The organism is Verrucomicrobium spinosum DSM 4136 = JCM 18804 (assembly GCF_000172155.1).
In the GTDB taxonomy this organism is placed as follows: domain Bacteria; phylum Verrucomicrobiota; class Verrucomicrobiia; order Verrucomicrobiales; family Verrucomicrobiaceae; genus Verrucomicrobium; species Verrucomicrobium spinosum.
Genome location: NZ_ABIZ01000001.1, coordinates 749,729 through 807,399 on the forward strand (window position 1 = coordinate 749,729; position 57,671 = coordinate 807,399).

Here is a 57,671-nt window from a genome sequence, read left to right on the forward strand (position 1 = left end):
GCGCCTGACGGATGAAGAGCGATCCAGCCTGCTGGTGAAACTGGAGGAGAAACGCAAAGAGGGCATGAGGGCCCTGGAGTCCTTCCAGCGCAAAGAGCACGGTCCCAACTTTGGCGTTGCCGAGGCAGCCCCCGCCTACGTCGGCCTGGAGGAATGCGCCGTCTGCAACGCCGCCGTGGGGAAGCCGATGAAGATGCCGAAGCAAGGGGCAAGGTGAGTTCTGCGCCGTCAGAGGGCGGAGTGCTTTGCATTGGGTGTGTGGTATCGAACTTCTCAAGACTCAGTTCGTTCACAGGTTCCAGCATGTGTTTCGTATTCGCAACATGCGTCAGCAGGGTTGGAGTACCGCCTTTAGGCGAAATCAGTCGTGCGTCCCATCGCGTTTCCTCGCCCTGCTCGCTCTATAAGGTTCGAGGAACTTGAACGGGGCCGCGAAAGCGGCGTCGAGCCGCGCGCACTCCAAGACACGGGTGTGTTTGGAGAGGGTGCCAGATGTAAGCGGGCGGCAAGAGACTCTTCGTATCTCTTGCCGCCTCGCGGACTACGTCATGAAGTGCATGGGGCTCGTGCCCCCGCCCGCCCCTCCTGCCTCCTTGCCTCCAACACCAGATGTGCCCGCCCTCGGACACGGCATGGGGGCAGCACAGCATGGTGGAGCCGGTGTAGTAGAGCCTTGCGACAGGGGAGATGTTGTCCTCCGTTCGGTCATTGGCAAAGGGCTCCACCAGGAGTACTGTGCCGTCTGGAGCCAGCACCTTGGCGGCATACTGCGCGGCAGCCACGGGATCGCCCATGTCGTGCAGACAGTCGAAGAAGCAGATCAGGCCGTATTTCCGGTCAGGGTAGTCCGTCGCTCGTGCCGCCTCGAACCGTGCATTGCCTTCCAGGCCATCTGCTTCCGCCATGCCATGGGCCTCCTCGATGGAGGGGGCATGCACATCATAGCCGTGGAAGCGGGATTTGGGGAACGCCCGGGCCATCAGCAGGGTGGAGTGGCCGTGGCCGCAGCTCACATCGGCCACCTCGATGCCCGCCTTGAGCTTCTCCACTAAGCCCTCCAGCGCGGCCGCCAAGTCGCCTGGAACCCATTTCGGGCATCAGAAACACGTCTTGGGTGAGAAGTGACCATCGTCACCTCGAACCGGGTTACAGGTAAGTCCTAAAAAGGAAAATGAAACTGCGGTGAGAATGCCTAAGAGCTTCACGATGTATGAATTCCCATCGCTCCGCGATGGAAATATTAGGTGATAACGTCTTCCTGTTCAAATCGTTGCAACACAGCGGGAAGTGCCTGAGTTCAGGGTAGGGGGGGGATTAAAATGGGATTCCGAGTTCGTCGCGTTGATCGATGTTGCAGTGGACATGAATAGTGCTTCGATGCGTGATGTTTCCAGAGTCTCCGATCTCCGTTTCCCCCCCCGGTCTTAACGACTGGGTCTGCGAAGCTGGGAGTCCTTGCCTGGGGGCGTTTTTTTAAGGCGTTCTCCTGGAGGGAACAGAGACTTGCTGTAAAATGCTGGCTTGTCGGCACCGCCTTATTTGTCGTGATCGGTCTTGCTTCTTGGAGCGCCGCCCTCTTGGCAGAGCCGAAGGACATGGTGGGTGTCAAGGCGGAGAGTTTCAGGTTGAGTCCGGCATCTGGGCATTTTTTTGCCCGGCCGAAGTTGAAGCAACCATTGCTTCCGAGATGGAATCTACCAGTTGCAGCATGGATCAATGGAGAAAGGGTCCACATGGTGGATCATCTGTCTCATCTGACAAACACACATCTACCTGCTTTCTGCCTGAAAGAAGGAACCTCGCTATACGCCAATGCCAGGGCCATGGCGATTCTCAACGCCGGTGACCATGGCACGGTGCTGGGTTTGGACAGTGGCGCTCGTTGGTTACGGATCGCCTGGAGCGCAGGCAGTTTGGCGTTGATCTTTGGGATGATGGGGATCCTGCATGTTGTTTCCCGGGTCCGTCCGGGCGAAGATGTGGTGCCTGGCGGGAGCCGTCTTCTCGCGCTGGATTCATTGCGGGGTCTGGCGGCATTCGTGGTGCTGCTCTGTCACGCACAGGTTTTTCTCGATCCCGTCTGGACGTCAGGGGAAGCCCGGTTGGGGACATGGGATCGCACTCCGTTGGAGTTTTTGTTTCGCAACACGCCACTGGCCTTGGTGCTGGACGGACCTTTAATGGTGCATATCTTCTGGGTGCTGAGTGGATTGGTCCTGGCGCTTCCGTACCTCACGCGGTATTCGGCGGAAAAGCTGGGGCGCTCCATGACGAAGCGTTACTTTCGCCTTATGCCGCTGGCGTTCGTCGCGACGCTGGCTGGATTTCTCCTCCACACGCTGAATTTTACAGTCACAGGTCCGGAATACCGTTTCGTCTTGGGGCAGTTTGACACGCTTCCTGAGACGACCGCACTCAGTGAGCATGGCTTGGGTAAAGGGGTGGTCGAGGCTCTTTTCCTGGGCAGTTCCTATAATCCTCCCCTGTGGACGATCTCGCTTGAGCTGGTGGGCTCTCTGGTACTGTTTGCCATCCTCGCCGGCACCGCAACCTTGCGGCATCGTTTGTTGGTCTGGGCAGCTTTGTTGGTGGTGTTTGCTTTCTACACGGCACACATTTTCCTGGTGGATTTTTTGCTGGGCCTCTTATTGGCAGAGATGATGGTGCGGAGGAACAACCGTACGGCCCGGCCCCACGCGTTAAGTGGAGGTTTGGCGGCCTGGCAGTCGGTCCTTATCTTTGGGATGGGAATCGTGCTTGGCAGCTTCAGTTTGTGGGGCTGGAAACCGCATTCCCTGTTCGCTCCTGTTTTTCACCCTCTGCTCTCACCTCTTGCGGCAGCGTGCTTTGTCATCCTTGCTGCATTCTCCAGGCCGGTCAGCCGCGTCCTTTCTCATCGGTTGCTCGTTTGGTTGGGAGAGCGTTCCTTTGCTCTGTATGTGGTGCATGTGCTGGTACAGCACTCCGTTGGCTTTTGGATGATCTCTGTGCTGGTGAAAGCGGGACTTCCGAATCTCCCCGCCATCGTGACAGGGATGCTGGCTTGCACCGCCTTGTCGCTTTGGCTGGCAGACTGCTTGACCAAGCACGTGGATATCCCCAGCCAGGATTTGGCAAACAGTGCCAGCCGCTGGCTGGCGTGTGGGAAGTTCCTTCAGGACAGGCGTTCCACACCGGACCCGGTTGAAGACGACTCGCGGCGTGCCGGCACCGTGGCAGCTTGAAGCCGGGCTGACAGGAGTAGCCCGAGGGCGTGCTCCTTCGACGACTGGCTTCGGCACCTCGGACCGGTTCTGTTACCTCCTTGCCTCCAACACCAGATTGAACGGTGTCTTCACTGCGCAGCGGAAGTGGCTGAACCCCGCCTTGCGAAACACCTCTGCCAGTCGCGCTTCACCCGCCTGGGCTCCCAGCACCATGTGCCCGCCCGCGGTCACGGCATGGGGGCAGCACAGCATGGTGGAGCCGGTGTAGTAGAGCCTTGCGACAGGGGAGATGTTGTCCTCCGTTTGGTCATTGGCAAAGGGCTCCACCAGGAGTACTGTGCCGTCTGGAACCAGCACCTTGGCGGCATACTGCGCGGCAGCCACGGGATCGCCCATGTCGTGCAGACAGTCGAAGAAGCAGATCAGGCCGTATTTCCGGTCAGGGTAGTCCGTCGCTCGTGCCGCCTCGAACCCGGTGTTCCCCCCCAGCCCACCCCATTGCCGCTGCGGAAAGCGTGCGCGGCCTTTTCTTCATCGAACCACATGGAGGCCTGCACGCTCCAAGCGTGCGGCATGAAGACCGGGCTGTCCTCATCCGCCAGCACCATCGCCTGCTCGGGGCTCAGTTCATAGGTGCTGCTCACCGCGTGGTATTGCACGTAGTCCCCGGCCACCTGGGCGTTCAGCCACTCACGCGCATACCGCTCTGCGCAGTCGGCCCGGTCCGCCAGCTCTTGCGAGGTGAGCGGGCCTGCGCCTGCCAGGGCTTTGTAGAGTCCCAGCTTGTGCCCCAGGCTGACGAGGATGCCACCCGAGCTGGCCGAGAGATCGCCGATGGTTGAACAGGTGGAAGCCGATCCCCGGCGCGTCAGTCTCGTGGCCCTGCCAGACGCGGTCATCTCCACCTTGAGGGGCATCTTCGATGTTTATACTCTCAATCCCTACCAACTCAGTAGGATAAATACCCCACATTTTTAGTGGACAACTCCGGCCGCGTGAGTACTTTCAATTCACACTAACTGAGTGTACATTGATGTCGCGAACATCTTTGTGGTTTGGCCCATCCAGACAACGGAAGGCACTTCAACATCCCGACTGACCGATCTCAAAATAGAGAAGGAAGTCGAGCCGACCTGAAACCCTGTAATGTTCTCCAAACTTCCCCCTCGTGCCGACACCACCTCCACCCGCAGCCGGAAATCGCTGCGCTGCCGCCTTGCCGGGGGCTACACCATGGTGGAGATGCTGGCCGTGATCTCCGTGGTGGCCGTTTTGTCCGGTATCTCCATCCCTGCCATGCAGTCGCCCACGGCAGCGGCCTCCCTCAGCACCAGCGCCCGTGAGTTCTCGAACCTGATCAGCCTGGCCCGCAGTGAGGCGATCGCCCGCCACACGGTCGTTCGTTTTGCCGTTGCCAATGAGGTGAACGACGGCAGCAGCACCCAGCTGCGCAAGGCCAGCCTGTGGGAGTGGAATGACGAGTCCCAGAAGTACGTGCAGATCACCGCGTGGCAGAAGCTGCCGGAAGGCGTGGCCGTGGAGCCCGGGCTGCCGGAGTACATCCGCTCCTCCTCCTACGCCCAGGCCGACGGAGCCTCAGTTCGAGGTGATTACGTCATTGAAGCAACGGGTGACCCCGGCTTCGCCACGCCGGATGGGGATGCCAGGATGCGCTACGTCGAGTTTCTTCCCTCTGGCACCGCCCGGGTTCCCGGCGGCACCGGCCGGAATGCTCTTTTCGTCCTGGCACCTGCTTCAGTGAATCCTGACGGCAGTCTCCTCTACCATCAGGGCCGGGAGGCCGCGAACTGGGCCCAGGTCAATGTGGACACGTTGACCGGCCGTGTCCGACTCTATCGCCCATGAATGCGAAGTCAGTCCCTCCTACGACGGCCCGCCGCGGATTCACTCTGACCGAGATTGTCCTCTGCGTGGCCATCATCTCCACCGTGCTCGTCTCCGTGGTGGGCATCCTGCCAGTGGGCCTGGATGTATCCCGCAAGGCGGTGAACCACACGGTCGTGGCGACGGTGTTGGAAGACATCTATAACCGTCTGCAGGGCCAGCGCCTCCAGTCGGGGGCCGCCACCTTCAGCCCGGCGTACTTTGATGATCTGGGCGTGTATCTGCCCTCGCCGGAAGACGGCGCAGATCCGGCGACCCTTGAGCGCTACCGCACCCGCCGCACTTACCGTGCCGAGGTGTTGATCACGGACTGGCATCCCGCCCCGGCCAACACCAGCAAGCTGCACGCCGTGCGTGTGAAACTTTCCTGGCCCCTGGACGGCAACGGCGATCCGGTGGGGCAGGACAATCCCAAGGCGGAGGTGACCTTCGGTGTCACCTCCCTGGCCGGGCAGGACTGGCAGGTCATCGACCCCCAGTTCCAGCCGAAGATCGAGCACTAAGCCCCACCTGCCATGTCTCCATATCCTCATCCTGGCGGCGGCCAGGCAGGGCGGATTGCGCCCCGGTTCTCCCTCTCGGCCCAGCGGATCCCCTCCGGCTTCTCGCTCATTGAGCTGCTGCTCTCCGTCTCGCTGCTGGCCATCCTCCTCATCGTGCTGACGTCCTTCACGGACGCCGCCCACCGCGCCTGGCGGGAAGGTCAAAACCGCACGGAGACCTTCCAGAGCGCCCGCACCACGCTGGAGCTCATGAGCCGGGAGATCACGCCCGCCGTGGTGGACACCCGCACCCAGTTCGTCATTGCCCAGGGTTCACTTTTGAGCACACGAGGGGCTCTCAACGTGGCCCCCAATTCACCCGCCGTCCTCTGGATGGCCCCGCTGGGCGCGAACGGGGACATGCGCTGCGTCGGTTATTACCTCTATCGCGATGAGGCGCGCAAGTTCCACCGGCTCAAGCGCATCTTCATCGCGCCCACCCTGCCCCCCAAGGGCAGCGCCACAGTCGGGGACCCTTCACCTTATTTCCCGAAATCCGTCAACCTCGCCAACCCCCGAGATCCCTCCCTGCGCACCAGCCCGATCAATGCGGACTGGTTCCTCCAGAACTGGGATGCCAAGGCCTTTGATGAGGAGGATCCCACCAATCAGGACGTGGTGGTCTCCACCGCTGCGGACGGCGTCGTGGCCTTCTGGATCCAGCCGCTGGATCTGCTGGGCAATCCCATCCCCACGGTGAAGGATGATCCGAATCACCCCGGGTCCGAGCTGCTCTACAACTCCGCCGCCTACTTCCAGGTGGCCACCACGACCAAGTTCGACAACGGAAAAAGCTTCAGCTACCTGAGCCAGACCGAGCAGACCATGAAGGGCAACCGTGTGCCCGCTTCCGTGGACATCACGGTCGTCACTCTGGACAGCGCCACGCTCGACCGTGGCCTCACCCTGCCCGTCCAGACCAATGTTTACGAAACCCGCGTGCTCAATGTGGAGAAATCGGTCAACCGGTTTGAGGAAGACCTCCGGGCCCTCAACATCTACAACGCACGCACCTTCACCACCCGCGCCAAGCTCATCAATGGAAACTAAAAAACCAGCACGTCAGAAGGCCCGTCGCCGTGAATCCGGTGCCGCGCTGATCATGACCCTGTTCATCGTCGGAGTGCTTACCATCCTGGTGGTGGGCTTCCTTTCCACCATGCAGACCGAGCGCCAGGCCGCCGGTGCTTATGAGAGCTCCCAGCGCACCAAGCTGGTGGCCCAGGGGGCCGTGAGCCATGCCATTGAGCTTCTAAGAAACAACATCCCCGACCCCGCGCGTCTCAGTGAGGGGCCGGCGCAGGCCCCTGCGGAGAACTGGGTGACCAATCCTGGCCGCCTTACCCTTATCCGGCCCGGCCAGCCGGTGCGGTACGTTCCCCTTCACACCGGGGAGGTGACCGTGCAGCCACCCACCGGGGTGCTGCGTGATGCGGAGTCTGTGAACCTCAACAAGCCTCTGCCAGGCAGCACCACGCCCGCCATCGTGCCCGCCGCCCCCGGCAGCACCACGCCGCCTGAGATGCGGGTGAAATGGGTCAACCTGTTGCGCGATCCCTCCTCTGCCGCAGGGCCGGAGAACCGGTTGAGCGCTCGGTATGCCTTCTGGCTGGATGATGAAACCGCGCGCATCAACTTCAACACCGCGATTGGCAAGCCCGCTCCCGGTGCGGACAATCGTTTCACCAAGCAGCTTGAAGCCGGGTTCATGCCGCCCATCTTTCTGCGGGGCGGGAATGACACCACCTCAGGTGATGGCAACCGCACCTGGGGCCTGGGCAAGCCGCAGTCGGTGAATCTAGACGTGCTGTTCACCGATCCCACGAAGCTGATGCACGACAAGCTCCTGGCGCAGACGTTCCTGAACGGCTTTGCCCGCTTCCCCGAGGCCATCATGGACTATGCGGATGTGCCCGATCCCAAGGCCTGGTACGAGGAAAATAAATTCAACCTCACCTTCTACAACCGCAGCCCGGAGTTCAACGCCTTTGGCCGCTCCCGGCTTTTCACCAGCTACATCCCGCTCTCCCTGGAGGCGGGTCCCAGCTACCAGCTTCCCTTCATCTATGACCCCCACTCCAGCAACGGCACCATCACCCCCAAAGGCGTGGAAGGGGCGCTGGAAGACGGGACCCTGGCCTCTGGCCAGTTGAAGAGCGACCAGATCCTGAACCTGAACTCCCTGATGGGCTTCTTCGGCGTGAACGGGACGGACGTCGCCGGACCTGATGGCTATCTTGCGGACAAGGCCAACATGGTGAACCGCAACCAGATCCGGATGCTCATGGAGTACTTCGGCCGGAAGTGGCCGGGCTATGATCATAGTTTCCTCGAAAAGTACGGCTACCTCGGCTCTTGCCAGATCGCCCTCAACATCCTCCAGCAGGCCCGCATGGCCACCACGCAGCTGGGTGACAACGTGGCGCAGTTTAGCTCCACCTATGCCGCCCGCTCCACGAGCGTGAACTTCTTCCCCAACTCCGGAGAGCTGGCGGGAGCAGCGCCAGAGCGCTTCTACTGGCGCGTCAAAGATCCTGACACCGGCAAGGTCGTGCTCATGCTGCCGCAGACCCCCGGCCCGCACATCACGGAGCTGCGCCTCTTTGTGCAGGCCACGAACCCCGATCCCGCGCCGAAGAACAACGCGGCCACGACAGAGAACTCCCGTTACATCAAGTACTGGTACGAGGTCGAGTATTACATGCAGCCCTTTGGCCCCATCTTGGATCTGAAGGAGTTCCCCACCCGCATGGATTACTTCGAAATCACCGCCAAGGGCGGCGGGAAGAATGCCAGCCAGCAGTTTGGCCCCACCTCCGCCACGGATCCCCGCAACGACCGCCAGTGGCAAAACAAGTTCATGAACCTGCTCGCCACCTATCCCGAGGCGAACACGCTGATCGGCCCCAAGGGTGCCAAGCTCGACGGCACCGCGGTGCCCAACCGCGTGGTGGTGAAGAGCCCCCTGTTTGCCATCGGCAAGTTCCAGCGGGTGGACAATGACAACCCGCCCACCAACAAGAGCGACGCTCCGGCCCGCAAGGATGACAAGATCACCGACCTGAGCGCGGGCCAGCTGGTGAACATCTGGGATCCCGTCATCTTCGACAGCTCCGTGAACGCGGGCACGGCCAAGGTCTCCATCCGCTGGCGTCCCGGCCAGGGCACACTGGCCAACGAGAACCGTCCGCGCCAGATGATCCCGCTGGGATTGACCCCGGATGACACATTGAAGGTGGACCTCACCGTGGATCTCAAAGACCTAAGCACGCCCAAGGTGGTGTCCTGGCAGATCGCGGATCCGAACCTTAGCTCAGATGCCGCCCAGTGGGTCATGACCGGCCCGGGCAAGGAGAACAAGATCGGCACGCCCGGCAAGATCAATGCAGGGGAGCCAGCCGAGGACTCCAGTGAGAAGAGCAAGTTCCGCTCCATCCAGCGCGCTCCTGACGGGGCCAAGATCTCCGGGTACAACTACGATCGTCCGGATGAGTACGTCACCACCAGCCGTGTTTCCTCGCCCGGCTACTGGTCCCTGCTGCACACCGGCATGCAGTCCAAGACCCCGTGGAGGACGCTGAGTCTGGACAAGGCCGACCCTGCTCAGGGGCCGCCAGACTGGCTGCTGCTGGACCTCTTCGGAGCCACTTATCCCATGGCGCATGACCAGTGGAAGATCGACAAGAAGCTGCCGGACAGCTTTTCCACCGCCTCCTACATGGGCAGCACCGCGGGCCAGGTGAACCTCAACTCCCGCATCTACCCGCGGAACGACCACTTCAACATCCCGGATCGGCATCTCCCGCTGGAGGCGGTATTCAAGTACCTGCGCTCTGACTCAGAGGTCACCAGCCTGGTGGACAACATCACCGCCTACCAGACAGACAGCCAGGTCTTCGACTATGTGGGCGAGCTTGCGGAAGTGCCCGGGTATGATGGGGGCAACTCCACCGCATGGGCCAGGGAGTCCCTCCTGCGGAACATGGCCGGCGTGCTCACCACCCGCTCCAACACCTTTGGCCTCTGGGGGGTGGCCCAGGTGCTTCAGAAGAGTTCGAGGAACATCCAGCATGATGTCTATGAGGCGGGCGACCGCGTGCTCGGTGAGAAGCGGTTCTATGCACTGATCGAGCGCTACGTCTGGACCGGGCGCGATGGCGTGCCCGGCAACGGCCACCTCAGCAATGTGGGCACCTGGGACAGGACCGCGCAGCAGACCGCCCGCCTGAGTACCGCCGATGGCATGACGGACACCCTCTTCCAGCTGCCCGGCTCGCCACCGCTCAAGCGCTCAGGAGATGGTGACCGCCTCGATCTGGACACGGCCGGGCGTTACCCCAAGTACGACGGGCCGGAGCCAGTGGGCATGGACGTTTACACCGCCTCCGCGCTCGGGAAGGTGGAGTACACCTCCAGCTCGCTGGAAGATGCCTACAACCCCCCGCAGGCGGCCATCAAGTACCGCGTGGTCTATTTCAAATACCTGGATGAGTAACGGCCCGCGCTACAGGCAGGGTGGCCCGGGGAGGCACCCGACCGAAAAACCCGGCGGAAGAGGAGCCGCAAGCCTCTGCATCACATGCGCTTGGCAAACGCATTTCCTGCAAAGTGTCACTCTTGCTGGCCTTTTCCGGCATGGCGTGCTAGTCTCGCCGCCCCATGCATCGCCGCCAGTTTCTCACCCTCTCCGCCCTCGGGCTTGCCGGACTCCCCGGCTGCCGGAAAAAGGCGGACCCTTCTGTGGTGAGATTTGGCCACTTCCCCAACGTCACCCACGTGCAGGGGCTGGTGGCGCACCACCTCTCCCGGGTGGGGAAGGGCTGGTATGAGGAGCGCATCGGGCTCAAGGTGCAGTGGTTCACCTACAACGCCGGGCCCTCCGCCACGGAGGCCATTTTTGCCGGGGCGCTGGATGTCACCTACATCGGCCCCAGCCCGGCGCTGAACGCCTATTCGAAGTCCGGCGGCAAGGAGATCCGCGTGCTCGGCGGCGGGGCAGACGGGGGCAATGCGCTCGTGGTCCGCCCGGCGGCAGGCATCAAGACGGCGGCTGACTTCCGGGGCAAGAAGATCGCCAGTCCCCAGTTGGGGAACACCCAGGACGTCCAGCTCCGGGCCTGGTTGCAGGAGCAGGGGCTCAAGGTCACCCTCACAGGAGGGGACGCCCACATCCTGCCCACCCAGAACGCCGATCAGCTTGCTCTCTTCCAGAACGGCGGCATTGACGCGGTCTGGACGGTGGAGCCCTGGGTCACCCGGCTTGAGGACGAGGCGGGCGGCAAGATTTTCCTTCAAGATACTGATACCAACGTCACCCTGCTGGCTGCCAGCGCTGAGCTGGTGCAAGACCGGCCAGAGGTGGCGAAGAAGATTGCGACCGCACACGCGGAGCTCACAGACTGGATCCTGGCCAACCCTGCGGAGGCCAAGGCATATATCAAAGCGGAGCTCACTGAACTGACCCGGACCGCGCCCAAAGACTCGATGCTCGAGAAGGCGCTGGCCCGTACGCGTGTGACCAAGGAGGTGTCCCGGGAATCCCTGGACCGGATGGTCACCAGTGCCAATAAAGTGGGCTTTTTAAAGGGCATCCCCGATCTCGACGCCCTTTTCCCGAAGCTTTGATGATTCCAGATGAGTGTAACCGATGAACTTCAGAACATCGCGCCAGCCAAACTCATTGTTGAGGGCGTGTCGAAATCCTTCTCCTCCAGGAGCGGGAAGGTGCAGGCGCTGGACAATGTGAGCCTTGAGGTGGGGGAGGGCGAATTCGTCTGCCTGGTGGGCCCCAGTGGTTGCGGGAAGAGCACCCTCTTGAACCTGATCGCCGGGCTGGAAATGCCAGATACCGGTCGGCTGCTGGCCAACGGCAACCCGGTGAACGGTCCGGGCCGGGATCGCATGGTGATGTTTCAGGAGCATGCCTTGTTCCCGTGGCTGGATGTCACGGGGAACGTGATGTTCAGCCTCCGGCTCAAACCGGGCCTGACCGAGAAGGAGCGCCAGGATGTGGCGGCCTACTATTTGAAGCTGGTGGGGCTGGAGCGCTTTGCCCATTCCAACATTCACGAACTCTCCGGCGGCATGAAGCAGCGGGTGGCCCTGGCCCGTGCCCTGGCACCCAATCCCCGCGTGCTGCTGATGGATGAGCCCTTCGCCGCGCTGGACGCCATGACGCGAGAGCAGCTCTACACGGACATCCAGCGCATCTGGGCCGCCCGGAAGAAGACCATCATCTTCGTGACTCACAACGTACGTGAAGCCGTCTGCCTGGGAGACCGGGTGGTGCTCTTCAGCCGCAACCCCGGCCGCATTCGCGAGCAGTTCAAGGTCGAGCTGCCCCGGCCCCGGGACATCAACAGTGTGGAACTCGCCGCGCATTCCACAGAAATCACGCGTGCGCTCAAGAGCCACCACGTCGCCCAGGAGGTTGCAGAATGAAGCGAGTTTTGATCATTGTGGCCTTCTTCGCAGGGCTGGTGGGCATCTGGCAGGCCATTTGTGCTGCGGGGATCTGGTCACCCGTGTTGCTTCCTGAGCCCCTCACGGTGGGGCGTTATCTCTGGGCGGCCATTCTGGATGGCTCCCTGGCGGAAAGCGCCTGGGTCACCAGCAAGCGCCTGCTCATCGGCTACGCCATTGGGTGCCTCCTCGGTCTGCCCATGGGCCTGCTCACGGCCCGCAGCCGGTGGCTGAGTGACACCGTCGGCGTCCTCGCGCTCGGCCTGCAGACGCTGCCCAGCGTTTGCTGGGTGCCGCTCGCCCTCCTCTGGTTTGGCCAGAGTGAGGCCGCCATGCTCTTCGTCGTGGTCATGGGGACCTTGTGGTCCGTCCTGATCGCCGTGGACAATGGCGTGCGCAATCTGCCTCCCATTTATGTGCGTGCGGCCCGGACGATGGGCTCCCAGGGTTTTCACACCTTGCGTTCCGTCATTCTTCCCGCCTCGTTGCCGTACGTGGTGAGCGGTATGAAGCAGGGCTGGGCCTTCGCCTGGCGCTCCCTCATGGCGGCGGAGATCTACGTGACCATTTTGACGGGCTACGGCCTCGGCCACCTGCTGCACTTCGGCCGTGAGTTGAACTCCATGGACCAGGTCATCGGCGTCATGCTCGTGATCGTGCTCATCGGGTTGCTCGCAGACAAGGTGCTGTTCTCCCCGTGGGAACGCTTCCTGCATCACCGCTGGGGCACCGCAAAGGCGTAGGGCGGCATACGTGGAGACCTCCCTGTCATTCCCTTCAGGATGCCTTTGACATGAGGATAAGCGCCCGCCGCAGAAGAAGCTCGTGGTTGCATTCGTGAGAATGCGAAAGGAGAGCGGAGAGGGGAGGGGATCAAGGGACGTTTGGAGCGTGAGCGGGGCTAGGAACCCCCGCCTCCTGTACCCGTGAACAAGCCTCAAGGTCAGATGGCCGCAGAGTAAAGGAGGCGGGGTCTCCGGCCCCGCGGTCTGTTGGGTGGCCGGAGCGGGAAGGGGATCAAGGGACGCTTGGTGCGTGAGCGGGGCTGGGAACCCCCGCCTCCTTTGCCCAGGAACAAGCTACAAGGTGACTTGGCCGCGGAACACAGGAGGCGGGGTCTCCGGCCCCGCGGTCTGTGGGGTGGGCGGAGCGGGAAGAGGATCAAGAGACGTTTGGTGCGTGAGCGGGGCTGGGAACCCCCGCCTCCTGTATACAAGAACAAGCCTCAAGGCAGATGGCCGCGGAATAAAGGAGGCGGGGTCTCCGGCCCCGCGGTCTGTTGGGTGGCCGGAGCGGGAAGAGGATCAAGGGACGCTTGGTGCGTGAGCGGGGCTGGGAACCCCCGCCTCCTGTACCCGTGAACAAGCCTCAAGGTCAGATGGCCGTAGAGTAAAGGAGGCGGGGTCTCCGGCCCCGCGGTCTGTTGGGTGGGCGGAGAGGGAAGAGGATCAAGGGACGCTTGGTGCGTGAGCGGGGCTAGGAACCCCCGCCTCCCGTACCCGTGAACAAGCCTCAAGGTCAGATGGCCGCAGAGTAAAGGAGGCGGGGGTCTCCGGCCCCGCGGTCTGTTGGGTGGGCGGAGAGGGAAGAGGATCAAGGGACGCTTGGTGCGTGAGCGGGGCTAGGAACCCCCGCCTCCTGTACCCGTGAACAAGCCTCAAGGTCAGATGGCCGCAGAGTAAAGGAGGCGGGGTCTCCGGCCCCGCGGTCTGTTGGGTGGGCGGAGAGGGAAGAGGATCAAGAGACGTTTGGTGCGTGAGCGGGGCTGGGAACCCCCGCCTCCTTTGCCCAGGAACAAGCTACAAGGTGACTTGGCCGCGGAATAAAGGAGGCGGGGTCTCCGGCCCCGCGGTCTGCGGAGAGGGAAGGGGATCAAGAGACGTTTGGAGCGTGAGCGGGGTTGGGAACCCCCGCCTCCTGTACCCGTGAACAAGCCTCAAGGTCAGATGGCCGCAGAGTAAAGGAGGCGGGGTCTCCGGCCCCGCGGTCTGTGGGGTGGGCGGAGCGGGAAGAGGATCAAGGGACGTTTGGTGCGTGAGCGGGGCTAGGAACCCCCGCCTCCTTTGCCCAGGAACAAGCTACAAGGTGACTTGGCCGCGGAACACAGGAGGCGGGGTCTCCGGCCCCGCGGTCTGTGGGGTGGCCGGAGCGGGAAGAGGATCAAGGGACGCTTGGTGCGTGAGCGGGGCTGGGAACCCCCGCCTCCTGTACCCGTGAACAAGCCTCAAGGCAGATGGCCGCGGAATAAAGGAGGCGGGGTCTCCGGCCCCGCGGTCTGTGGGGTGGCCGGAGCGGGAAGGGGATCAAGAGACGTTTGGAGCGTGAGCGGGGTTGGGACAACCGACTACGCCCGTAGCGACCTCAGATGGTCAGAACTCAAGTCTGGTGTCTTTTGTCTTCCAGTCTTGTGTCTCCCGCGCAGCGGGTCGGCCTGAGCGCGACCGTGCGCCGCCCTCCTGTTGGAACTTTGAACTTTGAACTTTGAACTTTGTTTTTTGAAGTTTCCCTCTCCTCCTCCCGTATAACTGGTCAGACCACCCGACCACGTCATCCGATGAGCCTCTCCATCCTTGCCCGGCCCCAGTCCCTTGTTGAAACGGTCAGTCAGCAACTGGCGCAGGAACTGTTGCGGGAGGGGGCGTCAGAGTGGCTCCCGGCGGAGCGCCAGCTTGCCGAGCAGCTCGGGGTGAGCCGCAGTGTCGTGCGGGAGGCCACAAAGCGGCTTGAGCTGCAAGGGCTGGTAGAGGTGCGCCATGGCATCGGCATCCGCCGGGCGGACCGGTTGCACCAGCCCCTCAACAGCTCCATCACCTTCCGCGTGCCGGATGAGCCGGAGCGATTGCGGCAGTCCCTGGAAGCCCGTCTGGCCATCGAGCCTGAGGTGGCGCGGCTGGCGGCTCATCGGGCCACCCAGGCACAACTGCAAGAATTGCGTGTGGCGCATGAGGCGCTGCATCCGGGCCTTTCCCTGCCGGAGGCGGTGGAGGCGGATGTGAACTTTCATCGCACCCTGGTCCGGGCGAGTGCCAATGAGGTCTTTTGTCTCGTCTTGGAGACCCTGTCCGATCTGGGGCGCGCCTCCCGCCAGGCCACCATCACCCAGGCAGGGGTCCAGCGGGCGCTCCGCCACCACCAGAGTGTGCTGGAGGCAGTGCTGAACCGCGACGGTGCGGCGGCGGCGCGCGCCATGCGACATCACATTGAAATGGCCCTGGAGGACCTCCAGAGCCACCTGGAAGGGCAGCGCAACCGTGTGGAGCGATGAAAGAACCACTCGACTCATCCCTCCGCACCGGTTCCCGGCGCGAGTTCCTCTGGAAGGGGGGCGGCGGTCTGGGCGGCATCGCCCTGGCTTCCCTGCTGCAGAAGGCAGGGACGCTGGAGGCTGCGAAACGGCCTTCCCCGCTGGCTCTTCGTCCCTCCCCAGAGGCGGCTCCAGCCCAGCGTGTCATCCAGATCTTCTGCCCTGGAGGCATGAGTCACGTGGACTCCTGGGACTACAAACCGGAGCTGGCCCGCCTGCATGGCCGCCCCTTTGACCTGGCGGATGGAAAGAACTTCTTCTCCGGCAAGGCGGGCAACTATACCAAGAGCTTCTGGGAGTTCCGCCAGCATGGAGAGTGCGGCCGGTGGATGTCCTCGTTGTTTCCACGACTCTCCCAGTGTGTGGATGACATGGCCTTCATCCACTCCATGCAGAGCAAGACGGCGCTGCATGGCCCGGCCATGTTCATGATGAACTCCGGCTTCATCCTCCCGGGCTTCCCCGCCATGGGGGCCTGGGTGACCTATGGCCTGGGCAGCGAGAACGAGAACCTGCCGGCCTTTGTCGTGCTGCCGGACCCCCGCGGACTGCCGCCGGGAGGCGTGATCAACTGGGGCGCGGGCTTCCTGCCCGCGGTCCATCAGGGCACGGTGCTGGAGACAGCGGCGGGGAGGGACCCGATCGCCGATCTGTTTCCTGCAACCCAGGCCGCTCCTGTGGCAGGAGAGGGGCGGGATTTTCTCCAGTCTTTGAACCAAAGCCATCTGGCGCGGCGGGCGGGCAATTCAGAGCTGGAGGCCCGCATTTCCGCCTACGAGCTCGCGGCCCGGTTGCAGTTGAGTGCGCCAGAGGTGACCGAGCTTCGCGGCGAGACCGCGGCCACCCGCCGGCTGTATCAACTGGAAGATCCAGACGCGGGCCCCTTTGGCAGGCAGTGCCTGCTGGCCCGTCGTCTTGTGGAACGAGGGGTGCGCTTCGTCCAGATCTACTGCGGAGCAGAGAACACCACGGCCAAAAAGATCCGGCCCAACTGGGACTCGCATGAAGACATCGTGCGGGACCACGGCTACTGGGGCGCAGTGCTGGACTCCGGAGCCAGCGCCCTGCTGCTGGACCTGAAGTCCCGCGGCCTGCTGGAGAGCACCCTGGTCATCTGCACCACGGAGTTTGGCCGCCAGCCCTTTGCTCAAGGAAACAACCGGGGCCGGGACCACAATCCGGGCGCCTTTACCGCCTGGCTCGCGGGAGGGGGCGTGAAAGGCGGCGTCAGCCACGGGGCAAGTGATGCCATGGGCTGGAAGGCGGAGGTATCCCCCGCCTACTCCTATGACCTTCATGCCACGGCGCTGCATCTGCTGGGCATCCCGCATGAGAAACTGAGCTACTACCACAATGGAATCTCCCGCCGCCTCACAGATGTGCACGGGGAGGTGATGGAGCGGATCATTGCGTAACGGGCAACTGGGAACGGCGGATGAAACTTCGAATCTCAAAAACCAAACTCCGTTGGGGGGTGCTGCTTCTCGGGGCCTCGACAGGCCAGATGAAGGCAGAGGCTCCGGTGGACTTCGCAAAAGAGGTGGCCCCCATCCTCACTGCTCACTGCACGGAGTGCCATGGGCCCAATGTGCAGAAGGACAAGGTCTCCCTCCAGCGGCGCACCCATGCGCTGGGCGTGGAGGGCTGGCGTAAGGTCATCGAACCCGGCCAGCCGGATCGCAGCCGCTTGCTGGCCATGGTGAGCGGCCCGGAGGCGGAGATGCCGAAGAACGGAGCCCGCCTTTCTGAGGCGGAGGTGGGAACCCTGCGCCGCTGGGTTGAGGAAGGAGCTCCCTGGCCGGAGGATCACTTGTTGAAGGAGAAGGTCCAAGACGGGCGCGACTGGTGGTCGTTGCAGCCTGTAAAGGCGGTGGCAGTGCCTCCCGCCAGAGACGCGCACCCCGTGGATGCCTTCCTCCGCGTGCGATTGCATGAGCAGGGTCTGGACTTTTCCCCGCCTGCGGACCGGCGCACATTGATCCGTCGCCTGAGCTTTGACTTGCTGGGACTGCCGCCTTCCCCGGAAGACGTGCTCATGTTTGAATCAGACGCCAGTCCGCATGCCTATGAGAAGCTGGTGGATCGCTATCTGGCCTCACCCCGGTATGGGGAGCGCTGGGCGCGACACTGGCTGGACATTGCGCACTATGCCGATACCCACGGCTTCGAGCGGGATCAGAAGCGCGAGCATGCCTGGCCCTATCGGGATTATGTGATCCAGGCCTTCAACCGTGATCTCCCCTACGACCAGTTCGTCAGGCAGCAGATCGCGGGGGATGTGTTGGCTCCTGCAGACCGGGACGCGGTGATTGCCACGGGGTTCCTCGCTGCCGGTCCCTGGGACAAGGTCGGCCATGACGAGACGCCCAGCCCGGTGCTCAAGAGGGCTGCCCGTGCCGATGACCTGGACGACATGGTCACGCAGGTGATCACCGCCACCATGGGCCTCACGATCAACTGTGCCCGCTGCCACAACCACAAGCTCGACCCCATCCCCCAGTCGGACTACTACCGGCTCTGGGCCGTCTTTGCCGGCACGCAGCGGGGTGAGCGGCCCCTGCCTGCGGGCGGCAAGCTCTACGGTCCGGTGGCCAGGACCGCGGCACCGGTGCAGGTCCTGGTGCGAGGAAACACCGAGTCCCCTGCGGAGCCGGTCACTCCGGGCGGGCTGTCCTGCTCCGGTCATGCGGTGCCAGACTTCGGCAACGATGAGACCCCGGAGGGCGAGCGCCGTCGCCTGCTGGCGGAGTGGATTGTTCATCCGGCCAATCCGCTCACCGCCCGGGTGCTGGTGAACCGGCTCTGGCATCACCACTTTGGCAGAGGTCTGGTGGATACCCCCAGCGATTTCGGCCGGGGCGGGGGCGCACCGTCGCATCCCGAGTTGCTGGACTGGCTCGCCGGGGAGTTTCAACATGGCGGCTGGAGCCTCAAGCACCTGCACCGCCTGCTGGTCACCAGCAGCGCCTACCAGCAGCAGAGCGACACGGTGCAGGGGGCCTCAGTCGATGCCTCGAACCGCCTGCTCTGGCGCATGAATCCGCGTCGGCTGGATGCCGAATCTCTGCGAGACGCGGTGCTCGCGGCCTCTGGCTGCCTGAATTCCGACATGGGCGGACCTGGCTATCAGGACTTCACGTACCAGGAGGCCTACGCCCCCATCTACCGTCATGTCACTGCCGACCGCCCAGGGTTGTGGCGGCGCAGCATCTACCGGTTCATCGTGCGAACCACGCCGCAGCGGTTCCTCTCCACCATGGATTGCCCGGATCCTGCCAACCTGACCCCGGCGCGGCTCACCACCACCACCGCCCTCCAGGCCCTCTCCCTGCTGAACAACGAGTTCATGCTGCAACAGGCGGGACATCTGGCCCATCGCATCGAGCGGTGCGTGGGCGCATCTTCAGCAAACCAAGTCCGGCTGGCCTTTGAGCTCGTCCTGCAACGACCGCCCGATGCCGGGGAACTGGCTCTGGCCCTTCCCGTAGTGGGGAAAGACGGTCTGTCCCAGCTTTGTCGCCTGCTCCTGAACGCGAACGAGTTTGTCCTGGTGGATTGACGCTCGTGCAGAACCTGAAAAAGAGGGGTGACAGATACTTAAGATCCCCTTATGATGCCTCTGATGTCGTCTGACCCCCAAACTTCAGCCGCATCCGCCCCCAACGTCGTGTTGGGTGGAGCCGCGCTCGCGGTGGGTGCATTGATCGCTGGTGTCTCCATAGGCCGCCGTTCCCGGTGGGGCCTCGTGGTAGGGCTCGGCATCGCCGCAGTGGCCGGGTACCAGCTGCTGAAGAAACGGCGGGAACAGGCGCTGGTAGTGGAGCCTCCGGCGTCAGACGCTGTGGAGCAACCACCCGTGGTGGCTTTCACCCCAGCCCCATTGCCGACGGAGTCTGAACCTGCTGCCCTCCCTTCGAACGCAAATTCCGTTCAGGAATCTGCGGTTGAGTCAGCCCCCGCGGCCGTGTCCCATTCCCCTCTCATCTGGGAAGGTGGCGACAGCGGCTCACGCTCCACGGATGACTTGGGTGAGACCGTGTGGTTCGGTCTGCAAGATGTCTCCCTGGCTGCGGCTTCAGCACCGGAGGTGACCTCCTTCGCTCCCTCGCCAGCGAGCATGGGAGAGGTCGCGCTGGAAGCCGATCTTGCCCCCGCAATTGCTTCCTTCCTCTCGGATTTTCCGCCGGCACCCGAGCTTGAGATGCCAGCGCCGCCGCCATTGACGGCGGATGTGGCCGCCTTGATTCAGGCTCTGAACCCCCCACCGCTGGTTTCCGGTCAGTTCGCCCCCGGGGCAGCGGCCATGGGGTCCTCTGCCTTGGCTGGAGTTTCTCCAGCATCTCCCTCATCCATGTCTTTTGAGGACGAGGGCGAGGACGACGGCATCACGAGCCATCCCGATTCTTTCTTGTTGGAAGACGACCAGAATGCAAACGCCCCTGCGGGCAAAGGCGCTCCGCTCGCGGCTGCTGTCCTCGTATTGATAAGCCTGCTCGGCCTGGGCTTGGGATTCGGCCAGATGAAGGCAGCCGTGGCCCTTCTGAAACCGTTGGCTGCTGTCGCTCAAGCGCCCGTGTAAGGCCCGGCTCGCCGGTGAGTGCGCCTCTTGAGAGGTCAGATCGGCTTCGGTCGTCGTGCTTCGTTCAGTGAGCCGCACTGCGGACACGCCGTAATGGGCTTCTTCTCGGCATTCTCGTAAATGTGACCACAGATGCGGCAGAGCACGAGGTCCTCCCGCGCACGACTTTCATCCCGACGCTCCATCCACACGGCGATGAGCCAGATCACGCCCAGAAAGGCGATGCCCACGGCCATGCCAAGGAGGAGCAGGGTGGTGAGGGAGACGTGGATCATGGCGTGGCGGGGTCAGCCCAATGCAGTTCGGCCGTTCCCCAGGTCGGAGTGGAGGAAGCGGGCTTTCCTGTAGTGGGTGTGTTGGCTGCAAGAGGTTGGAACTGTAGCACTTGCAATTGGTCCAGCACCTCGGCGTTGGCCTGGGGGGAGATCTCCGGCTTCCCCGAGGTGCTCACGGGAACGATGAACTCGACCCGGCCCCCAGCATCCACGCCAAGTTGGTACCGACAGGACGCGGGATACTCCAGCGAAAGGAGGGAGAGATCAGGCTGCTTCACGAGCGGGCGATTGGCAAGGTCTCCCAGGAAGCGGACCGCCAGTTTGCCCTTGCCCCCGGCAGGCAGGGCGGAGGCTGTTTTGTCCTTCTGGGCCGCGGGAGGTGCCTTCATCTCGCTCAGGTCCAGCGGCGGCAGTACGGTCTTGTCCACGTTCAGGAGGCGGGCGGGAGGCACCGTGAAGGCCTTGTACGGCAGATCGAGTGCACGCAACTGGTGGCCCTCAAAACTCGGGTGGAACACGGGGGCGTGTTCCTGGAGGGAGGGACCGGCAGACGCGTCCGAGTCTGAAGGCAGGAGCAGGTAGTCGCGATCTTGCACCCGGCTCAGCAGGGCCATGGCGGCAGGATCCGCGGGATTGAGCACCACCACCTGCTGGGGAACGGGGGTGAAACGCTGGGTCTGCGGGTACACCACCTGAAACAGATAGAAGAACACCATCAGGCCCACAATCACCGTGAAGATCCAGAAGCCCAGCCGACGCCCCTGCCGGACCGGCTCGTCCCACTGGAACGTGAGCGGGTGCTGGGCGGTGTTGGAGTCTTTGGACGGCATGCGGCGGGAGGGCGGACCATTCTACGCGGAGGGAACGGGAGTGGCACGGGAAAAATGGGCTCAGATGCCCAGAGCTCACGTAGAGAAGCGGCCAATCTCGTGAAATAGGGGCAGATTTTTGGCAATCACTGATTAAGTGGGACCGTTTGCTGATGCGCCCGTCCCCCCCAATTTTCTCCCAAGACCCCATGTTCAAGCCCGTGTTCGCGTCGGCCTCCCGTCGCCTCAAAGCCATCCTCCCCACGCCTTCGTTCCTGAGAAAGGCCGCCTGTGTTCTGGCTGGAGTGGGAGCCAGTTTGGGTACCGCCTCTGCGGATCTGATCCAATGGAACCAGTCGCTGGGCGGCGATTTCAACACGGCGGCGAACTGGGATCCGGCAGTGGTGCCCGGAGCTGGCGACCTGGCTACGTTTAGCATTGCTACGGGTGACGTCACCCTGTCCAGCGCTGCCGTGCTGGACAGCATCCTCTTCACCGGCGGCGCGAGCACTTTTGCACTGGGCAACTTGGGGGGCAACGGTCTGACGCTGGGGGACGGGGGGTCCATTACCGTGTCATCCTCGTTGGCGGGTACCGGCAAGACTTTCACGATCAACGCCCCGCTCCTGCTCACTCCACAGTCCTCCACGACAGCAGGCATCTTTTCCCTGTTGAACGAGGCCGCCGACTCCAGCAACATCCTGGTCGTGGCAGGTGACATCTCGGCGGGGGCGACCACCGCCACGGAAACGCTGACACTGGGTGGGATCAACACCGGGGCGAACCTGGTTTCAGGAGTCATCGGAAACGGAGGTGCTGCGAGCCTGGCCCTCATCAAGAGCGGGGCGGGCACCTGGACGCTGAGCGGGGCCAATACCTACACTGGGGGCACGGCCATCTCTGAAGGGACCCTGGCGCTGAGTGGAGGAAACAACCGGCTGCTCAGCACGGGCGCGGTGAGTTTCAATGGACCATCCGGCACGCTCGACGTGGGCGCGACCAGCCAGACCCTGGCAGGCGTCACGTTCCAGGCGGGTTCCCTCAACAACCAGTATGTCATCAAGGGCACGGGTGGGGCTCTCGTGGTGACGGGCGGCAATTTTGAGGTGTTGGGTGGCGGGGCAGCCCTCCAGTCCGTGGTCACCCATGTGAACATGAGCGGCTTGGGCAGCTTCACCTTCAACCGGGCGGCTGGCATCTTCAACGTCGGAGGCACCACGAACATCGGCAGCGCCGCCATCACCGGCAACGCCACCGTGACACTGGCGGCTGTGAGCACGATCACCGCAGCCAGCTTCAATGTCGGCCACTACACCACAGGCGTTGATTCCCTGAACAGCGGCACTGTGCATCTGGGCCAGACCAACACGATCAACGCCAACGCGATCGTGGTGGGCACCTCCAAGACCACTGCAACGGTTGATTTCCAGAATCTGACCACTCCCTCGCTGAAAATCCGCGGCACACTGGGGACGGATGCAGATCGCGCCCAGATCACGGTGGGCTCCAATGACAGCGGACTCACCGCCACCGTGGCGACCTTTGATCTCACCAACGGCGGAACCCTCACCAGCAGTCTGGATGCGAAGGTCAGTACTCTGCGCATCGGCCAGAACAATCGCAACAGCACCACCTTGGGACGGGCCGCGACCGGGACGTTCAGCATGGGGCTGGGCACGCTGGATGCCACAACCATCATCGTGGGCCAGCAGGGGGCTCTCACAGGGGGCAACACTTTTTCAGGAGCTGCCACAGGCACCTTCAACATCAGCGGTGGCACCGTCATCGCGAGCACGCTGACGCTCGCAGACAAGCTGAGCGGAGCAGCGGTGCAGACCATCACCAGCAATCTCAATCTCTACAGCGGCACCCTCAACGCGACAACGATCCAGCGCGGTGCGTCCGGGACCGGAGCTGGAGCCGACACCGCCACGATCAACTTCAACTGGGTGGATGGCACCATCAGCAACATCAACGGTGTCAACCAGACGGTAAATGGCAAGACAGCAGTCAACGGGCTGACTGGCGGCTTGAACATCGTGCTGAACAATGCTGGGAATTTGTCGGGGACACATATCTGGAACGTTGGCGGCACCCAGACCTCGACGCTGGAAAACACGGTGACCCTTTCGGGTGCGGGCAGCCTGCGCAAGACCGGCACCGGCACCCTGGTGTTTCAGGGAACCAACACTTATGCAGGCGTCACCGAAGTCGCCGCTGGCACCATTCGTTTCGGCACACGAGCTGGTCTTTACAATGGAGACACGACCCAGTGGACGAGCCCCAACTTGGTGGTGTCCTCCGGGGCAACCGCCGCCTTCAATGTGGGTGGTTCGGGAGAATTCACGGTGCAGGACATTGATCTGCTGAGTTCCCTGGGCACGACCACCGGCGGATTTCAAAGTGGTTCTTTCATTGGGCTCGACACCACCAACGCCGCCGGCAACTTTGTGTATAACCTGGCGCTGACCAACACGGACAACGGCCCCAACGTCCTCGGGCTGGTGAAGCTGGGCACGGGTACGCTGGAACTCACGGCTGCCAACACCTACACGGGAGGCACCAACATTGTCGCGGGCACGCTCGCCTTGAGCGGCGGGAACGACCGGCTCTACAGGGGCGGTGTGGTCAACTTCACCGGCAGCAGCGGCACGCTGGATGTTGGCTCTACCAACCAGAGCTTGGGTGGGATGACCTTTGGAATCGCAGGCACGAACAACTACACCATTACGGGAGCCAGCGGCACACTGTCCGTGATTGCCGGCAACCTGCACATCGGCGGGGGCGGTGTGGGTTCGACGGGGGCCAATCCCACGACCGTCAACATGACGGGGTTAGGGACCTTCAACTATGTGAATACGAGCGGCACTTTCAGCGTCGGGGGCAGGGCGGACATCGGACTTGCCGTAAGCTCTGCAGGCACGCTGAACATGGCGGCCAACACCACTATCACAGCGGCGAAGTTCTCCGTCAGCCCGGTGTCATCGGGACAGAGCTCACCCAATACCGGTACGGTGCACATGGGGCAGAATACGGTCATCAATGCCAGCACCATCGAGGTAGGCGTGGGCAAGGCGACTTCTGTGCTGGATTTTCAATCTTCGTTGCTGAACCCGACTTTGAAGATCCGGGGCACCGGCGGTACAGATACGGACCGGGCGGCGATCACTCTTGGCATTCATGACTCCGGGGTGGTGGGCAACACCTCCACCGTGGACCTGGTGACGGGAGTGACGGGAGCCAGCACGCTGGACGCGATGGTTAGCACGCTCATGATCGCTCAAAACACCCGCAATGGTACGGCGGGCACCGCCACCACGGCGAGCTTCGCCATGGGGCAAGGGACGATGAATGCGACCTCGATCGTCGTCGGTCAGCAGAACGCAGTCACCGGAGCCAACTCCTCCGGCAATGCCATCGGCTCCCTCAGCCTGTACGGTGGCGCCATCACCACCACCACGCTGACACTGGCCAACAAACTGGCCACCAACACGGCCCAGACCATCACCAGCACCTTCAATCTCTACAGTGGAGCGCTTTATGCGACCACCATCGAGCGCGGTGCCACGGGTGCCGGGGCAGGTGCTGACACCGCCACCATCAACTTTAACTGGGTGGATGGCACGATCGGCAATGTTGCGGGTGCGAACCAGACTGTCAATGGCAAGACGGCCGTGAATGGCCTCACTGGCGGGCTCAACATCGTGCTGAACAACAGCGGCAACGTCTCGGGCACGCACACGTGGAGAGTCAGCGGCACCCAGACCGCCACGATTCAAAGCACCGCCATTCTCTCTGGAGCGGGTGGCCTCACCAAGACCGGCACTGGCACCCTGGTGTTTGAAGGGGCCAACACCTATACGGGAATGACCATCGTGAATGCTGGCGAATTGCAGCTGAATGCCACTGGCACCCAGTCGATTGCCGGAAACGTGACGGTGAACGGTGGTTCGGTGAAATTGATGCAGTCAGCCCAGATCAACACGGCCAGCAGCCTGGTGGTGGCAGGGGGTACCTTCAACCTTCAAGCCTTTGACCAGACCCTGGCTGGCGTGCGTCTGGATTCAGGCACGATATCCGGCTCGGGCACGCTCACCAGCACCACGGCCTTTGACCTGCGCTCTGGAACCGTGAGCGGCAAGCTGGGCGGGACTGCCGGTCTGGCGAAGAGCACCACCGGCACCGTGATCCTTTCCGGCGTCAACACCTATACGGGTGGCACCACCGTCAACAGTGGCATCCTCATTGCCACCAACTCTGGAGCCTTGGGCACTGACAACTCACTCGCCATCGCCAATGGAGCGAGCTTTCTGTATCGCCCGACTGCCAGTGGTGCTCTAAATCTCGGGACCGGAGTCCTGACTCTGCAAGGAGGCAGCACCATCGGCACCAGCCTCACCAACACGCTTTCACAGAATGTCATCTCCAGTTCCGCAACGGCAGCGGCCAGCGGAGCGGTCAAGGTGGCGGTGTACTTCACGCCCGGCGTTACAGTCGCTGCCGGCAAACACAATCTGGTGAACACCGGTGGCGGATTGACGTCCGGAGGTGCCACGTACTCGGCTGCCTACTACAACCTCACCAATGCCACCGTCAGCACCTTCCAGGCAACGGACACCACGATAAGTGTCAATGTCGCCAGCACCACTGCCCTCACCGCCGCCTACTGGAAGGGGGGGCTGGGCATTGGAAACAACGTCTGGGCCCTGTCTGACGGTGCCTCCAGCAACTGGGTGACAAACTCCAATGGGACCGGAGCGACGGCACTGGTCCCCGGCTCCGGGGCGGCCATCACCTTCTCCGCCACTGGTGCCAGCAATCAGTCAGACATGGTCCTGGGAGCCAACATGTCCATCGCCTCGCTCACTGTGAGCGACACCAATGGCATCACCTTGAACGACGACGGGAGCACCCTCACGATCTCGGCGGCAGGTGGCATCAATGTGATGGCCGGTGCCGGTGCGGTGACCCTGAACTCCGGACTCAATCTGGCGACGGCCCAGACCTGGACCAACAACAGCGGCAATACGCTTTCCATCGGCGGGCCGGTGATCTTCAATAGTGCCTTCACGCTGACGGCGACCGGTTCAGGAAACACCGTGATCTCGGGCGCCCTTAGTGGTTCCGGTAGTGTGACGAAGACGGGCGCAGGGACGCTGACCCTGTCTGGAGCCAACACCAACACGGGCGGCCTGACGGTCAATGGCGGCCGGGTCAATCTGTCCGGCAGTTATCTGGGGGCCATCTCTGTGGCTTCCGCGGCGAATGGCCGTGGCCTGCTCAACATCCAGACGGGAGCGAGTCTTTCGGGGACCAACATGGCCCTGGCCATCGGCAATGGCGCCGGGGCCAATGGTGCGGTCTATCAGACGGGTGGTGATGTGGTGATCAACGGCAACATCAACCTGGGGTTGGGCGGCAACTCGACCACCTCCTCTTATGGCTTCTTTGGCATGAGCGGGGGCACGTTTTCGGATACTGGAGCGGACACTGTCCGGTTCCGCATGGGTGGCGGCGGCTCCTATTCCAACGGGGTGTTCTACCAGTCTGGCGGGTCCATCAACATCGCCTACAACAATGGCCTGGAAGTGGGGGCCAACGCCTCAGGGGGCTTCGTCAATTCCACAGGCGTGGGCTATCTGACCGGCGGGACCTTTACCACTGTCTCCAATCGGATTGGCTTCAACAACACCACGGGCAGTTCTGGCGGGGTTCGTGGTGAGCAAACCGTCGCTGGAGCGGCTGTGGTGACGATCAACGGCACCACCACCCTAGGGCAGGCTGCTGGAGATGTCGGCATCCTGAACCTGAACGGGGGTCTGTATATCACGCGGCAGATCACCAAGGGAAATGGTACCAGCGTTGTGAACTTTAACGGCGGCACCCTCCGGGTCGCTACGGGTACGAGTGCTGGTGCTGCAGGCAGCTTCATGACCGGCCACACTCAAGCAAATGTCTATGCAGGAGGAGTGACGATCGACACCAACAACATCAACACCACCGTCGGGCAAGCTTTGGCGGCTCCCACGGGGAACGGTGTCTCCACGATTGAAGTCACCAACGGGGGCAGCGGTTACGTGGGGCCTCCGCTCATCGTCATCACTGGCGCGGGCAGCGGCGCCACGGCAGTTGCCAACATGGAGGATGACGGCTCTGGCAACGGAACCTTCAAGATTGCCACCATCACGATCACGAGCGCAGGCACTGGTTACACCAGCGCGCCTACGGTGACTTTGACGGGCGGGGGCGGGACAGGCGCCGTTCTCGGAACTGTTTCCACGGTTGCCAATACTTCCGGGGGCATCACGAAGACCGGCAACGGCACGCTCACTCTGACAGGTGCTAACACCTACACAGGTGCGACGGTGGTGGATAAAGGTGCGTTGATCGCTGGCAATGCCAGTGCCTTCGGCGTGAACTCGGCGACGACTGTCAACTCGGGAGCCACCCTGCGCCTCGCTGGCAATGGCGTCACCCTGGGTTCGCTCTCCGGGTCAGGCACGGTGGAAGATACCACCGCGACCGCGGCGACACTCACTCTGGGCAGCGATGGAACCTCGACCAACTTCAGTGGGGTGCTGCAGAATGGCACTGGCGGCGGTCTCCTCTCCGTCGTGAAGACCGGTGCAGGCACCCAGGTCTTCTCGGGTGTGAACACCTACACGGGCACCACCACGATCAATCAAGGCACGCTGCAAATTGGTCACGGGGGTGTGGGTTCGACTGCGGCAGGCAGCGCGCTGACGGTGAACGGTGTCAACGCAGCGGTGGCTGGGACTGGTCTCGCAGCGGGATCTGTGACCGTTACCTCAGGCTTTATTCGTCCGGGCGACAACGGCGGCGCAGCGACTGGCACTCTGAATGTTGGCAGTCTGAACCTCGCGGTCGGCGGCAGCGGTGTGCTGCAAATCGAGGGCACCAGCAGCTATGACCGGATCAATGTGGTCAACAGCGGCGGGCTGACCCTGCACGGCAATCTGAATGTCACCAGCTCGCTCACAGGGGATGAATACGACCAGACCTTTGCCATTGGTGCCACCTTCAACCTCCTCGACTGGGCGGGCCTCTTGAACGGCACCTTTAATGTCGGTACCAACTTCCGCAACGGCAGCGAGGACAACGGCCTGCAATTTGACCTGCCAGATCTCAGTGCCCTTTCACGCTACTGGGATGTCAGCCAGTTCCTCACAGACGGCACCATCACCGTGGTCGTCCCTGAGCCGGGCCGGGCGATGTTGCTGCTCGCGGGGCTGAGCGCAGTGCTCTTCGGGCGTCGTCGTGGAGGGATGTAGGGTTCTTAAGAGATACCCAGGGTTGACTCGCTTAGGGCTCGTCAAACCGCTGGGCTGTGTTAGAAATCCCCTTCGGGGATTGGCGGCGGACTGAACCGAAGGGGTTCATTCATGGCCACTCGGAATGCGCGCACTCCTTTCTTGGTCTTTGACGTTGCGGCAAGAGTCGCGATCAAGAGGCCAAGGTATTTGCCCGGACGGGAGGGAACGCAGTGCTTGACCGAAGGCTGGACTTCAGCAAGCACCGCAACAAAGAGGATCGCGTCACTAACTATTTCAAAAACCCGCTGTCTGTAAGCCATTCACGGAAGCGGAAGGGCCAGGCACCGGCGGCGGTGGTGGTGCCGGGCTTGTAGCCGAAGCCGTGACCGGCGTTGCTGTAGATGTGCAGCTCCGCTTTCACATCAGCGGCCTTGTATTTGAGGTAGAGGCTGGCCATGCCTTCGGCGATGTCCGGGCGGTCGCCGTAACCGCAGGCGATGAAGAGCGGGGGCATGCCTTTCTCCACGGTGAAGAGGTTGGAGGTGCCGGGGTAGATGAGGGCCTGGAAATCCGGGCGGCTGCTGACCTTCTCAACGGGATCGGCCGAGCTGGCATCGCCAGCGTCGGATTTCATGGCCGAGAAGGCGGCCAGTTCACCGCCGGCGGAGAAGCCGATGATGCCGATCTTGTCTGCCTTGATGCCCCACTCTTGGGCCCGGCTCCTCACCGTGCGCAGGGCACGGCGGGTGTCGGCCATGGCGTGGTCCTGGATGGTGTAGGCACCGTTGGAGTCTTTGTCCCGGGCCAGGCGATACTTCAGGACGAAGGCGGCGATGCCGTGGTCTTGGAACCACTCGGCCAGGGCATACCCCTCATGCCCGAGGCAGAGCTTGGAGTGACCCCCACCAGGGGCGATGATCACAGCCAGACCCGTGTTGTCCTTGGCAGGAAGGTAAGGTGTGATGGTGGGGTTGTGGACGTTGGAGACATTGCTGCCGTCCAGCTTCTCCGGCTCGCTGCGACGGGCTTCGGATCCCGGGGCTCCATTGGGCCACAGGGGGAGTTCGGCGGGGTGGCTGGGCTCGGCGCTGAGCAGAGTACCAGTGGCGAAGGTGACAGCCAGGAAGAGGGCAGGGAGGGCGAGTTTCATGAAAAGAGGGTCAATGCGTGGAGAACCGTAACGGTCTCCAGAGGCAGGATTGTGCAGCCCAAAACGCTGGGAGGGCAAACTCGTGCCAGAGCGCTCGTTTGATTCTCTGTAGTGGAGGAGACGACCCTGCCCGGCCACATGATCCCTGTCCCGACTGCGGAGCTGCGTTCGCCCGTGTAGCAGCTCTGTGCTGATTCAAGACGCGAGAGTCTCGGCTGGCCCATCCCGGTGCATGCCGGTGCGGTCGCTTTCTGATTAAGCACGTCGTGCCAGCGCCGCTCTGGCAGAGTCAGCCATGGTGATGAGTGCGGCTCCCAGCATGATGGCGTCTTTCACCACGAGCCGCCCGCGCCCGCTCAGGTAGGGGAAGCCGTGTTCCGTATCTCCCAGTGCAGGCACCCACGACTCTGGCGTGGTGATGAGAAAAGACAGCGTGACGAGGGACATCACCGCGACGAGGAAACTCCCCACCGCGGCCAGTCCGGGGGACCAAGGGTGAAGACAGAGCAGCAATCCATAAAGCACGATCACTGCGCCCAGGCCGTAGGCGAACGGGTAGGTGCGGTTCTCCTCATGCCAGGCACGGTTCTGCGGCACGAGCTGGCCTTCGGCATTCATGTGCGTTTTGTACTCCGGTGCCGGGTGTTTGTAGAGGAAGCTCATGAGGGGGCTGTTGGCCACGAAGGGTACAATCCCGTCCGCCTCATACTTGAAGATCTTCAGCCCGCCGATCCAGAGGAGCACCAAGATGAGACCCAGGCGGGTCATGGTCATGCCCAGCCGTTCTGAGCCCGCTGCCAGCGTGAGAAAGCGCGAATAGAGATGCATGGCCCACGATATCGTCTGCCTGCACCGCGGACCATGGATGCCAGGAGCCTCTACATGGACAGATTGCGCCCGCCGCGGATGGCCGTCTCGAACTCCCGGTACTTCACCGGCGAGAGCCCGATGGCCTGCTTGAACAGGCGGCTGAAGTAGAACTCATCTTCCAGCCCTACTTCCGCAGCGATCTCCTTCACCGGGCGGAGGGTGTGCAGCAGCTGCCACTGGGCGTGCTTGACGAGCCGCTCTCTCACAATCTGCGTGGGCGTGCGACCCAGTGCCCGTTTCACGGTGCGACCCAGTGCCTTGGGCGTGAGATGAAGCATCATCGCGTAGTCGGCAGGGGCGTGCCGCTTTTGATAGTGCTGCTCCACCAGTTCGATGAAACGGTTCACCACCTCCGGGAAGCGGCCCGGCAGAGCCCCCTCTGCCCCGGCCCCAAGTTCAAGCTTGCGCCGGGTGGCTTTGATGAGCAGCACCTTCAGGTAGGAGACCAGGAGTTCCGTATGGGCCAGTCCTCCCTGGGCCAGCTCGCTACGCATCTGGGCGACGAGGTTGGTGATGCCCTCAATCAAGTCTCCATCTACGGGAACGTGAGGCGAACCATACACTTCGTTGAAGAGCACCCCATTGCAGCCAATCTCATCGTGATGGGTCTCGATGCAGAGGAAGTTCGCGTGGAACTGTAGGACGGTGCCATTCACCAGTGCAGTATGGGACCGCTCCACCTGAAAAATCTGGTAGGGCTGGAAGAAGATCAACGCGGCTCCGGACAGAGCGTGAGTCGTCTCCCCCGCGTGGTAAGTGCCGCCCTGGGGCAGCCACAACACCGTGAAATAGTTGGCACGCTGGGCACCCTCCGGCCACCGCGCATCCTCCAGCCTTTCCACACGCAAGGCGGGCTCTCCCCGCCGGGGATCGTAGAGGTGTAGCGGGATGCTCATGAGGGTGACAGGGAGAAATACGAAAGCAGCCGCCAGAGGCCAGAATAAAAAAAGTGCCGCAGGCCTGCGCCTGCGGCACTTTTCCCAGAAGCCTGTCGAGGGATCAACCCAGGTCAAACAAGATGCCTTCCGCATCCTGATCGGCCTTGATGGTGAGCGTGCCAGCCGTCTCGCTGCTGGCTCCGTCGCCAGCGACCAGAGAGTTGCCGTTCACACTCAGACTGCCTTTGGCGAGCTGCAGCCACACCCCGCGTCCGGCGGCGAGGTCATGGGTGATTTCCTCGCCCGCCTTGATCTTCAGCCGGTAGATGCTGGCATCCTGGCGGATGACCGCGGAGTCCTCCCGCCCGTCTTCAGAGATGACCAGCACCTTGGCCTGCGTGTCATGCTCCGGCTTCGGGTGCCACTCCGTGTAGCTCGGGGTGAGCCCACGGCGCTCGGGGAAGATCCACATCTGCAGCATGTGAGTTGGCTCGGACTGGGAGGGGTTGTACTCGCTGTGACGCACGCCCTGGCCAGCGCTCATGAGCTGGATCTGGCCGGGCTTGAGCACGCGGCCATTGCCCATGCTGTCGGCATGTTGCAGGGCTCCCTCCAGCACGTAGCTGAAGATTTCCATGTCGCGGTGGGGGTGGGTGGGGAAGCCGCCTCCGGGGGCGATGCGGTCTTCATTGATGACTCGCAGGCTGCGGAAGTGGACGTGCTTCGGATCTTCGTACTCGGCGAAGCTGAAGCTGAACTTGGAGTCCAGCCAGCCGTGGTTGGCGTGGCCGCGGTCATTGGATTTGCGAACGGTGATCATAGGATTTGGGAAGCTGGGTGTTTCGATAGGGGAGTCAGTCCGGAAGTGGCGCTGACGGGACGAGCATGCTCTCCGCAGCCCCTTGGAACTAATACTTGTTCCGAACTCGGAGCATACCCTGTGGGTTGGCTCGGAAAAAGGGGCAAAAGTCTGCGCAGATACTCCATGGCCCTCCCAGCTTTCTCCATTCAAGAAAGCGCCCGGAGCCCGTAATATCGGGCAGTCCAGACTCTCACCCCTTCTTCCAGGCATGTTCAAGTTCTCTGCAAAAGGCTCCATCTCCACCTGCGACGGCGTGTCGCGGCGCGACTTCCTGCAAGCGGGTGCTCTGGGGGCGATTGGGCTTACCCTCCCCCAGTTCAATGCGCTCCGGGCCTCCGGTGTGGTGGACAAGAAGAAGGATGACCGCGCCTGCATCATGATCTTCAACCTTGGGGCGCCCAGTCAGATTGATACCTGGGATCCCAAGCCGGACGCTCCGCGTGAAGTGCGTGGCCCTTTCAAGACCATCCGCACGAACTGCGCGGACATCCAGCTCACGGAGATCTTCCCGCACATGGCGAAGATTGCGGACAAGTTTTCGCTTGTACGCAGTGTGTATCACAATGCTGCGGCCGTGCATGACACCGGGCACCAGATGATGCAGACCGGTCGCCTCTTCAGCGGCGGTATCAATACCCCGCATGTGGGCTGTGCACTGGAGTTCCTCAAGGGGCGCAAATCCGAACTGCCCGCGCACGTCATTCTCCCGGAGCCCATGGGGCCAACTGGAGGCAACATGCCTCATGGACAGGATGCGGGATTCCTGGGCAAGACCTACGACCCGTTTGTCCTGAACGCAGATCCCTCGGCAAAGGATTTCAAGGTGCCTGATCTGCTGCCGCCGCAGGAGATCAGCGAGGTGCGACTCGCCCGTCGCCGGGCTCTGCGGGACCTGGTGGATCAGTCGGTGAAGAACTTCGAAGCGAGCGAGTCCGCCAAGCTCATGGACACGAACTTCCACGATGCCTACCGCCTCATGACCAGCAGCGCAGCCCGGGAGGCCTTCGACCTGACGCAGGAGAAGCCGGCGGTGCGCGAGCGTTATGGGATGAACCGCTTTGGCCAGTGCTGCCTGCTCGCACGCCGCCTGGTGGAGCGCGGGGTTCGGTTTGTCACGGTGAACAGCTTCATCACGGTGTTCAACGAGATCACCTGGGACATCCACGGCAGCAAGCCCTTCACCAGCATCGAGGGGATGCGCGATCTCGTGGCCCCGATGTATGACCAGGGCTACAGCGCCCTCATTGAAGATCTGCACCAGCGTGGCATGCTTGAAAATACGCTGGTCTGCAACTTGGCGGAGTTCGGTCGCACGCCCAAGGTCAATCCCGCGGGAGGCCGGGATCACTGGCCTGGAGTGTGGACCGTGGGTTTCGCCGGCGGCGGCGTCAAGGGCGGCCGCGTGATCGGTCGCAGCGATGAGATCGGTGCCTACCCAGCGGAACACGCGGCGGCTCCGGCCAATGTCGTGGCCACGATCTACGAGTCTCTGGGCATCGACCTGGAGACCGAGCTGCCCGGGCCGCAGAACCGGCCCTTCCCCGTGGTGGACCGCGGTTTCGATCCGATCCGCCAGCTCTTCTAGCCTTTGTTTCCGCTCTTCACTCCTCTCCGCCGCATGCCGGGCCGTCTGTCTTCTGTTGTTTCATCCATCCTCCTGCTGGTCAGCGCTTCCGGCGCTCACGCCCAGGAGGCTGCCCCCTCCTTCCGCAACCAGATCCAGCCCATCCTGGCGCGCTACGGCTGCTCCAGCGGAGCCTGTCATGGGTCTGCGGCCGGTCAGGGGGGCTTTCGTCTCTCCCTGCGGGGCTATGATGATGCGGGGGACTACCTGAGCATCACCCGTTCTGCCCAAGGGCGGCGTGTGACGCTGGAAGATCCCGCCCGGAGTCTGCTGCTGCTCAAGGCGACCAAACGTGTCCCGCACAAGGGAGGGGAGAAGATCAAGGAAGGCTGGCCGGAGTATCAAGTGCTCGCGGACTGGATCGCTCATGGTGCCCCCGGACCCCAGGAGCAGGATGCCCGCATTCAGCGGATCACCGTGAGTCCGTTGCACGCTTCCGTAAAGAACGGGCAGCAACAACCCCTCAAGGTGACGGCCTACTTCAATGACGGCCGGCAGGAGGACGTCACACGGTGGGCCAAGTACACCGCGGGCAACACGTCTGTGGCAACGGTGGATGACGACGGAGTGGTGAAGGTGGTGGGCAACGGCGAAGGGACGGTGACGGCCTGGTATCTCAGCCAGCTCGCCATCGCCACCATCACGGCACCGTACGAGCATCCGCCCCTTGCCGCGACGTTTGACGCATTCAAGCCACGTAATTTCATCGACCACGAGGTGGTGACCAAGCTCAAGGAGCTCAACCTGCCTCCTTCAGGGCAGTGCACGGACGCAGAGTTCATCCGCAGGGCCTTCCTCGACACCTTGGGCATTCTTCCCACACCGGACGAGACCCGGGCCTTTGTCTCGGACGCCCAACCCGCGAAGCGGGACCGCCTCATCCAGTCGCTGCTGGAGCGACCGGAGTTCGTGGACTACTGGAGCTACAAGTGGAGCGACCTGTTGCTGGTGAACAGCGACAAGCTCCCGGTCCAGCCGATGTGGAGCTACTACCAGTGGATCCGTCGCAACGTGGAGCAGAATGCGCCATGGGATGTGATGGTGAGGGACCTGCTCACCTCCACCGGCAGCACCCTGGAGAACGGCGCCGGGAACTTCTTCACCCTGCACGATGAGCCCACCCGCCTCGCGGAGACAGTCTCGACCGCGTTCATGGGCATGTCCATCGCCTGCGCCAAGTGCCACAACCACCCCATGGAGAAGTGGACGCACGACCAGTACTACGCCTTTGCCAATCTCTTCTCCCGGGTTCGATCCAAGAACGGTGTGGTGACGGATGAGCGGGTGGTGTTTGCCAGCACGGATGGGGACCTCGTGCAGCCGCTCTCTGGCAAGGCTCTCGCTCCCACGCCGCTGGATGCCCAGCCGGTGTCTCTCACCGCGACGTCAGATCGTCGCAAGCCCCTGGCCGACTGGCTGACGGCCCCGGAGAATCCGTACTTCTCCCGTGCCATCACGAACCGCGTTTGGAAGAACTTCTTCGGCACCGCGCTGGTGGAGGCCGTGGATGATCTGCGCATGACCAATCCCGCCAGCAATGAGGCGCTCCTCTCCGCGGCGGCATCGCACCTGGTGAAGCAGAAGTTTGACCTCAAGGTGCTCATCCGCACCATTCTGGAAAGTGAGACCTACCAGCGCAGCAGCGTGGCGCTGCCGGAGAACCAGGGGGACACCCGTTACTACTCCCGCTACTATCCACGCCGCCTCATGGCGGAGGTCATGCTGGATGCGGTTTCCCAGGTCACGGCGGTGCCCACCTCCTTCAATATGGACAAGCGGAATGCCAACAAGGGCATCGGCAGCGCCTACCCCATGGGCTACCGTGCGCTGCAGCTGCCGGACTCTCACACCTCAAGTTATTTCCTTGATAGCTTCGGCCGGCCGGACCGGGTGCAGACCTGCGACTGCGAGCGCACCAATGAACCCAGCATGGCCCAGGCCCTGCACATTGCCAATGGGGACACCCTGAACCTGAAGCTGGGCAAGGCGGACAACCGCATTGGAACATTGCTCGCCTCCGGCCGCCCCGATGTGGAGCTGGTGGAGGATGCCTACCTCTGGTGTGTCAGTCGTCCGCCCACGGAGAACGAACGTCAGGGGGTGCTCAAGGTCCTGTCCGAAGCCCCCAGTGCCGCAGAGAAGCGACTGGTTCTGGAAGATGTCTTCTGGGGTCTCATGAGCTCGCGTGAATTCCTTTTCAATCACTGATCCTGACCTTCCTCATGCCTTCTTTGCGACATCTTTCAGCATTCCCGGTGATGGCTCTGGCGGGCATTCACGCCGCCCCGGCTCCGGTGGACTATGATGCCCGGGTCATGCCTCTGTTTCAGGAGCATTGTGTGGACTGTCATGCGGCAGATGATGCCGATGGCGAGTTCGCCCTCGATACCTTTGACGCACTGATCAAAGGCGGCAAGGCGGGCAAGCCGGTTGTCCCAGGGGACGCGCAGAATTCGCTGCTCGTGAAGTTCCTGGAAGGCCGCAGCGGTCGCGAGGGCAAGAACCAGTTCATGCCGCCCGGGAAGAAAGAGCATTTGAAGCCGGAGGAAATTGCGATCATCCGGCAGTGGATTGATGCCGGGGCGCATCCTCCCGCAGCGCCCGGTAAACCGGCGGATGCGCTGGCCACGCTGCCCAAAATCTCCCCGCGCACTGCCATCAAGAAATCCGTGCTCTCGTTGAGCGTCTCCGCCCCGGCCAAACTGGTGGTGGCAGGTGGCTACGGGAGCGTGCGTCTCATCGATCCGAATAGCTTGCAGACGGTCAGGGAGATGAAGGAGGTGGCGGGCAAGGTGAATGCCGTGGCCTTCTCCGCTGATGGTGCTTTTGTTTTTGCGGCGGCGGGCACTCCTGGCGTCAGCGGAGTGGCCTACCAGTGGAAGACGACAGACGGATCGCTGGTCAGGAAGCTGGAGGGGCACTCGGATGCTCTCTACGGCATGGCCATCTCTCCGGATGGCAAGCTGTTGGCCACGGGGAGCTACGATCAGAAGATCAAGCTCTGGGACCTGAGCACCGGGGCGGAGGTGCGCGCCCTCACGGGGCACAATAGTGGAGTGTTCGGTCTCGCCTTCCGTCCCGATGGCAAGGTCCTCGCCAGCGCGAGTGCGGACCGCACGGTCAAGCTTTGGGAGGTGGCCACGGGCCGCCGGCTGGACACTTTCTCCCAACCTTTGAAGGAACAGACGGCCGTGGCCTTCTCCCCTGATGGCCGTTTGCTGGCCGCCGGTGGTGCGGACAACCGGCTGCGCGTGTGGAAGGTGAGCGCGGAGGCGGTTGAAGGAACCAACCAGCTCCTGGCCACCCGGTATGCGCATGAAGGCGCGATTTTGAGCGTCGGATTCGAGCCTGGCGGCAAGCAGATCTTCACCAGTGCTGCGGACCGTACGGCGAAGATCTGGAACAGCGCCACCTACATCGAGGAACATCTCATGGATCAGCAGTCCGACTGGGTGCCGGCCATGGCGGCACTGGGAGGCGACAAGCTGTTGGAGGGCAGACTCGACGGTTCACTCGCCGTCTATCTGATCTCCACCGGACTGCCTGCAACTCCCGCCCCGGCCACTCCCAAACCGATGGCCAAGAGCAAGCCAGCTCCTGCTGCCAAGCCGGAACTGGTGCGTCTCGAACCGCGTGGGGTGCAGAGTGGCACGCGCACGACGTTGAAGGTCACGGGCAAGAACCTCCAAGGACTGAGCACGGTGAAGCTCGGGCATGCAGACTTGAAGGCGTCCGTTGTGTCCGTGAACCAGGCGGAAACGATTGCCGAGATCGAGATCGAAGCGGGTACCAACGTACCCCGAACCCAGGTGGACGTCTCCCTGGTGACCGCGGGAGGGGAGACCGCAAAGCAACGTCTGCTGGTGGACTATCTGCCCCAGCTCGTGGGGGTTCCGTCTGACAAAGGCACCCGTCTGCCCGCGCTGCCGGTCAATGTGTGGGGAACTCTCCGTCAGACCGGTCAGGTGGATGCCTGGATCTTCGGGGCAAGGAAAGGCGAGACTGTGATCTTTGATCTGGCTGCTGCGCGCATCGAGTCCAAGGCCGTCTCGCCTCGCTTGGAGGTGGTGGATGCTGACGGCCGTCTGCTGGCGGCCAACAACGGGCTGGACAGCGGCAGTGATCCCTTTGTTGCCTTCACCGCCCCGGCGGATGGGGAGTACAAGGTCCTGGTTCGGGAAATTACTTTGGCGGGGTCTGAGGATCATGTGTATCGCCTCACCGCAGGCGTGTTGCCCTATGTGACCGGATGGTGGCCGCTGGCCGTGCCACCCAACCAGGAAAGCCGTATCGAGCTTGTCGGCTACAATCTGAAGGACACAAAGGTGATGGTGACCAGCCCGGCGGAGGGGGAGGTGAGTTTGCCCCTGGATTCTGACCAGTATCGGAGCCGGGTGAACATGCGGGCCCAGGTGAGCCCCTTGCCTCAACAGACGGAACAAGACCCGAATGATGCCGTCGCCAATGGTCCGAAGCTGACCGTGCCCAGCCTGGTCAACGCCCGGTTGCAATCGACCAGACCGGGGGAGCCGGATGCGGACCTGTTCCCGTTTGAGGCCACGAAAGGGCAACAGCTGGTCTTTGAGACCCGCGCCGCCATGCTGGGCTCACCGGCCGATACGAAGCTCGAGATCCTGGACGTCAAAGGGGAGCTGGTGCCGATGATCAAGATGCAGGCCACGAAGGATTCCTGGATCACGCTGCGGAGCGAGGATGCCAATGATCCCGCCATCCGGCTGGGCAGGTTCGCGGAAATGGAGTTGAACGACTACATGTACTTCAATGGCGAGGTGCTGAAGATCTACCGCCTCGCCCGGGGCCCGGACGCAGACATGATCTACTACGCCGGAGCGGGCAAGCGGAAGGCGTTTTTCAACACCAGCCCGGCGGGCCATGGTCTGGATGACCTGTGCTATGCCGTGGAACCGAGGGCGCTTGACGCCCGCATCGTCCCCAACGGGCTGCCCGTCTTCACCCTGTACTACATGAATGACGACGATGGGGAACGCAAGCTGGGCAGGGATTCCCGACTCACCTTCGTGGCCCCGGCCGATGGCACCTATCAGGTTCGGGTGAGTGACACCCGCGGCTGGAGCAGTGAGCGCCAGGCTTACCAGCTCATTGTACGGGACCCTAGGCCCGACTTTTCACCCCGCCTGCTCATGCCTGCCACGGTATCTGTTCCGGCGGGTTCCGGGGTGCAGTTGGCCGTCACGGTGGATCGGGATGACGGCTTTGAGGGACCGGTTCAAGTGGAGCTGTCCGGAGTGCCGGACGGGTTCTATGTGTCCACGCCCATCGTCGTGGAGGGCGGGCATCTGGACGCAGCTGGCGCGCTGTACGCCCGGCCGGAGGCTAAAATGGGCATTCACGACTTCAGCGGCGTGAAGGTGACCGCCAAGGGCATCATCAATGGCCGCGAAGTCGTCAAGGAGGTCAATGGCCTGCCGAAGATCGCTGTGGCGGCGGCTGGGAAGCGCTCCCTGTTCGTCGAGCCTGACATGGCGGGTAAACCCGCTGGTGACGGCAAGACCGCACCGGGAGGGCCCTATGAAATCACCATCGAGCCCGGGAAGCTCGTCTCAGCCTGGCTGCGCGTGGACCGTCGTGGCGATGACGCTCTCATTGGTGTGGACATCGAGAACCTCCCTCACGGCGTCATCGTGGACAACATCGGCCTCAACGGGGTGCAAATCCGTGCCGGTGAAAGCGAGCGGGAAGTCTTTCTCTCCTGCGCCCCCTGGGTGGCGGAGCAGGACCGCCTTTGCCACATGGTGGTGGGCAGTGCCCGCAATGATGCCGTGAAAGCTGATGCTGCGGCGACCAGTTTCCCCGTGCTGCTGAAAGTGCGGAAGAAGCCCGACTCCGTGGCCCGTGAGTAGCGGGCTAGGACCTCCGGGCTTGGTCGATGGCTGACTGAATGGTGGTCAGCCTTGCGGTCATGCGTTCCGCCGCGCTGGTCACAGAGAGCAACTCTGTCACCTCGTCGCGCCCTTTGGCTGCCATGATTTTCGCCTCAGCCTGATGCTCGAAAACCCAACGCATCTTCCGGGCCGCGTCATCCACGGAGGGTTCGGCCCAGCGGTTGCCCTGACCGTAGAATTGGATGTCGCCCGCGATGGCGGTCAGTTCATAATCCACCAACAGGCTGTTCTCCGGCGTCATGAAGTCGAGATTGCCTGAGTAGTTGGTGGCGATCACCGGTTTCCCCAGCAGCATGGCCTCTGCGAGGGTGAGGCCGAATCCCTCGGAACGATGCAGCGAGACATAGGCATCGCACAAGTTGAGCAGGCCCAGAACGTCCTGCTGGGCCAGCGACTGATCAATCAAAGCAACTCCCGCCTCCTCCGCAGCTTTCTGTAGACGGGCGTAATCGGCCGGAAAGGCACTTCCCCGCATCACTTTGATCGCCAGGGACACACCTTCCCGGCCTCGGAACGCCTCGGTGAATGCACGAATGACGCCAATCGGATTCTTCCGTTCCATCACGCTGCACATGTCGAACATGAACAGGAAGCAAAAGTCTTTCTCAGCCAGCCCGAAGTCCTGGCGTTTCAGTTGAGCCGGCTTCTGGATGGTCACGCAGGGGGACATTTCGAAGACAGGCACCGGCATGACAGGTCGCATCGCTTCTGCGATGAAGCGAGTGGGGGCCCAGAGTTCCTGCATGGAGGCCGCGCGTTCGATCCACTCTGCGGGAAACTGGTCCAGCTCCCAGTACCAGACGCCCACCCGGTGGATGTCCGGCAGCAAAGGCAGCCCGCTCTGCTGGTAGCGCTTCTCCAGCGAGTCGAAGGGGGCGATGACGGAAAGGGTGATGTCATGCAGTTCGACGCCGAGGAATGCCGAACGGTCCAGGGTGTCATTACGAAGTCCGGCAGGGAGATCTCGTTTGGAGACCCGGTATCCGGTTTGCTCCAGAGCTTGCGCCATGGCAAGGGCGGCCCGCTGCAGCCCGCTGGGATAGCTGAAGTGGCCGATGAGATTGACTCCGGGCTTGTCCGGCAGGCCGGCTTCCATGTCCCGTTGCAGTCTCTTGTTCCAGGCCCTTTGCAATGGGGGGGGGACCTCCGCAGTGACCGATTTGACCAGCGTCTCAAAATCGGGCTGGCCTCCTGATGGGGATGGCTTGGTCTGCTGATGCTGGCGGCCAATTAATCGCACTTCATCAACGGGTGAGAGGTGCAAGGTCGAGACGGCGGAGGCTGGCACCCGGACCTGATGCTGGCGTTCCAACCACGCCAGCCACTCTCTGCGACCGGTGGCGGTCAGGGCAAGAGGATGCTCCTTCTGCCACTCCGGCTGGACGAGATAGTGTGTGACCAGCATCGACCACGGGTCCTCAATGTTCCCCTGGATGAACCAGAGGATTTCCTCGTCCGCGAGGTGGTACTTCTGCCGGCCCTGTTTAAGCAGCCATTTGACAAAGGTACGCCCGCCTGCCGGGGTCACTGCCAGTGGTTGTGACTTGTGAACGCCCGGCAGTTGCAGGTAGATGTGCTGCGTGCGGTTTCCAGGATCCTTTTGAAAGGCGAGCCGCACATGTTCGATTGCTTGCGGGGACAGTTTTAACCTGGCGGCACCAGGGCCTGTGAGCCAGCGGCAAAAACTCCCTTGCTCACCCTCCCTCAGCGCCAGGGGAAACTTGCGTCGCAAAGAAGGCTCTCTCAACAATCCGAGCACAAGTCGGCTCGCTCCGGCGACATCACGCTCTGCATCAGCGACGGACCACTCCAGCAACGTCGGGTCGAGTTTTTTCAGATGACGTGACACTGCTTCCAGATCAAAGATGTCCAGATCTTTGTTGTTGGCATTGGCAGGAGCCTTTTTGCGCCATCGGGAAAGACCGGCACGGGAAAGCAACGTGACGGCATGCGAGACAGCCCTCTCAAAGTAGCCTGCAGCCGGTTTGTTGTGCATTCCTGTAGTGGGGACGAAAGTCTGATTCCGCGAGTCGTGCCAGAAGCCAGGGGTGAATGGGGCTTTGATGAACTTCAACCGGGTGCGTCAAATGCCAGCGCACTGCAAGTGCAATCTGGCACGCTCTCGCACAGGCAAGTTTCCCTTGACTCCTCTCGCCGTGAACACTACGGCAAGTGAGCATTGTCCCCGCTGGATCGCCTCATGCCAGAGATTCGAATGCCCGACCTGACCGCTGAAACATTGGCAAGCCAGATGCATGCCAGTGCCCGTGCAGTTGCGACGGGAGTGGGAGATGAGAAACAACCAACCGTGGACCTGAATCCGGCCACCAGGTGGACCCTGTCTGCCTCCAAGGCCTTCTATAAAGCGGTATCATTCGTCAAGGCGAAAGCTGGACTCAAGGTGACTGAAAGGAAGTCTGAGCGGTACCGGAAATGGCCCCGGAGTTGGTTCCGCAGTCAGGCTCGCATTGATGCTGGGCTGATCGGTGTTATCAGGCAGCTGGTCCAAATGGCGGGCAAGTTCGATGCAGGATTGCGGAAGCACGACAAGGTCTTGCGCCGCCTTCTTCCCAAGGTGGAAGTCTTGCACTACTCGGCCGTCGATCTGCAGCGGGAGTTCCTCCATGTCTCGCGTCGGGCCGATCAAATGGAGGGCCAACTGCGTCAGTGCCTCTCCTTGCTTCAGCAGCAGTCGCAGACGATCTCCCGGCTCAATGAGGGGGCCAGCGCTCTACGACGGAGAGTGACCAGGCTGGAGTCTCTCTCAGCACGCCAGGCGATTGAGCTCAACAAACCCACTCGGCGGTCGGTGTCAGGGCCTCCAGAAGAGGTGCCTTCTTCCCCAGGAACGATGACGGCTCCGGCTTCCTCATCCACGGATTTCGAGTCACTTTACCTGGAGTTCGAAGGTCGCTTTCGCGGCAGTGGAGAAGAAGTGACAGAGCGCTTGAAAGAGTACCTCCCCATATTGGAGCGAGCCTGCCCGGGCAGCCGGCCGTTGGTCGCGCTCGATATCGGATCTGGCAGGGGGGAGTGGCTGCGACTCCTCAAGCAGCACGGGGTGATCGCTCGCGGCGTGGATGCGAATCCTGGGATGGTCTCACATGCCATAGAGCAGGGGCTGGAAATTACCCTTGGCAATGGTCTCGACTATCTCCGGAACCTTCCTTCCGCCTCGTTGGGGTTGGTCACTGCTTTCCATGTGGTGGAGCATTTGAAGATCGACGAACTGCTTGTGTTGATCGAGGAAACTGCCCGCGTGTTGGTTCCTGGCGGCATGGCCATCTTCGAGACTCCCAATCCCGCCAACCTCAGGGTTTCGACTTTCACGTTCCATTTGGACCCGACCCATCGTCAGCCCATTCCATCGCACTTGTTGGAGTTCCTGTGTCAATCAGTTGGGCTCACGGAAACGCAAGTCCTTGAACTGCACCCTGAAAAGGGCGGCGATACTTTTCCTGAGGAGGGTTCCCCCAAGGTTTCCCAACTCCTGAATCAACTCTTCCATGGGCCGCGGGACTACGCGGTCATCGCCCGGACACCTGCCTGATGAACATTCTCTTAGCGACGGTACAAGTTCCTTTTGTTCGCGGCGGTGCGGAGATTCTGGCGGAGAGTTTGCTCGGGGCCCTGCGGGGCGCTGGCCACAGAGCGGAGATCGTTGCCATTCCCTTCAAGTGGTATCCAGCCGAGGTGATCCCCGACCAGATGCTGGCTTGCGGACTTCTGGACGTCTCCGACTTCAACGATTGTCGTGTGGACAAGGTCATCGGTTTGAAATTCCCCGCCTATCTCATTCCTCATCCCAGGAAAACGATGTGGCTCATGCACCAGCACCGGCAGGCTTACGATCAGTGGGGCACCCAGTTCGGCCTCAACAACGACCCCATGGGCGCTCAGGTGAAGGAGGTCATCCATCGGGCAGATAAGAAGCTCTTTTCCGAATCGGGAGACATTTACACCATCGCGGGCAATGTGAGCCAGCGCTTGCGCCACTATTGCGGAGTGGAGTCCCGGCCACTCTACAATCCCCCGGCCGGAGCAGAGCTCTACACCTGTGATGCCGCAGGCGATTATTTCTTCTTCCCCAGCCGGGTGGATCTGGTGAAGCGCCAGTCCCTGGTGATCGAGGCACTGGCCAAGACCCGGCAGCCAGTGCGGGTGCGATTCGCGGGAGCCCCGACTTCGGAATCACAGATGAAGTCGATCCTCCAACTCGTGGCGCGTTTTGGCGTGGAGGATCGCATTCAATGGCTGGGATCAGTGAGTGAAGAGGACAAGAGAGCCCTCTATGCGCAGAGTTTGGGGGTCGTCTATCCGCCACTGGATGAGGACTATGGTTATGTGACGCTGGAGGCCATGCTGGCGTCCAAGCCGGTCATCACGTGCACTGACGCCGGGGGGCCGCTGGAGTTTGTGGTTGATGAAGAAACGGGCATCATTGCCGAATCAGATCCTGCCTCGCTGGCCGATGCCATGGACCGGCTTTGGCTGGATCGGAAAGTGGCAGCCCGCATGGGGCTCGCAGGGCGCGCCCGCTACATGGGGATGGATATCACCTGGGATCATGTGGTGAGCACACTCTTGCGCTAACCCAGCGGGACCCTGACGACTCATCACGCATGAAATGGAACTGGTTCGCCCCTCTGCCTCCTGCGGGAAGCGGCATAGCCGACTACACTGCCAACTTGCTGCCTGTGCTGGCCGCGCATGCTGAAATCACCCTTTGGACGAACTGTGACGGCTGGGACCCCCGTCTGGAGACGCATGCGAACGTTCGTGTAGCAGATGGCAACACCCTCTTTAAATTGCATGAAGCAGATGCCAATTTTTACCACCTAGGAAACAACCACCTGTTTCATTCCTGGATTTGGGACATCGCCCAGCGACATCCGGGCATTGTGGTTCTGCATGACTCGCACCTGCAACATTTCTTCTACGGCCACTACCTTCACCTCACGTCTTCACGAGGGCGATACGTGAATCAGATGGCCCGGTGGTACGGAGCTAATGGCCGTGAGGCAGCCCTGGATCTGCTTCAGGGAAACCGGACGATCGAATCCGTGTCCCAGGAGTACCCTCTCACCGTTCATGCCGTGGAAAAAGCGCTGGCTGTGGTGGTTCACACGACAGGTGCGCTGGAACAATTGTGCATCAACGCCCATTTGCCTCTGGTCCATGCCGCGCTTCCCTATGATCCCTCCACGCCGGAGCCGGAGAGGAAGGTGCCGGGTTGCCCTACAGAGCCCGAGAAGCTAATCCGACTCGTTTTGGTTGGGCACATTGGTTCGAACCGTCGGCTGGAGTCCATCTTGACTGCATTGGCAACGTTCCCCTGCCGGGATCGGTTTAGGTTGGATGTGTATGGTGCGGTCGCTTTGCATTCACACTTTGAGAGGCAAATTGCAAAAATGGGGCTGGCGGGGCAGGTGATGCTGCATGGTTTTGTGTCTGAAGAGGACTTGGATCGTGAGCTCAGCCAATGTGATCTGGCATTCAATCTCCGTTATCCCAGCATGGGAGAGGGCTCCCTGAGCCAGCTCCGTTACTGGGAGCATGCCCTGCCTACCCTTGTCACCCCCACCGGATGGTACGGCACCCTGCCGGAGGATGTGGTGGGGTTTGTGGATGTGCAGAATGAGCAGGCAGACATTTACCGCCATCTCCAGGAGCTGTTGTCGAATCCTGAAATGTACCGAAAAATGGGGAATAATGGCCGGAAACGCCTGCTCGAATTTCATTCGTCAGCAGCCTATGTGGAGACACTCAAGCAGGCGGTGGAGCGGGTGCCAGAGTTCCGCAGGCATTTTGCTGCCCGACGCCTTGCGGACCGGGTGGGGTGTGTCGTTGGTGGGTGGGGCGTGGAGCAGGGGGCAGACGAACTGTATGCCAGGGCCGCGAGGCGGATTCTTGAACTTTCCAACCCCAGCTAGGGTTCAGAGATGGCTGGCCGGGATCAGGCGCTTCTCCAAACCTGCCCATGCCCGAAGGGCTCTTCTGTCTGGCGAAGGGCTCTTCTGTCTGGCGAAGGGCTCTTCTGTCTGGCGAAGGGCTCTTCTGTCTGGCGAAGGGCTCTTCTGTCTGGCGAAGGGCTCTTCTGTCTGGCGAAGGGCTCCGGAGCATCACTAGCTCTCCTTCCAAAATGGCAGGTGTCTTGGTCTTGTGTCCGCGAGACGTGACGCCCTGGCCCAGATCGCTCGTGTGGTGCCAGCACGGGATGACGTCTGCGTGCCTTTGTCGTTCGTCACGGATCAGAGGGGGGCGCAATGTGGATCGGTTTTGTCCGAACGACGCCAGGATGTTGGGGCGGAGCGGAGGCTCGGGCGCGAAGAGGCAGGGCGGCGGCGGAAAGAGTTTCGACAGCGTGCAATGCGCCCAAGGTCCAGATCACCGGGTAAAGCTGCTCGTGATACCAGAGCCGCGCGAAGTAGAGCCCAATGGGGGCTGAGGGGAAGGTGGTGCCGGTCGCGGTGTGTTGGACGAGCCACTGGGTTCCTTTTGCCACCGCGTCTTCTGCTGACGAGCGTGTGCGGTTTCCTGCGTGCAGGGTGTGAAGGGCCAGCGCGGCAACTGATACGGCGGTCTCTTCCAGGCTCGCAGGTCCCGTCTCGCTTCCGCTCCAGCCGCCGTCAAGTTGCTGCCAGGCCAGGAGATTGCGGTGCCCGGTCTCCAGAATGACTTTGATCTCCGGAGTGTTGAGTCCTGAACTCAGCAGATGATTCATGATCTGGGCGGTCCCATACACATGATTCTCCTCCTCCTTGGCATGCTCATTGCCGAACCACAAGGGCACATGGTTGAACCCTGGGGCTCCTCGTGAGGGGGGGCGGGCGATGAAAGCGATGGCGCGGGGAATGCGCAGCGAGACTTCTTGCTGCAGCTCCTCCGGCAGGACCACCTGCCACAGGCCCCAGGCATGCAGGGCATGCGCCGTGATCTCTGGAGTGCTGCGGTCAAAGGGCAGGGTGCCCCAACCCCGGCAGAAGGTGGGGATGCCGCCGTCGCGATTCTGCAGATCCATGAGCCACTGCACGCCTTTGGCGACTGCGGGAGCGAGGGCCTGGCGCTCGGCTTCGTCTTCGCACAAATGCCAGAGGGCCACGAGAGCGCCGCTGGTGTCATCCGCATCCGGCACGCCGCCGGGCAGATCGGTCCAGGCCCAGCCGCCGGGGGCGGCATTGGTGAAGGGGTGTATTTCCTGATACTGCTGCTCCAGCAGCCAGGATTTCAAGGCGGGGATGTCCAGTGCCTCACGGCCTTCCGAGGTTGCGGTGAGCGCCTTGGTGGAAAGGGTGGTGCCCCAGGTGGCGAGATTGGTATCGATCGGCCAACTGCCGTCAGGGCGTTGGGAATCCTCCAGGAAGCGCACGGCTTCAGGAACGCAGGGATGGAACTTTTCACCCGCGCTGGCGAGCGCCATGGTGACAAAGCTCGTCAGCGGCGTGGCCTCCAGATAGCCGCCCGTGCTGGGCTGCAGGAGCTTCAGCATGGGGCTGATGCGCGGCCAGAGAGCCTTGCGCAGGGCGTGCAGCGGATTGAGCAGGGACGGCGGTGCGTGGTAAAACCGCGCATAGCCAATGGCGATCAGCGCTGGCAGCGCATAGCTCACCACGGGCAGGCCAATGGCTCCGAACCATTCACGGGGCATGGCCGCCAGCTCAAACGGCAGGGCCAGCACCCGGGACCAGGCCTCTTTCTCCGGCCCCAGGCGGCCGCCGATGGCGCACAGCATGAGGATGGGCACGGAGAAGGTCTTGTCCTTGCCATAGCGCGCCACCACCGCACGGCAGATCACCTCCGGCTCCAGGGACCCCGTTCTTTCCTTGATCCAGGCTTCGCAGTGCTGAATCGGCTCCGTGCGGTCCGGCTCGCACAGGCTGAGGGCCGACCAGCACAGCAGTGTGGTGGAGAGATTGCTCTTGCTCAGCGTGGTGTCACCCCAGCCGCCATCCTTGTTCTGGTGCAGCACCAGCCACCGCACCCCCTGCGCGATGCGGGCCGAATGCAGCGGGGCATCCACCAGATGCAGCGCCACAATGGCCGTGGCGGTGGAAAGGGCGCTGTTGGACAGATGCCCCTCCCAGTGCCCCCGGGCGTTCCGCAGAGACAGCAGATGCGCCCGGGTGTTCTGAATGGCTTCGGCAAGTGAGGGATCAGATGTCGCCATAGTGCCCTTCCTCCTGCCGAACCCATTTAGCATTTATCATTTCGAATTTAACATTCTACTGCAGCCCTTCCGCCATCTTCTGGAGCTGACCCAGCTTGGTGGCCCAGTCGGTCTCACGCTGGCGGTGATCGTCCAGCACCTTGGCAGGCACCTTTGAGGTGAAGTTCTCATCCGCCAGCTTGGCACGCACCTTCTCCAGTTCGGCCTCCACTTTGGCGATTTCCTTCTTCACGCGCTCCCGTTCTGCGGCCACGTCGATGAGGCCTTCCAGCGGGAGGAAGAGCTCGCCAAACGGCGTGAGCACCACCGGCGTGCCCTTCGGCGCGGCATAGGCGGGATCGAGGTCCAACGTCTCCGCGTTGAGGAGGATCTTCACCACCTCCACTTCGTGAGCAGCCAGTTCGGAGGCGGGCTTGAGCACGAAGCGCACGCGCTTGTTGCTCGCGATGTTGGCACCGCTCTTGAGGCCGCGACCGAGGTTCACCACTTCCTGTTTGGCGGCGGCAAATTTCTCCTCCTCCGCCGTGATGCCAAAGTAGGTGCGCTCGGCTTCGTCGAATGACTTGGGCCACGGGGCGAACATGATGGTGTCGCCGCCCTGGTCGGCGGGCATTTCCTTGTTGAAGCCCATGCCCTGCCAAAGCTCCTCCGTGATGAACGGAAGGAAGGGGTGGAAGAGGCGCAGCGTATGGCCGAGTACGAAGTCCATCACCGCCAGGGTGTTGGCCTTGCGGGCTTCATCGCTGCCGTTCAGCACGGCCTTCGTAGCCTCCACATACCAGTCACAGTACTCACTCCAGAAGAAGCGGTAGAGCGTGGCGGCGGCATCGCTGAAGCGATACTCCTCCAATGCCGTGGTCACTTCCTGGATGGCATCGCTGAGGCGGGCGAGGATCCACTTGTCGTCGCTGCTCAGCAGCTCGGGCTTGATCTCGCCCTCGGAGGCTCCGCCCTGCATCTGGCGGAAGCGGGCGGCGTTCCACAGCTTCGTGCAGAAGTTGCGGCCCAGTTCCACGTTCTTCTCATCGAAGAGCACGTCAGCACCCAGCGGGGCGCTGCGCATGATGCCGAAGCGGAGAGCATCGGCACCAAACTTCGAGATCAGCTCCAGCGGATCCGGCGAGTTGCCCAGGGACTTGGACATCTTGCGGCCCTGCTTGTCGCGGATGATGCCGGTGAAGTACACGTTCTTGAACGGCATCTCACCCATCCACTCGTAGCCAGCCATGATCATGCGGGCCACCCAGAAGAAGATGATATCCGGCCCCGTCACGAGGTCCGTGGTGGGATAGAAGGCCTTGAGGTCGTTGGTTTCCTTGGGCCAGCCCATGGTGGCAAAGGGCCACAACCAGGAGCTGAACCATGTGTCGAGCACGTCGGCATCCTGCGTCCAGCCATCGCCTTCCGGCGCGGTCTCGCCGCAGTACACCTCTCCCTCGCGATACCACACGGGCACGCGATGGCCCCACCAGATCTGGCGGCTGATGCACCAGTCCTGAATGCCGCCCATCCAGTGGTCATACACCTTGGCCCATCGGTCGGGGAAGAAGCGCATGCGCCCCTCGGCCACCACGGCCTGGGAGGCAGGCACGCTGGGGTACTTCAAGAACCACTGCTCGCTCAGGCGGGGCTCGATCGGCACACCGGCGCGCTCAGAGTAGCCCACGTTGTTCTGGTAGGGTTCCTCCTTCACGAGGTCGCCCATTTCACGGAGCAGTTCCACGGCCTTCTTGCGGGCTTCGAATCGGTCCAGACCCTGTAGGTCCTTTCCGGCGAGGTCGTTCATCGAGGCATTGGGGTTCATGATGTCGATCTGCGGCAGGTTGTGCCGTTGACCGATTTCAAAGTCCGCCTTGTCGTGTGCCGGGGTCACCTTCAGCACGCCCGTGCCGAACTGCGGGTCGATGTGGTCATCCGCCACAATCGGGATGCCAGCCTGATTTTCCAGGGGCAGGGGACGGCGCACGTGTTTGCCGATGAGATGGGCATAACGCTCATCCTTCGGGCTCACGGCGATCGCGGTATCGCCCGGGATCGTCTCGGGGCGAGTGGTGGCAATGGTCAGCCAGGTGCCCGGCTCCTCCACCACCTCCACTTTGAAGTAGTACAAGTGGCCGTTCTGCTGGCGCATTTCCACTTCCTCATCGCTCAGCGCGGTGAGGGCGGAGGGGCACCAGTTCACCATGCGCTTGCCACGATAGATCAGGCCCTTGTTGTACAGGTCCACGAACACCTTGGTCACGCACTTGGAGTACTCCTCGTCCATCGTGAAGCGCGTGCGCGACCAGTCGCAGGAGGCACCGAGGGCTCGCAACTGCTTGAGAATGATGCCGCCGAACTTCTCCTTCCACTCCCAGATCTTCTCCACCATCTTCTCGCGACCGAGGTCGTCGCGGTGCTTGATGGCCCCGTCCTTCTTGAGGGTCTTTTCCACCACGTTCTGGGTGGCGATGCCGGCGTGGTCCGTGCCCGGCAGCCAGAGCACCTCCTTGCCCAGCATGCGGGCACGGCGGGCCAGGATGTCCTGGATGGTGTTGTTCAGGACGTGCCCCAGGGTGAGGATGCCCGTCACGTTCGGCGGAGGGATGACGATCGAGTAGGCCGGGCGCTTGTCGCTCACGCGGGCGGGATCAGCGGTGAAGCAGCCACGCTCCAGCCATTGCGCATACCAGCGCTCTTCCACTTCGTTGGACGTGTAGGTCTTGCTCAGTTCGGGCATAGGGGCGCACAGCTTGCACCAAAGAGAGGGGGTTTGCAAACGGGCGCGAGAAACGATCCCGAGCCGTCCATCAGGATCAGCTTTGAATCCGGCGGGACTCGTATTACGTTTCCACCCTAGTGAAGTTCCGCCAGTTTTCCCGCCGCCTCCTTTCCCTGCTTGGGCTGGGCGGCCTCGTTGTGGTCCAATCCCTCTCCCTGGCTGGGCCCTCCACCGTCGAGACCTCGCTGGAGGATTTGCTCACCCTCCAGACCCAGATTCAGTCTGTGCAGGAGCGCACCCGGAAGGCCTTGGTGGCCATTGAGTGCGGGGGCGGGACCGCGAGCGGCGTCATCGTGAGCCCCAACGGTCTCGTTTTCACGGCCGCCCATGTGACGGGTGAGCCGAATCGCAAGGTGAAGGTCATCCTCTCCGACGGCCGCACGGTGGAAGGCACGTCTCTGGGCCTGGATACGGCCACCGATTCCGCAATGATCCAGCTGCCCGCCCCGGCCAAAGCCTGGCCGTACGTCTCCATCAGCCGGGAGACCCGCGAGGTGAAGGTGGGCGACTGGTGCTACGCCCTCGGCCATCCTGGCGGGTGGGACGTCGCCCGCGGCCCCGTTCTGCGCATCGGTCGCATCGTCAAGGTGGCGGCCAACATGCTCCAGAGCGACTGCGTGCTCATGGGCGGCGATTCCGGCGGGGCGCTTTTCAATCCCCAGGGGGATGTCATCGGCATCCACAGCCAGATCTGGCAGGGTCGGGATCAGAACCTCCACGTCAGCATGGCCCCCTTCCTCCGCGCGTGGGAGGTCATGAAAAAGGGGCAGGTCATCACGGCTTGGGCTCAGGGCAGTGGCGGCTGGATCGGCCTCAGTACGGAGGCAGCCGAGGGTGGGCTCAGCATTCGGGCCATTGCCCCGGACTCGCCCGCCATGAAGGCTGGCCTCAAGGAGGGCGATGTGATCATGAGCGTGAACAATGAGAAGCTGGCCGCTCCGGTGGACTTCTCCCAGGCCATTCGGAATCGCACGGCTGGCCAGTTGATCACGCTGAAAATCCGCTCGCCGCACGGGGAGCGGTTTGTTGAGGTGAAGCTCGGTCAGCGTCCAGAGCAGTAGATCGGTATCGAGAGGACCATCATGCGACTGATTCCATCTTTTCCAAGACCGGGGTGCTTCAGCCGGTCGCTTGTTTCGTTGGTGTGCTTTGCCTTGGTCGGGGGCTGGATGCTGGACGGCAGTGTGTTCGGCCAGGAAGTCCTGCCCGACGAACTGCGCACCAACGGCGCAGGTAGCCTCAAGGCGGTCCAGCCAGTCAAGAATCTGGCCATGCAGAGCGCCATCCAGCTTGGCAAGAGCAAGGACAATACACTCACTGGGGTGGTGGCAACGCCAGACGGGTACATTCTGACTCTCGCCAGCGAGGCAGAACCGCTGAAGCCGCTGCGCGCTTTCCTCCCGGATGGAACCAGCGCTGAGGTCCGCGAGGTCAAGCGCGAAGACCGGCTCAATCTGCTGCTCCTGAAAGTGGACCGGGCAGGTTTTATGCCTGCGGCCTGGGGTGAATCGCTCTCCCTGGACATCGGCCACTGGGTGGTGTGTCCCACCGAGCATGGCAGCGAGGTGCGACTGGGGGTGGTGAGTGCCAACCGTCGTGCCATCCCCAACTCCGGGGCGGTCCTGGGCGTGCGTTTCGGGCTGGATGACGCCGACGTGGGCGTCATCGTGGAGGAAGTGGCTGCAGACAGTCCCGCTAACGTGGCGGGCATCTTGAAGGATGACCTCATCCTGGCGGTCGATGGCAAGGGTGTCTCCAAGAATGAAGCCGTGGCCCGCATCGTCTCGGGCCGGCAGCCAGGGGATCTGATCAAGATCAAGTACCGCCGGTCCGGCGCAGACAAGGAGACGGAAGTCCGGCTCGCCAGCAAGAGCCGCGTGCTCATGAACTGGGCGGGCGAGGATTTTGGCAATCACGGCACCTCCTTCCGCACCGACAACTATCCGGAGATCATCCAGCACGATCTGCCCCTGGGCCCCATGGACATGGGCGGTGCCGTATTCGATCTTCATGGCCGCGCCATCGCCATCAACGTGGCCCGAGTGGACCGCGTCACCAACTATGCCCTGCCCGTCGAAGCCTTCCTGCCTGACCTGCTCAAGTGGCTGCGCGAAGACCGGAACGCAGAAAAAGAGAAGGCCAAGAAGAGGGAGAAGTGAGGTGGTTGGATGAACGCCTCAGCATATCGCGACGGCAATGATCCTCTCTCAAGAGTGTTCTTCGGGTCTTCGTCTCGTGAGAAGGTGGCACTGTTCAAGCAGCTCTTTAGAGGTCGTCCGGATGTCTATGCCAGGCGATTCACTTCAAAGAAAACAGGGGCAAGCGGGTATCAACCGGCCTGTGGGAACGAATGGGTGCGAGGGGTTTGCGAAAAGCCCCGCATCAAGTGCAGTGAGTGTCTTCATCAAAGATTCCTTCATCTGACTGATGAAGTGATCCGCTGGCATCTGATGGGGAAAAACGAGCGGAACGAGGACTTTGTGGCGGGCGTGTATCCGATGTTGTTGGATGAAACCTGCTGTTTTTTGGCGATAGACTTTGACGGGCAGACCTGGAAGGAGGATGCGAGTGCGGTCATCGAGGTGTGCGAGGGGCTGGGGTTGCAGGGAGCACTCGAACGATCCAGATCTGGCAATGGGGGACACCTGTGGTTCTTCTTTGAGCAGCCCGTTTCAGCTGCATTGGCAAGAAAGCTGGGCGCTCATCTTCTCACAGAAGCCATGGAGGGCAGGCCCGAGATCGGTCTGAAGTCCTATGATCGATTGTTTCCCAATCAAGACACCCTGCCTCAAGGAGGATTTGGGAACCTAATTGCCCTTCCTCTTCAAAAGGCGGCTAGAGATGACGGCAACAGCGAATTTGTGGATCCGGAGGCGCTGTTTGCATCCTGCCAAGATCAGTGGGCCTATCTCGCATCGATAAGGCGAGTTCGAACAAACAAGCTCTCCGAGGTCGTGCGAGCAGCCGAAGGGCGGGGCAGGATCATCGGCGTCACCTCCGCTTTGCCGGACGATGAGGGCGAGCCCCAGCCATGGACACTTTCTCCGTCCAGGCGGCGCGCGGCGCTACCCAAAGCGACGTTGCCATCCTCTCTGTTGATGGTGCTTGCCGACCAGATTTATATTCGCAAGTCGGACCTGTCCCCAGGATTGCGCAATCATATTGTGCGGCTTGCAGCGTTCCAGAATCCTGAGTTCTACAAGGCCCAGGCAATGAGGCTGCCGACCTACGACAAACCAAGATTGATTGGCTGTGCCGAAGAGTTGCAAGATCACATTGGCTTGCCGCGCGGATGTCTCGACGAATGCCTTCAAATGTGCAAAGACATGGGAATTCATCCGGAGATTCAGGATGAACGGTATGCTGGGATGCGGCTGGGCCTTGGATTTCAAGGGCAACTGAGAGATGACCAGAAGAAGGCCGCCGATGCGTTGATCAACCACGATACGGGAGTGTTGGCTGCAACAACGGCATTCGGCAAGACCGTGGTCTCGGCCTGGTTGATCGCCATGCGAAATGTCAACACTCTTGTATTGGTGCATCGTCAGCAATTGCTTGAGCAGTGGGTGGAGCGATTGTCGCAGTTTCTTGGTGTGCCGTCTGGAGAGATCGGCCGGTGGGGTGGCGGCAAAAAGAAGCCGAACGGAAGACTGGATGTTGCGTTGGTACAAAGCCTCGTGAGAAAAGGTGAAGTTGACGATCTGGTGGCCAACTACGGGCAACTCATTGTGGATGAGTGCCATCATGTATCTGCTCGGAGCTTCGAGTTGGTGGCTCGACGGGCCAAGGCAAAGTATGTCCTGGGGTTGTCAGCCACGGTGGACCGAAAAGACGGACATCATCCAATTGTCTTCATGCAGTGCGGCCCGGTACGGTATAAAGTTGATGCGAGGCTCGCGGCCCAATCGAGGCCGTTTGGGCATCAGGTAATCGTGCGGCCTACTGCTTTCAAGGCCATGGGAGAATCTGATCCCGACAGGAGGATGGAGTTTCAAAGGCTCTCATCCGGGTTGATCGAATCAGACATTCGAAACGCCATGATTTGCAATGATGTCTTGGCGGCTGTGAAAGCAGGGAAGTCCCCGCTCGTGCTGACGGAGAGAACCAACCACTTGGAGGTGTTGCACAGCCTGCTGAGACCAGTCGTTGCCAATGTCATCACGTTACAAGGGGCAATGGGGAAAAGGCAACTTCAGGAGCAACTGGAACGTCTGGCGGGCATTCCGGCGGACGTGGACAGGGTCGTGCTCGCCACCGGGAAGTTCGTGGGTGAAGGATTTGATGACCCAAGGCTTGATGCACTGTTTGTGACCATGCCCGTCTCTTGGCGCGGCACCGTCGCGCAATATGCCGGGCGGTTGCACCGTCTCTATGAGGGGAAGAAAGATGTCCAGATTTACGACTACGCGGATTTGGACGTGCCGATGTTGTCTCGCATGTTCGACAAGAGATGCGCGGGATATGAGGCGGTCGGCTATACGATCTTGCTTCCGGCGAGTGCTCTTCCTGGGTGGCCTCCGGAAGTGCCTCTGCCGGTTGAGGATCAGTGGAAGAGTGACTATGCGGCTAGTGTGCGCCGCCTGATTCGAGACGGCGTGCAACAGCCGTTGGCGAGTCTATTTGTCCATGTGGCAAGAGACTTCCCGCGAGACGCCACCGGGGTCCAGAGAGCCAGGAGTGCATCGGAGGCTTTTCTGTTTGAGAGGCTCGAAAGCCTAGGGGAGACAAACGGAAAATTCCGGCTGAATCACAGGGTCTCTATTCCTTTCGACAGCGCTAGCGAGATGGAGTTGGACCTGTATTGCGAGTCGGCGCGGCTCGCGGTAGAAATCGATGGGGGCCAGCATCTGAGCAGTGAGGACGCCTATCGAAGAGATCGAAGGAAGGATGCCCTGCTCCAGATGAACGGCATCATGGTCTTGCGTTATCTTGCCGTGGATGTCGGCAAACGGTTGGACATGGTATTGGACGGCATCCTTAGCGGTCTCCAGTGCCGCGCACGATGAGGAGCTTGTTCATAGAATTTCATCCCCCGGGTCCGGGGCATTTCTAGGAACCTTCTTGAGCACAGCTTCGAAGCGCTTCCGGTCACCCTTCTTTGCCTGTTCCTTGAGGAAATCGGCAGTGAGAAGCGCAGAAACTTTTTCGGCGGCTGCCGAGGCGAGGAACTGGTTGATCGAAACGCCATCTTCACGCGCCAGTTCCTTGATTTTGTTATGAAGCGAGTCCGGTAGCCGGATGGTTAGTGCGCTCATGTGAGTCCTCCGATTTGATTGATAAACTCCCCAGGCCTTACAGAATGAATGCCGAACATGGTAGCGGGCTTAAAGTCGGAGAGATTTTGGGTAACGATGTAGTCGGCACCGCTGGCAACTGCCAGTTCCAGCACCATATCGTCTTTGGGATCAGAAAGCACGGGGCGCCACAGGTAGAATATCTCCTGTAAGTGTGAGATGCGCGTGAAGTACTGGCACACCGCATCGATATCTGATGGGAGAATCTCCTCGGGCAACAAGCCTGGGCGTTTCAAAACCGAAATGTATTCAAAGTATAGGGGTACAGAAAGCACGGTTTTGAATTTCGAATTTGGCAAAGACCCTAAAATTGCATGGGAAGCTCCCTTCGATGACCGGAGGGCGCTGACCAAGATATTTGTATCCAAAACGACGCGCAATGTGGTATCACTGGTAATACCATATTTTGGAATGTCAAGGTTCCAGATAGCGAATGTCGCATCCCAGAACTAGGTACGGGCCGGCAATGATCGTGAGGACGCGATCTATAGGCAGTTGGACGCAAAGGGGTTGCGATTTAGATCTCCTGTCGTATCTTCGTTCACCGATGACAGAATAAGAGCATCAGACTCCAAGTGGTTTCCTGAATCCCGCGCTCCATTGATGAGCCCGGGCAGCGGCGAGGTGATTTCACAGGCTGCTTGTCAACGCCAACCTGCTCTTCCGCCTCATCATGTCGATGACGCGGGTCCATGCTCATGTCTACCTCGGTTTCTTTTGCCAATGTCACTTGGTGCACCCCTGATGGTGACCCTCTCTTCACAGATCTGACCCTGGCCCTCACGGGCTGTCGGACGGGCCTCGTCGGCCGCAATGGCGTGGGGAAGTCCACGCTGCTCAAGCTCATCGCGGGTGAACTCCGGCCGCATGCCGGGAAGGTCACTGTCCAAGGTCGGGTGGCGTTCCTGGAACAGGTGGTTCAGGAAATAGAGGGCCAGACAGTCGCCGCGCTCTTCGGGGTGTGTGATGGACTCGCCCTGCTGCGCCGCGCCGAGGCAGGCACGGCTGAACTCGATGAACTGGGGGACGTGGACTGGACCTTGGAGGCGCGTATTTATGCCGCGCTGGGCAAGGTCGGCCTTGATGCCGGTCCGGACACTCTTTTGCAGGAGCTTTCCGGCGGCCAGCGCATGCGGGCCGGATCGCGGCGGTCTGGTTTGCAGAACCTGATCTGCTGCTGCTGGACGAGCCCACCAACAATCTCGATCGCGAGGGCAGGGAGGCGGTGCACACCCTCCTGAAGGAATGGTCGCACGGAGCGATTGTGATCAGTCACGATCGGGAGTTGCTGGAAAACATGGACGTCATCGTGGAGCTCTCGTCACTGGGAGCGAGGAAATATGGTGGCAACTGGTCCCACTACCGGGAGCGCAAGGCGCAGGAACTGGAGGCCGCCCAGCATGATCTCGCTCATGCGCAGAAGCGTCTGGCGGAGGTGGGTCGTGATGCGCAGGTTGCCGTGGAGCGCAAAGCTCGGCGGGATGCGGCAGGCCGGCGCAAGAGCGCAAAGGGTGGGGAACCGCCCATCCTGCTGGGGGCCCGGAAAGATCGTGCAGAGGACTCAGGAGGGGTTGGTGCCCGTTTGGCGGAGCGCCGACGGTCGGAGGCGGCGGAAGGGCTATCCGCTGCGCGGGGTCGTCTGGAAGTGATCCAGCCCTTCACCGTGGCCCTGGCACCCTCGGGTCTTCCTGCTGGCAAGACCGTGCTGGAGGTGAATGCAGTCACGGCTGGCTATGAACCGGGACAGCCCATTGTGCGGGATGTTTCGTTCTCCATCACCGGACC

At 61.9% G+C, this 57,671-nt stretch carries 35 protein-coding genes and 2 pseudogenes (2 of these 37 running past the window's edge); 24 read left to right on the top strand and 13 right to left on the bottom strand.

What is annotated here, in order from left to right:
- Nucleotides 1-217 carry the end of a hypothetical protein gene (locus VSP_RS02850; RefSeq protein ID WP_029190132.1) on the top strand. Its footprint begins 431 nt before the window's first position, so the window shows 217 of its 648 coding nt (coding positions 432-648); its start codon lies off the left edge, out of view; its stop codon occupies nt 215-217.
- A 184-nt stretch (nt 218-401) separates the two neighbouring features.
- Here VSP_RS02850 and VSP_RS33580 read toward each other — a convergent pair whose 3' ends face one another.
- A complete protein-coding gene (locus VSP_RS33580; RefSeq protein WP_009958601.1) occupies nt 402-1,073 on the bottom strand; it encodes a class I SAM-dependent methyltransferase in 672 nt (223 codons plus the stop codon).
- A 750-nt stretch (nt 1,074-1,823) separates the two neighbouring features.
- On the opposite strand from VSP_RS33580, the gene VSP_RS02860 reads away from it, so the two are divergent.
- Nucleotides 1,824-3,224: an acyltransferase family protein gene (locus VSP_RS02860; RefSeq protein ID WP_157210703.1), complete on the top strand. Its 1,401-nt coding sequence runs from the start codon at nt 1,824-1,826 to the stop codon at nt 3,222-3,224.
- A gap of 72 nt (nt 3,225-3,296) precedes the next feature.
- Here VSP_RS02860 and VSP_RS43785 read toward each other — a convergent pair.
- A pseudogene (locus VSP_RS43785) lies at nt 3,297-4,105 on the bottom strand (class I SAM-dependent methyltransferase).
- Nucleotides 4,106-4,352: 247 nt separating this feature from the next.
- Between VSP_RS43785 and VSP_RS33590 the strand changes: the two are divergent.
- The 11 genes from VSP_RS33590 to VSP_RS02920 all read left to right on the top strand — a co-directional run bounded on the left by VSP_RS33590 (nt 4,353) and on the right by VSP_RS02920 (nt 19,998).
- Complete coding sequence (locus tag VSP_RS33590) at nt 4,353-5,072, top strand: GspH/FimT family pseudopilin (protein WP_009958609.1); 720 nt, start codon at nt 4,353-4,355, stop codon at nt 5,070-5,072.
- Nucleotides 5,069-5,614 (top strand): prepilin-type N-terminal cleavage/methylation domain-containing protein, encoded by a 546-nt coding sequence (locus VSP_RS02875; protein ID WP_009958610.1) that lies wholly within the window; start codon nt 5,069-5,071, stop codon nt 5,612-5,614. Before VSP_RS33590 ends, VSP_RS02875 begins: the two co-directional genes overlap by 4 nt.
- A gap of 12 nt (nt 5,615-5,626) precedes the next feature.
- The gene (locus tag VSP_RS02880; RefSeq protein ID WP_009958611.1) at nt 5,627-6,703 is read left to right on the top strand and encodes a PulJ/GspJ family protein; all 1,077 of its coding nucleotides are present in this window, start codon (nt 5,627-5,629) and stop codon (nt 6,701-6,703) included.
- Complete coding sequence (locus tag VSP_RS02885) at nt 6,693-10,148, top strand: hypothetical protein (RefSeq protein ID WP_009958612.1); 3,456 nt, start codon at nt 6,693-6,695, stop codon at nt 10,146-10,148. Before VSP_RS02880 ends, VSP_RS02885 begins: the two co-directional genes overlap by 11 nt.
- 164 nt (nt 10,149-10,312) lie before the next feature.
- Nucleotides 10,313-11,278, top strand: coding sequence for an ABC transporter substrate-binding protein (locus VSP_RS02890; protein ID WP_009958613.1), 966 nt, complete (start codon nt 10,313-10,315; stop codon nt 11,276-11,278).
- Between the two features lie 9 nt (nt 11,279-11,287).
- Nucleotides 11,288-12,094, top strand: coding sequence for an ABC transporter ATP-binding protein (locus tag VSP_RS02895; RefSeq protein ID WP_009958614.1), 807 nt, complete (start codon nt 11,288-11,290; stop codon nt 12,092-12,094).
- Complete coding sequence (locus VSP_RS02900) at nt 12,091-12,858, top strand: ABC transporter permease (RefSeq protein WP_009958615.1); 768 nt, start codon at nt 12,091-12,093, stop codon at nt 12,856-12,858. Before VSP_RS02895 ends, VSP_RS02900 begins: the two co-directional genes overlap by 4 nt.
- A 1,811-nt stretch (nt 12,859-14,669) precedes the next feature.
- On the top strand, nt 14,670-15,380 hold the full coding sequence (locus tag VSP_RS38835) for a FadR/GntR family transcriptional regulator (protein WP_009958616.1): 711 nt from the start codon (nt 14,670-14,672) through the stop codon (nt 15,378-15,380).
- A complete protein-coding gene (locus VSP_RS02910) occupies nt 15,377-16,834 on the top strand; it encodes a DUF1501 domain-containing protein (protein ID WP_009958617.1) in 1,458 nt (485 codons plus the stop codon). Before VSP_RS38835 ends, VSP_RS02910 begins: the two co-directional genes overlap by 4 nt.
- 20 nt (nt 16,835-16,854) lie before the next feature.
- On the top strand, nt 16,855-18,978 hold the full coding sequence (locus VSP_RS02915) for a PSD1 and planctomycete cytochrome C domain-containing protein (protein WP_157210704.1): 2,124 nt from the start codon (nt 16,855-16,857) through the stop codon (nt 18,976-18,978).
- 63 nt (nt 18,979-19,041) lie between these two features.
- Nucleotides 19,042-19,998 carry a hypothetical protein gene (locus VSP_RS02920; protein WP_156345325.1) on the top strand — a complete coding sequence of 319 codons (957 nt, stop codon included), beginning with the start codon at nt 19,042-19,044 and terminating at the stop codon, nt 19,996-19,998.
- 35 nt (nt 19,999-20,033) lie between these two features.
- On the opposite strand, the gene VSP_RS02925 is transcribed toward VSP_RS02920, so the two are convergent.
- On the bottom strand, nt 20,034-20,273 hold the full coding sequence (locus VSP_RS02925; RefSeq protein WP_009958623.1) for a hypothetical protein: 240 nt from the start codon (nt 20,271-20,273) through the stop codon (nt 20,034-20,036).
- On the bottom strand, nt 20,270-21,103 hold the full coding sequence (locus tag VSP_RS02930) for a hypothetical protein (RefSeq protein ID WP_009958624.1): 834 nt from the start codon (nt 21,101-21,103) through the stop codon (nt 20,270-20,272). Before VSP_RS02930 ends, VSP_RS02925 begins: the two co-directional genes overlap by 4 nt.
- Nucleotides 21,104-21,291: 188 nt before the next feature.
- Here VSP_RS02930 and VSP_RS02935 point away from each other — a divergent pair, with 188 nt between their 5' ends.
- Nucleotides 21,292-28,374, top strand: a complete 7,083-nt coding sequence (locus VSP_RS02935; RefSeq protein ID WP_009958625.1) for an autotransporter-associated beta strand repeat-containing protein — start codon at nt 21,292-21,294, stop codon at nt 28,372-28,374.
- A gap of 271 nt (nt 28,375-28,645) precedes the next feature.
- Here VSP_RS02935 and VSP_RS02940 read toward each other — a convergent pair whose 3' ends face one another.
- The 4 genes from VSP_RS02940 to VSP_RS02955 form a co-directional block, all read right to left on the bottom strand.
- The gene (locus VSP_RS02940) at nt 28,646-29,506 is read right to left on the bottom strand and encodes an alpha/beta hydrolase (protein WP_009958626.1); all 861 of its coding nucleotides are present in this window, start codon (nt 29,504-29,506) and stop codon (nt 28,646-28,648) included.
- Between the two features lie 255 nt (nt 29,507-29,761).
- Nucleotides 29,762-30,334, bottom strand: coding sequence for a DUF417 family protein (locus VSP_RS02945; RefSeq protein WP_009958627.1), 573 nt, complete (start codon nt 30,332-30,334; stop codon nt 29,762-29,764).
- A 50-nt stretch (nt 30,335-30,384) separates the two neighbouring features.
- Nucleotides 30,385-31,272, bottom strand: a complete 888-nt coding sequence (locus VSP_RS02950; protein WP_009958629.1) for a helix-turn-helix domain-containing protein — start codon at nt 31,270-31,272, stop codon at nt 30,385-30,387.
- Between the two features lie 103 nt (nt 31,273-31,375).
- The gene (locus VSP_RS02955; protein WP_009958630.1) at nt 31,376-32,074 is read right to left on the bottom strand and encodes a pirin family protein; all 699 of its coding nucleotides are present in this window, start codon (nt 32,072-32,074) and stop codon (nt 31,376-31,378) included.
- Between the two features lie 250 nt (nt 32,075-32,324).
- Here VSP_RS02955 and VSP_RS02960 point away from each other — a divergent pair, with 250 nt between their 5' ends.
- The 3 genes from VSP_RS02960 to VSP_RS02970 are packed head-to-tail and all read left to right on the top strand — an operon-like array spanning nt 32,325 to nt 39,622.
- The gene (locus VSP_RS02960; protein ID WP_009958631.1) at nt 32,325-33,701 is read left to right on the top strand and encodes a DUF1501 domain-containing protein; all 1,377 of its coding nucleotides are present in this window, start codon (nt 32,325-32,327) and stop codon (nt 33,699-33,701) included.
- A gap of 33 nt (nt 33,702-33,734) precedes the next feature.
- Nucleotides 33,735-35,948, top strand: a complete 2,214-nt coding sequence (locus tag VSP_RS02965) for a DUF1549 domain-containing protein (RefSeq protein WP_009958632.1) — start codon at nt 33,735-33,737, stop codon at nt 35,946-35,948.
- 14 nt (nt 35,949-35,962) lie between these two features.
- Nucleotides 35,963-39,622 (top strand): c-type cytochrome domain-containing protein, encoded by a 3,660-nt coding sequence (locus VSP_RS02970; protein WP_157210705.1) that lies wholly within the window; start codon nt 35,963-35,965, stop codon nt 39,620-39,622.
- Between the two features lie 4 nt (nt 39,623-39,626).
- Here the strand turns inward: VSP_RS02970 and VSP_RS38840 are convergent, their stop codons facing one another.
- Nucleotides 39,627-41,660 carry a glycosyltransferase family 4 protein gene (locus VSP_RS38840; RefSeq protein WP_009958635.1) on the bottom strand — a complete coding sequence of 678 codons (2,034 nt, stop codon included), beginning with the start codon at nt 41,658-41,660 and terminating at the stop codon, nt 39,627-39,629.
- A 204-nt stretch (nt 41,661-41,864) separates the two neighbouring features.
- On the opposite strand from VSP_RS38840, the gene VSP_RS38845 reads away from it, so the two are divergent.
- Genes VSP_RS38845 through VSP_RS02990 form a run of 3 tightly spaced genes read left to right on the top strand, consistent with a single transcriptional unit; the run spans nt 41,865 to nt 45,597 of the window.
- On the top strand, nt 41,865-43,214 hold the full coding sequence (locus tag VSP_RS38845; protein WP_157210706.1) for a class I SAM-dependent methyltransferase: 1,350 nt from the start codon (nt 41,865-41,867) through the stop codon (nt 43,212-43,214).
- Nucleotides 43,214-44,257, top strand: coding sequence for a glycosyltransferase family 4 protein (locus VSP_RS02985; protein ID WP_009958637.1), 1,044 nt, complete (start codon nt 43,214-43,216; stop codon nt 44,255-44,257). Before VSP_RS38845 ends, VSP_RS02985 begins: the two co-directional genes overlap by 1 nt.
- A gap of 29 nt (nt 44,258-44,286) precedes the next feature.
- Entirely contained in the window at nt 44,287-45,597 is a 1,311-nt protein-coding gene (locus VSP_RS02990) for a glycosyltransferase (RefSeq protein WP_009958639.1), read from the top strand.
- A gap of 311 nt (nt 45,598-45,908) precedes the next feature.
- Here VSP_RS02990 and VSP_RS33610 read toward each other — a convergent pair whose 3' ends face one another.
- Nucleotides 45,909-47,831, bottom strand: coding sequence for a prenyltransferase/squalene oxidase repeat-containing protein (locus tag VSP_RS33610; RefSeq protein ID WP_009958640.1), 1,923 nt, complete (start codon nt 47,829-47,831; stop codon nt 45,909-45,911).
- A gap of 55 nt (nt 47,832-47,886) precedes the next feature.
- Nucleotides 47,887-50,550 carry a valine--tRNA ligase gene (locus tag VSP_RS03000; RefSeq protein ID WP_009958641.1) on the bottom strand — a complete coding sequence of 888 codons (2,664 nt, stop codon included), beginning with the start codon at nt 50,548-50,550 and terminating at the stop codon, nt 47,887-47,889.
- Between the two features lie 119 nt (nt 50,551-50,669).
- On the opposite strand from VSP_RS03000, the gene VSP_RS33615 reads away from it, so the two are divergent.
- The 3 genes from VSP_RS33615 to VSP_RS03015 are packed head-to-tail and all read left to right on the top strand — an operon-like array spanning nt 50,670 to nt 55,598.
- The gene (locus tag VSP_RS33615) at nt 50,670-51,653 is read left to right on the top strand and encodes a S1C family serine protease (protein ID WP_009958642.1); all 984 of its coding nucleotides are present in this window, start codon (nt 50,670-50,672) and stop codon (nt 51,651-51,653) included.
- Nucleotides 51,654-51,674: 21 nt separating this feature from the next.
- On the top strand, nt 51,675-52,751 hold the full coding sequence (locus tag VSP_RS03010) for a S1C family serine protease (RefSeq protein ID WP_081452368.1): 1,077 nt from the start codon (nt 51,675-51,677) through the stop codon (nt 52,749-52,751).
- Nucleotides 52,752-52,760: 9 nt separating this feature from the next.
- The gene (locus VSP_RS03015; RefSeq protein ID WP_081452369.1) at nt 52,761-55,598 is read left to right on the top strand and encodes a TOTE conflict system archaeo-eukaryotic primase domain-containing protein; all 2,838 of its coding nucleotides are present in this window, start codon (nt 52,761-52,763) and stop codon (nt 55,596-55,598) included.
- A gap of 9 nt (nt 55,599-55,607) precedes the next feature.
- On the opposite strand, the gene VSP_RS03020 is transcribed toward VSP_RS03015, so the two are convergent.
- Nucleotides 55,608-55,847, bottom strand: coding sequence for a YlcI/YnfO family protein (locus VSP_RS03020; protein ID WP_009958648.1), 240 nt, complete (start codon nt 55,845-55,847; stop codon nt 55,608-55,610).
- Nucleotides 55,844-56,266: a putative toxin-antitoxin system toxin component, PIN family gene (locus VSP_RS03025; RefSeq protein ID WP_075087451.1), complete on the bottom strand. Its 423-nt coding sequence runs from the start codon at nt 56,264-56,266 to the stop codon at nt 55,844-55,846. Before VSP_RS03025 ends, VSP_RS03020 begins: the two co-directional genes overlap by 4 nt.
- 318 nt (nt 56,267-56,584) lie before the next feature.
- Between VSP_RS03025 and VSP_RS43790 the strand changes: the two are divergent.
- Nucleotides 56,585-57,671: pseudogene (locus VSP_RS43790) on the top strand (ABC-F family ATP-binding cassette domain-containing protein); its annotated part runs 352 nt beyond the window's last position; the annotation flags it as partial.

Bases quoted from the DNA above. Each gene is read 5' to 3' on its own strand.
- VSP_RS02860 (WP_157210703.1), top strand. From the start codon at position 1,824: ATGGCGATTCTCAACGCCGGTGACCATGGCACGGTGCTGGGTTTGGAC.
- VSP_RS33590 (WP_009958609.1), top strand. From the start codon at position 4,353: ATGTTCTCCAAACTTCCCCCTCGTGCCGACACCACCTCCACCCGCAGC.
- VSP_RS02875 (WP_009958610.1), top strand. From the start codon at position 5,069: ATGAATGCGAAGTCAGTCCCTCCTACGACGGCCCGCCGCGGATTCACT.
- VSP_RS02880 (WP_009958611.1), top strand. From the start codon at position 5,627: ATGTCTCCATATCCTCATCCTGGCGGCGGCCAGGCAGGGCGGATTGCG.
- VSP_RS02885 (WP_009958612.1), top strand. From the start codon at position 6,693: ATGGAAACTAAAAAACCAGCACGTCAGAAGGCCCGTCGCCGTGAATCC.
- VSP_RS02890 (WP_009958613.1), top strand. From the start codon at position 10,313: ATGCATCGCCGCCAGTTTCTCACCCTCTCCGCCCTCGGGCTTGCCGGA.
- VSP_RS02895 (WP_009958614.1), top strand. From the start codon at position 11,288: ATGAGTGTAACCGATGAACTTCAGAACATCGCGCCAGCCAAACTCATT.
- VSP_RS02900 (WP_009958615.1), top strand. From the start codon at position 12,091: ATGAAGCGAGTTTTGATCATTGTGGCCTTCTTCGCAGGGCTGGTGGGC.
- VSP_RS38835 (WP_009958616.1), top strand. From the start codon at position 14,670: ATGAGCCTCTCCATCCTTGCCCGGCCCCAGTCCCTTGTTGAAACGGTC.
- VSP_RS02910 (WP_009958617.1), top strand. From the start codon at position 15,377: ATGAAAGAACCACTCGACTCATCCCTCCGCACCGGTTCCCGGCGCGAG.
- VSP_RS02915 (WP_157210704.1), top strand. From the start codon at position 16,855: ATGAAACTTCGAATCTCAAAAACCAAACTCCGTTGGGGGGTGCTGCTT.
- VSP_RS02920 (WP_156345325.1), top strand. From the start codon at position 19,042: ATGTCGTCTGACCCCCAAACTTCAGCCGCATCCGCCCCCAACGTCGTG.
- VSP_RS02925 (WP_009958623.1), bottom strand. From the start codon at position 20,273: ATGATCCACGTCTCCCTCACCACCCTGCTCCTCCTTGGCATGGCCGTG.
- VSP_RS02930 (WP_009958624.1), bottom strand. From the start codon at position 21,103: ATGCCGTCCAAAGACTCCAACACCGCCCAGCACCCGCTCACGTTCCAG.
- VSP_RS02935 (WP_009958625.1), top strand. From the start codon at position 21,292: ATGTTCAAGCCCGTGTTCGCGTCGGCCTCCCGTCGCCTCAAAGCCATC.
- VSP_RS02940 (WP_009958626.1), bottom strand. From the start codon at position 29,506: ATGAAACTCGCCCTCCCTGCCCTCTTCCTGGCTGTCACCTTCGCCACT.
- VSP_RS02945 (WP_009958627.1), bottom strand. From the start codon at position 30,334: ATGCATCTCTATTCGCGCTTTCTCACGCTGGCAGCGGGCTCAGAACGG.
- VSP_RS02950 (WP_009958629.1), bottom strand. From the start codon at position 31,272: ATGAGCATCCCGCTACACCTCTACGATCCCCGGCGGGGAGAGCCCGCC.
- VSP_RS02955 (WP_009958630.1), bottom strand. From the start codon at position 32,074: ATGATCACCGTTCGCAAATCCAATGACCGCGGCCACGCCAACCACGGC.
- VSP_RS02960 (WP_009958631.1), top strand. From the start codon at position 32,325: ATGTTCAAGTTCTCTGCAAAAGGCTCCATCTCCACCTGCGACGGCGTG.
- VSP_RS02965 (WP_009958632.1), top strand. From the start codon at position 33,735: ATGCCGGGCCGTCTGTCTTCTGTTGTTTCATCCATCCTCCTGCTGGTC.
- VSP_RS02970 (WP_157210705.1), top strand. From the start codon at position 35,963: ATGCCTTCTTTGCGACATCTTTCAGCATTCCCGGTGATGGCTCTGGCG.
- VSP_RS38840 (WP_009958635.1), bottom strand. From the start codon at position 41,660: ATGCACAACAAACCGGCTGCAGGCTACTTTGAGAGGGCTGTCTCGCAT.
- VSP_RS38845 (WP_157210706.1), top strand. From the start codon at position 41,865: ATGCCAGAGATTCGAATGCCCGACCTGACCGCTGAAACATTGGCAAGC.
- VSP_RS02985 (WP_009958637.1), top strand. From the start codon at position 43,214: ATGAACATTCTCTTAGCGACGGTACAAGTTCCTTTTGTTCGCGGCGGT.
- VSP_RS02990 (WP_009958639.1), top strand. From the start codon at position 44,287: ATGAAATGGAACTGGTTCGCCCCTCTGCCTCCTGCGGGAAGCGGCATA.
- VSP_RS33610 (WP_009958640.1), bottom strand. From the start codon at position 47,831: ATGGCGACATCTGATCCCTCACTTGCCGAAGCCATTCAGAACACCCGG.
- VSP_RS03000 (WP_009958641.1), bottom strand. From the start codon at position 50,550: ATGCCCGAACTGAGCAAGACCTACACGTCCAACGAAGTGGAAGAGCGC.
- VSP_RS03010 (WP_081452368.1), top strand. From the start codon at position 51,675: ATGCGACTGATTCCATCTTTTCCAAGACCGGGGTGCTTCAGCCGGTCG.
- VSP_RS03015 (WP_081452369.1), top strand. From the start codon at position 52,761: ATGAACGCCTCAGCATATCGCGACGGCAATGATCCTCTCTCAAGAGTG.
- VSP_RS03020 (WP_009958648.1), bottom strand. From the start codon at position 55,847: ATGAGCGCACTAACCATCCGGCTACCGGACTCGCTTCATAACAAAATC.